The organism is Kitasatospora sp. NPDC004614, assembly GCF_042873675.1.
Classification (GTDB): Bacteria; Actinomycetota; Actinomycetes; order Streptomycetales; family Streptomycetaceae; genus Kitasatospora.
This window is the reverse complement of sequence record NZ_JBIALR010000030.1, coordinates 1-57,671: the sequence shown is the minus strand read 5'-3', so window position 1 is coordinate 57,671 and position 57,671 is coordinate 1. Positions and strand designations below refer to the sequence as shown.

General features: G+C 72.0%; 40 protein-coding genes, 1 tRNA gene and 1 pseudogene. 29 read left to right on the top strand and 13 right to left on the bottom strand.

The window, feature by feature from the left end:
- Positions 1 to 60: 60 nt before the first annotated feature.
- The 10 genes from ACFYST_RS35070 (at position 61) to ACFYST_RS35025 (ending at position 12,522) form a co-directional block, all read left to right on the top strand.
- Positions 61 to 1,731 (top strand): CTP synthase, encoded by a 1,671-nt coding sequence (locus ACFYST_RS35070; protein WP_387636714.1) that lies wholly within the window; start codon positions 61 to 63, stop codon positions 1,729 to 1,731.
- 149 nt (positions 1,732 to 1,880) lie between these two features.
- Positions 1,881 to 2,495, top strand: a complete 615-nt coding sequence (locus tag ACFYST_RS35065; protein WP_387636891.1) for an NUDIX domain-containing protein — start codon at positions 1,881 to 1,883, stop codon at positions 2,493 to 2,495.
- 585 nt (positions 2,496 to 3,080) lie between these two features.
- On the top strand, positions 3,081 to 4,967 hold the full coding sequence (locus tag ACFYST_RS35060; RefSeq protein WP_387868371.1) for a tetratricopeptide repeat protein: 1,887 nt from the start codon (positions 3,081 to 3,083) through the stop codon (positions 4,965 to 4,967).
- 242 nt (positions 4,968 to 5,209) lie between these two features.
- Entirely contained in the window at positions 5,210 to 6,325 is a 1,116-nt protein-coding gene (gene ald, locus ACFYST_RS35055; RefSeq protein ID WP_100586047.1) for an alanine dehydrogenase, read from the top strand.
- 480 nt (positions 6,326 to 6,805) lie between these two features.
- On the top strand, positions 6,806 to 7,867 hold the full coding sequence (locus tag ACFYST_RS35050; RefSeq protein ID WP_387636889.1) for a ParA family protein: 1,062 nt from the start codon (positions 6,806 to 6,808) through the stop codon (positions 7,865 to 7,867).
- A complete protein-coding gene (locus tag ACFYST_RS35045; RefSeq protein WP_387868368.1) occupies positions 7,864 to 8,382 on the top strand; it encodes a hypothetical protein in 519 nt (172 codons plus the stop codon). The genes ACFYST_RS35050 and ACFYST_RS35045 overlap by 4 nt, the downstream gene beginning before the upstream one ends.
- Before the next feature lie 198 nt (positions 8,383 to 8,580).
- On the top strand, positions 8,581 to 9,375 hold the full coding sequence (locus ACFYST_RS35040) for a segregation and condensation protein A (protein ID WP_387868366.1): 795 nt from the start codon (positions 8,581 to 8,583) through the stop codon (positions 9,373 to 9,375).
- Positions 9,372 to 10,109 (top strand): SMC-Scp complex subunit ScpB, encoded by a 738-nt coding sequence (gene scpB, locus ACFYST_RS35035; protein WP_387636705.1) that lies wholly within the window; start codon positions 9,372 to 9,374, stop codon positions 10,107 to 10,109. The genes ACFYST_RS35040 and scpB overlap by 4 nt, the downstream gene beginning before the upstream one ends.
- Entirely contained in the window at positions 10,102 to 11,337 is a 1,236-nt protein-coding gene (locus ACFYST_RS35030; protein WP_387636702.1) for a pseudouridine synthase, read from the top strand. The genes scpB and ACFYST_RS35030 overlap by 8 nt, the downstream gene beginning before the upstream one ends.
- Before the next feature lie 207 nt (positions 11,338 to 11,544).
- Entirely contained in the window at positions 11,545 to 12,522 is a 978-nt protein-coding gene (locus ACFYST_RS35025; protein WP_387636700.1) for a helix-turn-helix domain-containing protein, read from the top strand.
- Between the two features lie 4 nt (positions 12,523 to 12,526).
- Here ACFYST_RS35025 and ACFYST_RS35020 read toward each other — a convergent pair whose 3' ends face one another.
- From ACFYST_RS35020 to ACFYST_RS35010, 3 genes are read right to left on the bottom strand one after another with little or no spacing between them, the layout of a single operon-like run.
- On the bottom strand, positions 12,527 to 12,889 hold the full coding sequence (locus ACFYST_RS35020; protein WP_387636698.1) for a DUF952 domain-containing protein: 363 nt from the start codon (positions 12,887 to 12,889) through the stop codon (positions 12,527 to 12,529).
- A gap of 43 nt (positions 12,890 to 12,932) precedes the next feature.
- Positions 12,933 to 14,510, bottom strand: coding sequence for a mucoidy inhibitor MuiA family protein (locus ACFYST_RS35015; RefSeq protein ID WP_387868365.1), 1,578 nt, complete (start codon positions 14,508 to 14,510; stop codon positions 12,933 to 12,935).
- On the bottom strand, positions 14,507 to 16,549 hold the full coding sequence (locus ACFYST_RS35010; protein WP_387868364.1) for a DUF4139 domain-containing protein: 2,043 nt from the start codon (positions 16,547 to 16,549) through the stop codon (positions 14,507 to 14,509). Before ACFYST_RS35010 ends, ACFYST_RS35015 begins: the two co-directional genes overlap by 4 nt.
- Positions 16,550 to 16,720: 171 nt before the next feature.
- Between ACFYST_RS35010 and ACFYST_RS35005 the strand changes: the two genes are divergently transcribed.
- The 4 genes from ACFYST_RS35005 to der all read left to right on the top strand — a co-directional run bounded on the left by ACFYST_RS35005 (position 16,721) and on the right by der (position 21,132).
- Positions 16,721 to 17,806, top strand: coding sequence for a prephenate dehydrogenase (locus ACFYST_RS35005; protein WP_387636691.1), 1,086 nt, complete (start codon positions 16,721 to 16,723; stop codon positions 17,804 to 17,806).
- A gap of 148 nt (positions 17,807 to 17,954) precedes the next feature.
- Positions 17,955 to 18,746, top strand: a complete 792-nt coding sequence (locus tag ACFYST_RS35000; RefSeq protein WP_387868361.1) for a DUF899 family protein — start codon at positions 17,955 to 17,957, stop codon at positions 18,744 to 18,746.
- 95 nt (positions 18,747 to 18,841) lie between these two features.
- Entirely contained in the window at positions 18,842 to 19,558 is a 717-nt protein-coding gene (gene cmk / locus ACFYST_RS34995; RefSeq protein ID WP_387636687.1) for a (d)CMP kinase, read from the top strand.
- A gap of 122 nt (positions 19,559 to 19,680) precedes the next feature.
- A complete protein-coding gene (gene der, locus ACFYST_RS34990) occupies positions 19,681 to 21,132 on the top strand; it encodes a ribosome biogenesis GTPase Der (protein ID WP_387636684.1) in 1,452 nt (483 codons plus the stop codon).
- Positions 21,133 to 21,213: 81 nt separating this feature from the next.
- Here the strand turns inward: der and ACFYST_RS34985 are convergent, their stop codons facing one another.
- Both ACFYST_RS34985 and ACFYST_RS34980 read right to left on the bottom strand, forming a co-directional pair.
- Entirely contained in the window at positions 21,214 to 21,978 is a 765-nt protein-coding gene (locus ACFYST_RS34985; protein WP_387868358.1) for a hypothetical protein, read from the bottom strand.
- A 14-nt stretch (positions 21,979 to 21,992) separates the two neighbouring features.
- Complete coding sequence (locus ACFYST_RS34980) at positions 21,993 to 22,970, bottom strand: hypothetical protein (protein ID WP_387868396.1); 978 nt, start codon at positions 22,968 to 22,970, stop codon at positions 21,993 to 21,995.
- Between the two features lie 632 nt (positions 22,971 to 23,602).
- On the opposite strand from ACFYST_RS34980, the gene ACFYST_RS34975 reads away from it, so the two are divergent.
- The gene (locus tag ACFYST_RS34975) at positions 23,603 to 24,379 is read left to right on the top strand and encodes a transglycosylase family protein (protein ID WP_387868355.1); all 777 of its coding nucleotides are present in this window, start codon (positions 23,603 to 23,605) and stop codon (positions 24,377 to 24,379) included.
- A gap of 114 nt (positions 24,380 to 24,493) precedes the next feature.
- Here ACFYST_RS34975 and ACFYST_RS34970 read toward each other — a convergent pair whose 3' ends face one another.
- The gene (locus ACFYST_RS34970; protein ID WP_387868354.1) at positions 24,494 to 25,297 is read right to left on the bottom strand and encodes an MBL fold metallo-hydrolase; all 804 of its coding nucleotides are present in this window, start codon (positions 25,295 to 25,297) and stop codon (positions 24,494 to 24,496) included.
- Positions 25,298 to 25,601: 304 nt separating this feature from the next.
- Here ACFYST_RS34970 and ACFYST_RS34965 point away from each other — a divergent pair, with 304 nt between their 5' ends.
- The 3 genes from ACFYST_RS34965 (at position 25,602) to ACFYST_RS34955 (ending at position 28,255) form a co-directional block, all read left to right on the top strand.
- Complete coding sequence (locus tag ACFYST_RS34965; protein ID WP_387868352.1) at positions 25,602 to 26,288, top strand: alpha-ketoglutarate-dependent dioxygenase AlkB family protein; 687 nt, start codon at positions 25,602 to 25,604, stop codon at positions 26,286 to 26,288.
- Between the two features lie 207 nt (positions 26,289 to 26,495).
- The gene (locus ACFYST_RS34960) at positions 26,496 to 27,359 is read left to right on the top strand and encodes an acyl-CoA thioesterase (protein ID WP_387868349.1); all 864 of its coding nucleotides are present in this window, start codon (positions 26,496 to 26,498) and stop codon (positions 27,357 to 27,359) included.
- 107 nt (positions 27,360 to 27,466) lie between these two features.
- The gene (locus ACFYST_RS34955; protein ID WP_387636667.1) at positions 27,467 to 28,255 is read left to right on the top strand and encodes a DUF1684 domain-containing protein; all 789 of its coding nucleotides are present in this window, start codon (positions 27,467 to 27,469) and stop codon (positions 28,253 to 28,255) included.
- Between the two features lie 89 nt (positions 28,256 to 28,344).
- Here the strand turns inward: ACFYST_RS34955 and bla are convergent, their stop codons facing one another.
- Complete coding sequence (gene bla, locus ACFYST_RS34950) at positions 28,345 to 29,286, bottom strand: class A beta-lactamase (protein ID WP_387868346.1); 942 nt, start codon at positions 29,284 to 29,286, stop codon at positions 28,345 to 28,347.
- 293 nt (positions 29,287 to 29,579) lie between these two features.
- Here bla and ACFYST_RS34945 point away from each other — a divergent pair, with 293 nt between their 5' ends.
- From ACFYST_RS34945 to ACFYST_RS34925, 5 genes are all read left to right on the top strand, one after another.
- Positions 29,580 to 30,212: a TetR/AcrR family transcriptional regulator gene (locus tag ACFYST_RS34945; RefSeq protein WP_387868343.1), complete on the top strand. Its 633-nt coding sequence runs from the start codon at positions 29,580 to 29,582 to the stop codon at positions 30,210 to 30,212.
- Entirely contained in the window at positions 30,209 to 31,111 is a 903-nt protein-coding gene (locus tag ACFYST_RS34940) for a VC0807 family protein (RefSeq protein ID WP_387868341.1), read from the top strand. The genes ACFYST_RS34945 and ACFYST_RS34940 overlap by 4 nt, the downstream gene beginning before the upstream one ends.
- 163 nt (positions 31,112 to 31,274) lie before the next feature.
- Positions 31,275 to 31,679, top strand: a complete 405-nt coding sequence (locus tag ACFYST_RS34935) for a hypothetical protein (RefSeq protein WP_387868339.1) — start codon at positions 31,275 to 31,277, stop codon at positions 31,677 to 31,679.
- A 502-nt stretch (positions 31,680 to 32,181) separates the two neighbouring features.
- Positions 32,182 to 34,281: an elongation factor G gene (gene fusA, locus ACFYST_RS34930; RefSeq protein ID WP_387868337.1), complete on the top strand. Its 2,100-nt coding sequence runs from the start codon at positions 32,182 to 32,184 to the stop codon at positions 34,279 to 34,281.
- Positions 34,282 to 34,388: 107 nt separating this feature from the next.
- A complete protein-coding gene (locus tag ACFYST_RS34925; protein ID WP_387868336.1) occupies positions 34,389 to 34,676 on the top strand; it encodes a hypothetical protein in 288 nt (95 codons plus the stop codon).
- A 94-nt stretch (positions 34,677 to 34,770) separates the two neighbouring features.
- On the opposite strand, the gene ACFYST_RS34920 is transcribed toward ACFYST_RS34925, so the two are convergent.
- Positions 34,771 to 35,646 carry a helix-turn-helix domain-containing protein gene (locus ACFYST_RS34920; RefSeq protein ID WP_387868333.1) on the bottom strand — a complete coding sequence of 292 codons (876 nt, stop codon included), beginning with the start codon at positions 35,644 to 35,646 and terminating at the stop codon, positions 34,771 to 34,773.
- 139 nt (positions 35,647 to 35,785) lie between these two features.
- On the opposite strand from ACFYST_RS34920, the gene ACFYST_RS34915 reads away from it, so the two are divergent.
- On the top strand, positions 35,786 to 36,400 hold the full coding sequence (locus tag ACFYST_RS34915) for a YbhB/YbcL family Raf kinase inhibitor-like protein (RefSeq protein WP_387636614.1): 615 nt from the start codon (positions 35,786 to 35,788) through the stop codon (positions 36,398 to 36,400).
- Positions 36,401 to 36,478: 78 nt separating this feature from the next.
- Here the strand turns inward: ACFYST_RS34915 and ACFYST_RS34910 are convergent, their stop codons facing one another.
- Positions 36,479 to 37,198 (bottom strand): SDR family oxidoreductase, encoded by a 720-nt coding sequence (locus ACFYST_RS34910; RefSeq protein WP_387868331.1) that lies wholly within the window; start codon positions 37,196 to 37,198, stop codon positions 36,479 to 36,481.
- A gap of 178 nt (positions 37,199 to 37,376) precedes the next feature.
- Here ACFYST_RS34910 and ACFYST_RS34905 point away from each other — a divergent pair, with 178 nt between their 5' ends.
- From ACFYST_RS34905 to ACFYST_RS34890, 4 genes are all read left to right on the top strand, one after another.
- A complete protein-coding gene (locus ACFYST_RS34905; RefSeq protein ID WP_387868330.1) occupies positions 37,377 to 37,949 on the top strand; it encodes a TetR/AcrR family transcriptional regulator in 573 nt (190 codons plus the stop codon).
- A 111-nt stretch (positions 37,950 to 38,060) separates the two neighbouring features.
- Positions 38,061 to 39,341, top strand: a complete 1,281-nt coding sequence (locus tag ACFYST_RS34900) for an MFS transporter (protein WP_387868327.1) — start codon at positions 38,061 to 38,063, stop codon at positions 39,339 to 39,341.
- Between the two features lie 136 nt (positions 39,342 to 39,477).
- Positions 39,478 to 39,551: transfer RNA gene (locus ACFYST_RS34895), tRNA-Pro, on the top strand.
- A gap of 1,102 nt (positions 39,552 to 40,653) precedes the next feature.
- Positions 40,654 to 40,953, top strand: a complete 300-nt coding sequence (locus ACFYST_RS34890) for a hypothetical protein (protein ID WP_387868325.1) — start codon at positions 40,654 to 40,656, stop codon at positions 40,951 to 40,953.
- A 105-nt stretch (positions 40,954 to 41,058) separates the two neighbouring features.
- On the opposite strand, the gene ACFYST_RS34885 is transcribed toward ACFYST_RS34890, so the two are convergent.
- The 4 genes from ACFYST_RS34885 to ACFYST_RS34870 form a co-directional block, all read right to left on the bottom strand.
- On the bottom strand, positions 41,059 to 42,060 hold the full coding sequence (locus ACFYST_RS34885) for a tyrosine-type recombinase/integrase (RefSeq protein WP_387868324.1): 1,002 nt from the start codon (positions 42,058 to 42,060) through the stop codon (positions 41,059 to 41,061).
- Positions 42,061 to 42,677: 617 nt separating this feature from the next.
- Positions 42,678 to 48,623 carry a hypothetical protein gene (locus ACFYST_RS34880; protein WP_387868322.1) on the bottom strand — a complete coding sequence of 1,982 codons (5,946 nt, stop codon included), beginning with the start codon at positions 48,621 to 48,623 and terminating at the stop codon, positions 42,678 to 42,680.
- Positions 48,624 to 48,663: 40 nt separating this feature from the next.
- Positions 48,664 to 50,994 carry a hypothetical protein gene (locus ACFYST_RS34875; protein ID WP_387868320.1) on the bottom strand — a complete coding sequence of 777 codons (2,331 nt, stop codon included), beginning with the start codon at positions 50,992 to 50,994 and terminating at the stop codon, positions 48,664 to 48,666.
- Positions 50,995 to 51,012: 18 nt separating this feature from the next.
- The gene (locus ACFYST_RS34870) at positions 51,013 to 56,952 is read right to left on the bottom strand and encodes a DEAD/DEAH box helicase (protein ID WP_387868317.1); all 5,940 of its coding nucleotides are present in this window, start codon (positions 56,950 to 56,952) and stop codon (positions 51,013 to 51,015) included.
- Positions 56,953 to 57,473: 521 nt separating this feature from the next.
- Between ACFYST_RS34870 and ACFYST_RS34865 the strand changes: the two are divergent.
- Positions 57,474 to 57,671: pseudogene (locus tag ACFYST_RS34865) on the top strand (transposase domain-containing protein); the annotation flags it as partial.

Genomic DNA, 57,671 nt, shown 5'->3' with positions numbered 1-57,671 from the left:
GGCCGGGTAGCCCCTCCACCGGCGTCACTCTCCGACACGACACCCCACGGGAGCCCCCTCTTGGCACAGCCCCATTCCGGCAAGTCGGCCAACGGCCGCGCCGTGACGACCAAGCACCTCTTCGTCACCGGGGGTGTCGCCTCTTCGCTCGGCAAGGGCCTCACCGCCTCGAGCCTCGGCGCGCTTCTCAAGGCCCGCGGCCTGCGCGTGACGATGCAGAAGCTCGACCCCTACCTCAACGTGGACCCGGGCACCATGAACCCGTTCCAGCACGGTGAGGTCTTCGTCACCGACGACGGCGCCGAGACCGACCTCGACATCGGTCACTACGAGCGCTTCCTCGACACCAACCTGCACGGCTCGGCGAACGTCACCACCGGCCAGGTCTACTCCACCGTGATCGCCAAGGAGCGGCGCGGCGAGTACCTCGGCGACACCGTCCAGGTCATCCCGCACATCACCAACGAGATCAAGTCCCGGATCCGCCGGATGGCGACCGAGGACGTCGACGTGGTCATCACCGAGGTCGGCGGCACCGTCGGCGACATCGAGTCGCTGCCGTTCCTGGAGGCCGTCCGCCAGGTCCGCCACGAGGTCGGCCGCGACAACGTCTTCTTCGTGCACGTGTCGCTGCTGCCCTACATCGGCCCGTCCGGCGAGCTCAAGACCAAGCCCACCCAGCACTCGGTGGCCGCGCTGCGCAACATCGGCATCCAGCCCGACGCGATCGTGCTGCGCGCCGACCGCGAGGTGCCGCAGGCCATCAAGCGCAAGATCTCGCTGATGTGCGACGTCGACGAAGAGGCCGTGGTCGCCGCGATCGACGCCAAGTCGATCTACGACATCCCCAAGGTGCTGCACGCCGAGAACCTGGACGCCTACGTGGTGCGCCGCCTCGACCTGCCGTTCCGTGACGTCGACTGGACCACCTGGGACGACCTGCTGCGCCGCGTCCACGAGCCGCAGCACGTGGTCAAGGTCGCCCTGGTCGGCAAGTACATCGACCTGCCGGACGCCTACCTGTCGGTGACCGAGGCGCTGCGCGCCGGCGGCTTCGCCAACAACGCCCGGGTCGAGATCAAGTGGGTCACCTCCGACGACTGCGAGACCCCCGAGGGTGCGCAGCAGCAGCTCGGTGACGTCGACGCGATCTGCATCCCCGGCGGGTTCGGCGACCGCGGTGTCACCGGCAAGGTCGGCGCGATCACCTTCGGCCGCGAGAACAAGATCCCGCTGCTCGGCCTGTGCCTGGGCCTGCAGTGCGTGGTCATCGAGGCCGCCCGCAACCTGGCCGGCCTGCCCGAGGCGAACTCCACCGAGTTCGACCCGGCCGCCAAGCACCCGGTCGTCTCCACCATGGCCGAGCAGCTCGCCATCGTCGACGGCAAGGGCGACCTGGGCGGCACCATGCGCCTGGGCCTGTACCCGGCGAAGCTCGCCGAGGGCTCCATCGTGCGCGAGGTGTACGGCGGCGAGCAGTACGTCGAGGAGCGCCACCGCCACCGCTACGAGGTCAACAACGCCTACCGCGCGGACCTGGAGAAGACCGGCCTGCAGTTCTCCGGCCTCTCCCCGAAGGGCGACCTGGTCGAGTACGTCGAGTACCCGCGCGAGGTCCACCCCTACCTGGTCGCCACCCAGGCCCACCCCGAGCTGAAGTCCCGCCCGACCCGGCCGCACCCGCTGTTCGCGGGTCTGGTCGCCGCGGCGATCGACCGCAAGGTCGGCTGACGCTTCGGTTTTTGAGGCCGTGCTGTTCTGAGGCCGCCCGTCCCGGAGTTCGCTCCGGGGCGGGCGGCTTCGGCGTGTCGGGGCTTCGGCTCCGCTAGATTGGTCCTTTGTGTCTGACTGACGAGAAGGGGCGGTGCCCGGTGACCGGAATGCGCGACGTGGCCGAGGAATGGGACGTCCGGGACGGGCACACGCCCTTCCAGGGCCGGATGACGGGCATGCGCTCCGAGCAGGTGCGGATGCCCGACGGCAAATGGGCCCAGCGCGACTACCAGCTCCACCCCGGCTCGGTGGCCGTCCTCGCCGTCGACGAACAGGCCCGCGTCCTCGTCCTGCGCCAGTACCGGCACCCCGTCCGGCACCGGCTCTGGGAACTCCCCGCCGGGCTGTTGGACGTCCCCGGCGAGAACCCGCTGCACGCGGCGCAGCGGGAGCTGTTCGAGGAGGCGTACTGCAAGGCGGGGAACTGGCGCCTACTGGTCGACTTCTACACCTCGCCCGGCGGCAGCAACGAGGCGCTGCGGCTGTTCCTCGCCACCGACCTCTCCGAGGCCGAAGGGGACCGCTACGCGGCCCACGGCGAGGAGCTGGAACTCGAGTCCGCGTGGGTCCCGCTGGAGCAGCTGCTCGACCTGGTCCTGGCCGGCGAACTCCACAACCCCACCCTCGTCACCGGCACCCTCGCCCTCCACACGGCCCTGACGCGCGGCGGCATCGACGCCCTCCGTCCGGCGGACGCGCCCTGGCCGGCTCGGCCGTTCTGAGACGCCGCTCCGCGATGGTGGGGGCTTCAAAGGGATGCCGGGTCGCCCACCTGCGCCCGCCCCGCTTCGCGGGCCCACCCGGCACCCGGCAGAACTGAAGGGGTGCGGGGTCGCTCGCCGGCGCTCCGGGCCCGGCCGGCACCCGGCAGAACTGAAGGGGTGCGGGGTCGCTCGCCGGCGCTCCGGGCCCTGCCGGCACCCGGCAGAACCCCACGGGGCGGGGCGTTCTGAGTGCGCGCTCCGGGCCCTGCCGGCACCCGGCAGAACCCCACGGGGCGGGGCGTTCTGAGTGCGCGCTCCGGGCCCGGCCGGCACCCGGCAGAACCCCACGGGGCGGGGCGTTCTGAGTGCGCGCCCCGGGCCCGGCCGGCACCCGGCAGGACCCCACGGGGCGGGGGTCGGGAGCGCGTCCATACTGCCCGTTGCGTCCCGTGCGGCTTGTGTGGCCGGGTTGGGCCGGGGGGGTGGTGTGGGGGTTGGTGGGACCGGGGTGTCCGGGTAGGGCGGGGTGGTCGAACTACGCTTCGCGGACAGGGCCCGGTGTGCGGGTCCGGGGGGCTGGGCGACGGGTCGGGAGTGGCGCGGGTGGCGAGGGATGCGGCGGCGGTGGCCGAGGCGACCGGAATCTTCGACGCGTTGCCTGCGGGCGCCCGGCCGTTCGGGGGGCGTACGGCGGAACTCGCGGCGCTGAGGGTGGCCGCGGGCCGGCCCGCGTCGGGGCGGGGGCGGTTGCTGGTGCTGGCGGGGCGGCCGGGGTCGGGCCGGACCGCGTTGGCCGTGGAGTGGGCGCGAAGCGTGGCGGGGGAGTACCCGGACGGGTTGCTCTACGCGCGGATGTCGGCGCCGGACGGGACGCGGGTGGGGGCGGGGCGGGCCGCGAGAAGGCTGCTGGAGCAGCTCGGTGAGCGGCCGGGTCTGGCGTTGCTGCCGGGGGCGGCCGAGGAGGATCCGGCGTGCGAGGCGCTGCGCGAGGCGCTGACGTCGCGGCGGGCGTTGCTGTTGCTGGACGACGTGCGGGACACCGGGCAGGTGTGGCCGCTGCTCGCCGAGAAGACCGAGTCGGTGGTGCTGGCCACCACCTCGGGGCCGTTGACCGGTATCGAGGGTATCGATCCGGTGATCCTGGGCGGCCTGGAGCACCGGGTCACGCTCGAGTTGCTGTCCGAGCTGGTCGGCGGTACCCGGATCTCCTGCGACCCGGTGGGCGCGGCCGATCTCGCGGAGGCGTGTGCGAATCGTCCGGCCGCGCTGCGGCTGGCGGCGGGCTGGTTGCGGACGGAGCCGAGGCTGGCCGTCACGGAGGCGGCGGCCCGGTTGCGTCGTCCGCCGGAGCAGGTGCGGGAGCGCTCCCGCGCGGAGGGGGCGGAGCGGTCGGACACCGTGCCGGTGGTGGAGGGCGATCCGCTGCGGGGGGCGTTCGAGCCCGCGTACCGGCGCCTTCCGGCGGCCCGGGCGAGGCTGTTGCGGCTGTGCACGCTGGCGCCCGGTCAGCAGGTCGATCTGCGGACCGCGTCGGCGTTGGTGGGCTGCCCGGCGCCGGAGGCCGGGACGCATCTGGCGGCGCTGGCCGAGCTGGAACTGATGGAGCGGGAGCCGGCGGCCGCGGATGGTACGGAGCGCTACCGGGTGCCGGGGCGGCTGTACGGGCGGCTGGTGGAGCTGCGGACCGAGATCGACCGGCCGTCCGAGCTGGAGCTGGCCCGGGCCCGGCTGCTGGAGCGGCTGGTGCGGCTGGTCGATTCGGCGCGGCTGCTGCTGGATCCGGCGGCCGGGCCGAACCCGGACCCGCTGCCGGGGCCGCTGCGGCTGCGTTCGGCCGCGCACGCCGGGCAGTGGTTGCTGGGGGAGCGTGAGCAACTTCTCACCGCCGTCGCGGACGCCGTCGGCCAGGGCGACCTGGACGGCAGCGCGGGCCGGCTGGTGGCGGCGCTGCTGCGCACGCTGCCGCTGACCGGGGAGGCCGCGCCGGCCGATCTGCACGCGCTGCACGAGTCGGTGCTGAAGGTCGCCGAGCGGCAGCGCGCCCCGCGCCGGGCCGCCGCCGCGCTGCTCAACCTCGCCGAACTGCAGGCGGAGGCGGACCGCTGGGAGCAGGCCGCGGAGCGCTACCGCCGGGCCGTGGAGCTGTCCCGGGGCGCCGGGGACGAGGACGGCTGTGCCCGCGCGCTGGAGGGCGTCGGCCACTGCCACCGGGCGCTCGGCGATCCGCTGCGGGCCGCCGACGCGTACGGGCGGGCGCTGGTGCTGCGGCAGGCGGTCGGCGACCCGGTCGCGGAGGCGCGGCTGCTGGTGCGGCTGGCGGAGGCGCACACCGCGCTGCGGCGCTTCGAGGAGGCGCTGCGCGAGTACCGCTCGGCGGCGGCGGTGCTGCGCCGGACCGGCGACGCGCAGGGCGAGGAGCGGGTCGCGGCGCTGGCCGATCGCCTGCGGCGGCACCTGGGCCGGGAGGGGTTTCGTCCGCTTCCGGAGTAGTGTCTTGAGTGCGGAGTTCATCCCGCAATGTGGCCCCAGAAAGCACGGAAGCCTACGAATCTGCCAACGAGTCGAGCTGATTTGTTCGCTTTGGAAGGCTGACACGCTGCCTGGGCTTCATTACACTCGAACTCAGTCGCGCATGGATCTATGCACCGGTTGCCCCCGTTGTGCTCATCGTGTGCGGCAACCCGCCGGTCTTCCCCCGGTAGGAATCCCCATGCAAGAGGACGTGTTAGCCCGTGAAGGTCGGCATCCCCCGCGAGGTCAAGAACCACGAGTACCGCGTGGCCATCACGCCTGCCGGTGTGCATGAGCTGGTCCGCAACGGACACGAGGTCGTCATCGAGGACAACGCCGGTGTCGGCTCCTCGATCCCCAACGAGGAGTACGTGGCCGCCGGTGCGACCATCCTCCCCACCGCCGACGAGGTGTGGGCCGCGGCCGACATGATCCTCAAGGTGAAGGAGCCCATCGCGTCGGAGTACCACCGACTGCGCAAGGGCCAGACCCTCTTCACCTACCTGCACCTGGCGGCCGACCGCCCGGGCACGGACGCGCTGCTCGCCTCCGGCACCACCGCCATCGCGTACGAGACCGTGCAGCTGGCGAACGGCGCCCTGCCGCTGCTGGCCCCGATGTCCGAGGTCGCGGGCCGCCTGGCCCCGCAGGTCGGCTCGTACCACCTGATGCGTCCGGCCGGCGGCCGCGGCACCCTGCCCGGTGGCGTGCCCGGCACCCACTCGGCCAAGGCCGTCGTCATCGGTGGTGGCGTCTCCGGCTGGCACGCGGCCACCATCGCCATCGGCATGGGCTACGACGTGACCCTGCTGGACCGCGACATCAACAAGCTGCGCGAGGCCGACAAGATCTTCGGCAACAAGATCAAGGCCATCGTCTCCAACTCGTTCGAGCTGGAGAAGGCCGTCGTCGAGGCCGACCTGGTCATCGGCGCCGTGCTGATCCCGGGCGCCAAGGCCCCGAAGCTGGTCACCAACGAGCTGGTCTCCCGCATGAAGCCGGGCTCCGTGCTCGTCGACATCGCCATCGACCAGGGCGGCTGCTTCGAGGACTCGCACGCCACCACGCACGCCGAGCCGACCTTCCAGGTCCACAACTCGGTCTTCTACTGCGTGGCGAACATGCCGGGCGCCGTCCCGAACACCTCCACCTACGCCCTCACCAACGCCACCCTGCCGTACGTGGTGGAGCTGGCGAACCGTGGCTGGAAGGACGCGCTGCGCCGCGACGCCGCGCTCGCCAAGGGCCTGAACGTGCACGAGGGCCAGATCACCTTCCCGGCCGTCGCCGAGGCCTTCGGCCTGGAGTCGGTCTCGCTGGAGAGCGTCCTCGCCTGACGTCCCGCACCTGCTGTCGCCCCCGGCCGTCCTTCCTTTCGGTCCGGGGGCTTCGGCATGCCCGCGGCCGGCCCGGGGGGTTCCGCCGAGGTGTTCGGCGGTGTCCAGAGGTGTCCGGGCGTGTCCACGGTCGGTCAATTCCGGTGCGGTTTGTCACCCGCTCTGTCGACAAGACCACCTGACGGCCCCTCATGGCCCCCCGCCTGCGCGGAAACGTTAGGCTCGTCTCTTGACACGGGGTGGGTGGGTGGCCGACACAACGTGCCCACTACCGTGGATTGTGTTGCTGCGAATGCCCGAAACGGCCTAGAGTCGCAAACCGTTGGCATGCTGCCACGCTGACGAATCGACATAGAGTCCTGGATGGCCAAGGAGGTAAGACGACTTGTGAATGAGTCGACATTTGCTCCCGGGGGTGGTCAGCCAGGACTGGCGGAGCTCTCCGCCGGGCAGCCGAACGAGGAAGCCCGGCACGCCACGGTGGGTGCGCAGGAGGTCGGCTCGGTCGCGGTCCGCACCTTCGAGGCCCGCCAGAGCGCGGCGACTGCCGTCACCGACTACGACGCCGACTTCGCGGCGTACGGACTCGCGTACAACGAGCTCGGCTACGGGCCCTACGACGACCCCGACGCCGAGTACGAGCCCGACCCCGAGTACGCGGCCACCCTGGCCCCCGACGCGGCCCGCCAGCGCCGCGAGCGGGTCGGACCGACCGGCCGCCCGCTGCCGTACTTCCCGATCCCCGCGCCGGTCGCCGAGCACGGCCCCGCGCAGATCATCGCGATGTGCAACCAGAAGGGCGGAGTCGGCAAGACCACCTCCACCATCAACCTGGGCGCCGCACTCGCCGAGTACGGCCGCCGGGTCCTGCTGGTGGACTTCGACCCGCAGGGCGCGCTCTCCGTCGGCCTCGGCGTCAACCCGATGGAACTCGACGTCACGGTCTACAACCTGCTCATGGAGCGGGGCCTGACGGCCGATGAGGTCCTGCTGAAGACCGCCATCCCCGGCATGGACCTGCTGCCCTCCAACATCGACCTGTCCGCCGCCGAGGTGCAGCTGGTCAGCGAGGTCGCCCGCGAGTCCGCGCTGGCCCGCGCGCTCAAGCCGCTGCTGCCCGACTACGACTACGTCATCATCGACTGCCAGCCCTCGTTGGGCCTGCTGACGGTCAATGCCCTGACGGCCGCTCACAGCGTCATCGTGCCGCTGGAGTGCGAGTTCTTCGCGCTGCGCGGCGTCGCGCTGCTCACCGAGACCATCGAGAAGGTCTGCGAGCGGCTCAACCCCGAACTGCGCCTGGACGGCATCCTCGCCACCATGTACGACTCCCGCACGGTGCACTCGCGCGAGGTGCTGGCCCGGGTCGTCGAGGCGTTCGGCGAGCACGTCTTCCACACCGTCATCGGACGGACCGTCAGGTTCCCCGAGACCACCGTGGCCGGTGAGCCGATCACCACCTACGCCACCAACTCGGTCGGCGCGGCCGCGTACCGTCAGCTCGCCAGGGAGGTGCTCGACCGGTGCCGCCCCGTCGAGTGAGCCTCCCGGGGGCCGACGAACTGTTCCGGTCCACGGGCGGAATGGCTCTGTCGCCCTCGCTCGCGCGAAACGGTTCCGGCGGCGGGCCTGCCAACGGCGGGCCCTCCAAAGGCGGGCCTGCCGGGGCACAGGAGCCCTCGAAGGACGGTCAGGGCGCTCCCGGGGCGGGCCGCACCGCGGACGTCCCGGGCGCCCGGCCGGAGCCCCCTGCCGGCCCTGCGGGGCGCGCGGAGGACCCCGCCGAGGCGGCACGGCGGGCGGCGACCACGACGGTGCGCGGACGCGGACGGGCCCGGCGCCCGTCCGGGCGGGAACGGCACGACGAGAAGATCACCGTGTACGTCTCCGCCGAGGAACTGATGGACCTGGAGCACGCGCGACTGGTGCTGCGCGGCGAGCACGGCCTGGCGGTCGATCGCGGACGGGTGGTGCGCGAGGCGATCTCGGTGGTGCTCGCGGATCTGGAGCAGCGGGGCGAGGCGTCGATTCTGGTTCGGCGGCTTCGGGGGCGTTAGCTGCTGCTCGGGGCGCGTCCACGTGCAGGTCATTGTGGTGGGACGCGATCCTGCGGACAGGTGCGTTCCGCTTCGCGCAGTTCTCCCCCAGCCCTGGCGGGCTGGGAGGTGCCCCCACGCGGCCCCTGTTTTGGCACCCACCTGCGCCCCGGTTTCACGCTCGGATGCCTCAAAGGCTTTCTGCCAGAATGGGACGTTATGTTCCAGGTCCGGTTGGAGAACTTCGAGGGGCCGTTCGACCTGCTGCTCGGGCTGATCGCGAAGCACAGGATGGACGTCACCGAGGTGGCGTTGTCGAAGGTCACGGACGAGTTCGTGGCGCACATCCGGGCGATGGGGCCGGAGTGGGACCTGGATGCGGCGACCGAGTTCCTGGTGGTGGCGTCGACGCTGCTGGATCTGAAGGCGGCGCGGTTGTTGCCGGCGGCGGAGGTCGAGGACGAGGAGGACCTGGCGCTGCTGGAGGCGCGGGACCTGCTGTTCGCGCGGCTGTTGCAGTACCGGGCGTACAAGGAAGTGGCGGGGCTGTTCGCGGAGCGGTGGGCGGCGGAGGCGTCGCGGCGGCCGCGGGCGGTGGGGCTGGAGCCGCACCATGCGCAGTTGTTGCCCGAGGTGGTGCTGACGGTCGGGCTGGAGCGGTTCGCGCAGCTGGCCGCGAAGGCGTTCCTGCCGAAGCCGAAGCCGGTGGTGTACGTGGATCACATCCACATGCCGCCGGTGAGCGTGCGGGAGCAGGCGGCGCTGGTGGTGGAGCGGCTGAGCGCGCTGGGGGAGGCGACGTTCGGGCGGCTGGTCGAGGACGCGGACAACGAGCTGGTGGTGGTGGCCCGGTTCCTGGCGCTGCTGGAGCTGTACCGGGAGAAGGTGCTGGCGTTCGAGCAGCCGCAGGCTCTGGAGGAGCTGGTGGTGCGCTGGGTCGCCGAGGGGGACCGGACGGTCGAGGTGACCGACGAGTTCGACCGCCCGGCGGGCGAGGAAGGCGGCGTTCGATGACGGAGCGGCGGCCGCGGCGGGCGCTCGGCCTGCCCGGGCAGGCCCGGCCGGGCGAGTGGCAGGAGCCGGTGCACCGGGACGGCGGGCCCGCGGCCGGGGTGCCGTTGCGGGCGGCGCTGGAGGCGGTGCTGATGGTGGCCGACGAGCCGGTGGCGGAGGCGCACCTGGCCTCGGTGCTGGACGCGTCCAGCGGTGAAGTGGCCGCTGTGCTGCGGGAGTTGGCGGCAGAGTACACGGCGCAGGGGCGCGGTTTCGAGCTGCGGCAGGTGGCCGGCGGGTGGCGGTTCTACAGCCGTGCGGAGTGCGCGGCGGCGGTGGACCGGTTCGTTCTGGACGGGCAGCAGGCCCGGCTGACGCAGGCCGCGCTGGAGACGCTGGCGGTGGTGGCGTACCGGCAGCCGGTGTCGCGCGGGCGGGTTTCCGCGGTCCGTGGTGTGAACTGCGACGGCGTGATGCGTACCCTGGTACAGCGAGGACTGGTCGAAGAAGCCGGCACCGAGCCCGAAACCGGAGCGATCCTGTATCGGACGACGAACTACTTCCTGGAACGGATGGGGCTGCGCGGCCTGGACGAGCTGCCGGAGCTCGCGCCCTTCCTGCCCGAGGTCGACGACGTGGAAGCGGAGTCCCTGGAGGGCACGATGATCGCGCAGGCGGTCGCCGCCGCACAGGAGGGGCCGAACCAGGCCGACCGGACCCAGACGGATACGACGTACGGACATTTTGATGCGTAGCAGTGGCAACGGCAGGAACAGCGGCGGCGGTCAGGGCCGGGGCGGACAGGGCGGCCGGGGCGGCCAGCAGGGCGGCGGCCGCGGCGGGTCGTCCTACGGCCAGGGCGGCGGCCAGGGTCGCGGTGGGTCGTCCTACGGCCAGGGCGGCGGACAGGGCCGCGGCGGGCAGTCCCGCGGCGGCTCGGGCTCCTATGGTGGCGGCTCGGGCTCGTACGGGGGCTCGTCGCGCGGTGGCAGCGGGCGCGAGGAGCGTCGCTACCCGGACCGGCCGCTGCGGCCGGAGGAGCGCAAGTACGACCGCCCCGAGTACGGCGGCGGCCCGAACGCGACGCCCTCGTACAGCGCCTACGGTTCGCGCAAGCCCGGGGCGGCGCCCCGGCCGCGCCGGGACGGGCAGGGCGCGCCCGGCGACCCGCGGCGTCAGCCGCAGCGTTCGCGCGAGCTGCAGGGCCGGATCGAGGACCGGGTGCTGGCCCGGCACGAGGGCCCCGGCAAGCAGGTCGGCGAAGAGGGCGAGCGCCTGCAGAAGGTGCTGGCGCGGGCCGGCATGGGCAGCCGTCGGGCCTGCGAGGAGCTGATCGCGCAGGGCCGGGTCGAGGTCAACGGCAAGCTCGTCGTCGAGCAGGGCCTGCGGGTCGACCCGATGAAGGACGAGATCAAGGTCGACGGTCTGACCGTCGCCACTCAGTCCTACCTGTTCTTCGCGCTGAACAAGCCGGCCGGCGTCGTCTCCACCATGGAGGACCCGGAGGGCCGGCAGTGCCTGGGCGACTACGTGACCAACCGGGAGACCCGGCTGTTCCACGTCGGCCGCCTGGACACCGAGACCGAGGGCCTCATCCTGCTCACCAACCACGGTGAGCTGGCCCACCGCCTGACCCACCCCAAGTACGGCGTCACCAAGACGTACCTGGCGGCCATCCAGGGCCCGATCCCGCGCGACCTGGGCAAGCAGCTCGCCAAGGGTGTGGAGCTGGAGGACGGCTGGGCGCGGGCCGACAGCTTCAAGGTGATCTCCAACGTCGGCAAGAACTACCTGGTCGAGGTGACCCTGCACGAGGGCCGCAAGCACATCGTGCGTCGCCTGCTGGCCGAGGTCGGCTTCCCGGTGGAGAAGCTGGTGCGCACCGCCTTCGGGCCGATCTCGCTCGGCGACCAGAAGTCGGGCTGGCTGCGCCGGCTGACCAACCCCGAGGTGGGTGCCCTGATGAACGAGGTCGGGCTGTAGCAGCTCGCTCCGGGAGCCCGTTCGCCGTACGGCGGGCGGGCTTCCGGCGTGTGCGGAGGGCTTTGCCGGGTCTTGACCGGTGAGACGGGCCGTGCAGCCTTGCTATCGTTCGACCCGTTGGCAGAAGATTGCCACCGAAGTTCGCCCCGACGCGTGGCGGAAGTGCGCCACCGCGTCAGGGGACGGGGCGGCGGGGGAAGGAAGCACATGCTCGACGCATTCACCGTGCTGGGCCTCGGGCGGCCCGACGGTCAGGTGTACGCCGCGCTGGTCGTCGCGCCGCAGTCGACCGCCCAGGAGTTGGCCGAACACTGCGGCCTGACCCTGGACCAGTGCCGGCAGGCGCTGGACCGGCTGGCCGAACAGGGCATGGCGACCCGTGCCCCGGTCGACCGGGAGCGCTACCTGGCGGTCGCCCCGGACGTCGCCATCGGCACCCTGATAGGCCACCGCGAGGCCGAACTGCGCTCCGCCCGCGCCGAGATGCACCGCCTGATGGACGCCTTCCGGGAGGCGTCGCGGTACACCGACCCCGCGCACTCGGTGGAGGTGCTCACCGGCAGCGAGGCGATCGCCCAGCGGCTGGAGCACCTGGTGGAGTCCGGCCAGTACCAGATCCGCGGCTTCGACTGCCCGCCGTACGTGCAGGACCCGACCGTGCAGCAGCCCCGGCAGCGGGCCAAGCTCAAGGCCGGGGTGCGGATCCGTACCGTCTTCGACAAGGAGGCGATCGCCTGGCCCGGGCGGCTCGAGCAGGAGATCCTCACCGGCGTCGAGGACGGCGAGGAGGCCCGGGTGCGGCCGGTGCTGCCGATGAAGATGATGATGGCCGACGACAAGATGGCGATCATCCCGATCAGCGTCGGCGACAGCGTCCTGGACGCCGCGTACGTCATCCACCCGTCCGCCCTGCTCCAGGCCCTGGACGCGCTGTTCGAGGCCGAGTGGGAGCGGGCCGTGCCGCTGCAGACCGTGATCGGCGACGGCGACGGCCCCGGGCCGGACTCCGACCACCTGAAGCTGCTCGGGCTGCTCGCCGCCGGCCTCACCGACGAGTCGATCGCCCGCTCGCTCGGCTGGAGCGCCCGCACCACCCAGCGCCGCCTGCAGGGCCTGATGCGCGAACTCGGGGCCACCACCCGGTTCCAGGCCGGGATGGCGGCCCGCGAGCGCGGCTGGCTGTAGTCCGCTAGCTCCAGGGGAGCAGCGCGGCCCAGCGGCCGTCCGGGCCGCGCTCCAGCTTCTCCAGGCCCACCACGGCCGTCCGGTTCAGCCGGCCGTAGATGTGCGGGAACAGCACCCCCTCGGTGCTTCCGGGAGGCGGCCCGCCGATGGCCGCCTCCCACTTCACCATCGGCTCGACGAGCTTCTCCTCGATCAGCAGCGCCATCAGTGGGTCCGGGGCCTGGGGGAAGAACAGGTTGGCGACCGCCAGCACCGTGGTCTCGTCCGGTGAGCAGTGCAGGAAGCCCTCGGTGAGCAGCGAGGCGGCGGTGTACGGCCGGCCCGGGTCGCGCAGCCAGTCGTCCAGCGGGGCGAGATGGTAGATCATGTCTCTTTTGTACCGGAGTTGACGCCGCGTCGGGCGCGACCGCTCACAGCCCCGCCACCTTCGCCGACGCCGACACCTCGTACACCAGCGTGACGGTGCGCCGGCCGCCCGGCGGCATCGGCACCTCCCAGCGGGCGATGCCGTCGGCGTCCAGCTCATCCGGCGGCGGCGAGCAGCGCTCCTTGCGCAGCCGCACCTCCACCGCCGACACCTCGGAGACCGGGATCCGCTCGCGGACCGTCACCACCTGCTCGGCGTCCTCGCCCGGCGCGGAGAACCGCGACAGGTGCAGGCGCACGGTGCGGGTCAGCAGGGTGCGCTGGCCGCCCAGGCCGGCGCCCTCGCGGCGCTCCTCGGCCTCCCGGACCACCCGCAGGCCGTCCGTGGCGCCGAACGCCAGGCGCACCGGCGCGCCCGCCGCGGCGAACTCCAGCGTGCCCCGGCCCGTGTAGCCGGAGCCGCGCACCAGGTCCACCGGGCCGGCCAGCAGCGCGTGGCCCGAGGCGTTGCGGAACGACACCACCTCCGTCACCAGCTCCGACAGCTCCGGCGCCGCCGAGAACTCGCTGCGCGCCCCCGTCTCGAACACGCTCACCGGCACCCGGTGCGCCCGCCCGTCCGAGGGCACCGTGACCGGCTCCGCGGCCCGCAGCACCCGGACCTCGCCGCCGTCGTCCACGCCCGGCAGGCCCGGTTCCAGCGGGCCCGCGTCGGCGATCGCCTGCTCGCGCAGCTCCACCTCGACGGTCTTCTTCTCCTGCGCGGAGCGCTCCCGCAGCACCAGCCGGTCCTCCACCAGCGCCGGCGGCTCGCCCGCCAGTGCCGAACGCGCCGTGGACAGCGTCAGGGCGACGTTCGACCAGTCCTCGCCGGTGCGCTGCCACACCATCGCCTCGGTCTCCAACCGCAGTGTGCCGCCCACCAGTTCGGCCCGGTACGCCGGACGCCACAGCGCGCACGGCGTCAGATGCCCCACCCGGGCCAGGAACCGGCCCGGCTCGGCGCACTCCACCGACAGCTCCACGAACGCCAGCAGCTCGGCCGGCTCCTGCTCGGCCCGGGCCAGCGCCAGCTCGGCGTGCCCCTGGGCCGCCATCAGCTCCGACGCGCGCAGCCGCGAGGCCCGCAACTGCTCGCCGTACGACTCCCGTTCGGCGTCCACCCGGTCCAGCTCGCGCGACCAGCGGGCCTGCTCCAGCTCGCCGCTGCCCGCGCCCTCGCCGATCTCCCGCAGCAGGTCCGCCGCAAGCTGGCCGAGCAGCGCCAGGCGCGCCTCCAGCCGCTCCTGGCGGCGCGACTCCGCCAGGTACTCGCGCTCCAGCTGATGCACCCGGCGGCGCAGCGCCGAATCGTCCGGCCCCGGCTCCAGCGGCGGCCGCGGCTGCCAGGACCGCACCAGGCGGACGTCCAGCACCTTCGCCGCGCCGGTCGGCGCGCCGTCCCCGGCCAGCACCGCCGCGTGCAGCGAACGGTCCACCGCCAGCGCCGTCACCGGGCCCAGCCGCAGCCGGTGCACGCCCGGCCGGAGCTCCAGCTCCGCCGTCCGCTCCAGCTGCGCCCGGTCCTCCAGGCACGTCACCGCGGTCACCGGAAGGGGAAAAGTCTCCTCGCGCACGTTCAACTCCTCCGATTTCCGCCGACCACGGCCTTACCGGCCGGGATGCGGATCACATAACCGCCCGTCAGCTCCACCGAACCTCCCGGCGGCACCACCACCCGGCGGATCCGCGCCGAGGCGGGCACCCCGGCGGACGGCTCCGCGGGCGGCGACCAGCCCGGACGCTCCTCGATCCGCACCTCCGCGTCGCCCGACACCGGGACCCGCTCGCGGACCTCCACCGACGCCTCGTGCGGCAGCCGGTTCACCAACTCGATCCGCACACCGTGGTCCAGCACCGTCGTCGAGTTCAGCACCCCCGACGTCGACTCGCGCACCTCGCTGTGCCGCGCCACCCGCAGCTCCTCCGCCCGGCCCAGGCCCAACTCCCGCATTCCGCCCGGCGCCAGCGTCGGCAGCCCCGCCGTCAGCAGGAACTCGCCGTCCACCGACACCTCCACCGGGCCGGCCAGCAGCGCGTGCGCCGTCGCGTTCGACAGCTCCAGCACCGCGTACACCGCCTCCTCCACCGACGGCACGCACACGTAACCCGTGCGCACCCCCACCGGGAGTTCCGCCACCGCCACCGTGTGCCACACCCCGTCCGAGGGGACGTGCGCCGGGGCCTGCGCGTCGAAACGGTGGTCGAACGACCCCGCCGACAGGCGCGGTGGCGCACCGAACCGCGGCAGCGGCAACCGGCCCACCTCCTCCGCCCCGCGCAGCGCGCCGCCCGCCCCGGGCCGCGACGGCTCCGGGAACAGCCGGCCCCGGCGGAACGGCTCCTGCTCCGGGCCCGCCAGCACCAGCGCCGCGTAGTCCAGTTGGTCGGACGACGGGCGGAGGGCTGGTTCGGTGTCCGCCAGTGGGGCGGGGGCCGCGCCGTACGGCGCGCCGGGTGGTGGGGGAGCGGCGGCAGCCATCGGCATCGGGGCGGGCGGCGGGGCGAAACCCGGGGCGGCGGGAACGGGTGCGGTGTCCGCGCCGCCTGCCGGGCCGCCCGCTGCTCCACCTGCCGCTCCGCCGAAGCGCGGACGGCCCGCCAGCGTGCCACCCGGGCGGGGGGCCCGCTTCGCGGACGGCCCCGGCCCCGGCATCGGCGCGGACGCCGCGACCGGCGCCGCTCCCGGCGCCCTGGGCGGCTCCGGTTTCGACCGCTGCGCGTCCTGCCAGCCGTCGAACAGGCCCGCCAGGCCAGCCGGTTGCGTCCGCCACCCCGACGGCGCGGGCGCCGCCTGGCTGCGGCCGATCCGCAGCGAGCTCAGCCGCGGCAGCCCGCCCGGCCCGGCGAGGTCCGCCGTCGACAGCGCCAGCCGCACCCCCGACCAGTCCTCGCCCGTCCGCTGCGCCACCGACGCCCGCAGCACCAGCCGTGCCGAATGCTCGCCCCGGCGGTGCGCCAGTTGGTACGTCGGCACCCAGACCGCCCCCGGGACGGTGTACTCCACCTCCAGCTCCACCGGGCCCTCGCCGCGCACCGTCAGGTCCGCGCACGCCCCCGACTCCACCCCGCCGGGCTGTTCGGCGCTGGAACGGGTGCTCGCGGCCGCCGCCGCCGTCCGGAAGGCGTGCTCCGCCAGTTGAAGCTCCAGGGCCAGCTCCACCGCGCGCTCCTGGAGTACCTCCAGCCGGGCGTCCACGAACTCCGCCAGCGCCAGCACCGCTTCCGCCGGGGCCCGGCGGTGCCCCTCGTCCCGGCGGCGCTGCGGCGGCACCACGCGCAGTGCCGACACCTCGGCGATTCGCTTGTCCAACCGCTCCTGACGCTCCTGCAGCAGCTCGACGCGCTGCCGGAGATCCGTCAACTCCCGTTCCCAGGCCGGGAGTTCGTCCTCGCCGCGGACGCGCGCCGGATACGCCGTGCGGGCCTCGGCGACCCGGCCGGCGCCCGACAGCACCCGCACCCGCAGCGACCCCTCCGCCGCCAGCAGCGGCAGCCCCGCCACCCGCACCCGGCCGTCCGCCGGCAGCACACCCGACGCGCGGCGCCGGCACACCGCACCCACCGCGTGCACCACCACCGAGTCCAAGCTCGACTCCCACACCGCCAGCTGCCCCGCCACCCCGCCCCCTTCGACCGCTGGCCCGAACCCCGGACCCGGGCGCCCAGTCTGCACCCAACCCCCGTCACAGCGCCCGGATTTCCGCTGCGCGTCGGCCAACCCGCGCCCGGCACAGGCCCGTGCGGGACAATGGCCCGACCAGCACCGCGACCAGGGAAACGGGACCCCGCCATGCGAACAGCCGCCGTCATCGGCACCGGACTGATCGGCACCTCCGCCGCGCTCGCTCTCACCCGTCGCGGCATAAGCGTGTATCTGGAGGACGCCGACCAGGACGCCGCCCGCACGGCCGCCTCGCTCGGCGCCGGCACCACCGAACTCCCCGACGGACCCGTCGACCTGGCGATCATCGCCGTCCCCCCGACGCTCGTCGGCAAGGTCCTCGCGGACTGCCAGCGACGCGGCCTCGCCCGCTGCTACACCGACGTCGCCAGCGTCAAGGCCGGTCCGCGCGGCGAGATCACCGCGCTCGGCCTCGACACCGTCCACTACATCGGCTCGCACCCGATGGCCGGCCGCGAACGCTCCGGGCCGCTCGCCGCCACCGCCGACCTCTTCGAAGGCCGGCCCTGGGTGCTCACCCCCACCCCCGACACCGACACCGAGACGCTCAACGCCGCCCTCGAACTCGTCGCGCTGTGCGGGGCGATGCCCATCGTCATGGACGCCGCCGACCACGACCGGGCCGTCGCGCTCGTCTCGCACGCGCCGCAACTGCTGTCCTCGCTGGTCGCCGCGAGGCTGGAGCACGCCGAAGAGACCGCGGTGCGGCTGTCCGGGCAGGGCGTGCGCGACGTCACCCGGATCGCCGCCTCCAACCCCGCGATGTGGATCGACATCCTCTCCGCCAACGCGGGCGTCGTCGCCGACATCCTCGACGACCTCGCCACCGACCTCGCCACCACCGTCACCGCGCTCCGTGCCCTCCAGGGCACCGACGAGAACGCCCGCCGCGAGGGCGCCGCCGGCATCGAAGCCGTCATGCGACGCGGCAACACCGGCCAGGCCCGCATCCCCGGCAAGCACGGCGCACCGCCCACCCGCTACGAGACCGTCACCGTCGTCCTCGGCGACCAGCCCGGCGAACTCGGCCGCCTCTTCGGCGAGGTCGGCGCCCTCGGCGTCAACATCGAGGACGTCACCATCGAACACTCGACGGGCCAGCAGGTCGGCCACGTGCAACTGTCCGTCGCGCCGTCGGTGGTGCGGGCGCTGGTGGCGGGGCTGCGGGAGCGGGGGTGGGGGGTGCGGGACTGACGGGCTTCGCCGCGGCCCGGGGCTTGGGCGAGGGGGGCTCGGGCTGCGGGGAACTCGTTGTGGGGGGAGCGATGAGTTTCGGGGGCGGGGGTCGTCTGTAGGGGTGGGCGCCGGTGGGGCGTCTGTTCTGTGGACGGAGGGCTCTGCGATGAGTGGGACTGGCGGGCGGCCGGCAGTGGTGGACATGGCGGCGTGGGAGGCGGCGCGGCAGGAGTTGCTGGTGCGGGAGAAGGCGCACACGCGGGAGGCGGACGCGTTGGCGGCGGCGCGGCGGGGGCTGCCGATGGTGGAGGTGGACGGGGCGGCCGAGGTGGTGGGCGCCGGTGGGGCGGTCGCGTTCCGGGACTTGTTCGAGGGGCGTGACGAGCTGGTGGTGTACCAGCACATGTGGTACGACGGGGCGCCGTTCCAGGGGCAGTGCGAGGGCTGCACGATGGTGGCGTGGCACCTGGGGGACTCCGCGTACCTGAACGCCCGGGGGGTCTCGTTCGCGGTGCTGACCAGTGGCCCGTGGGCGGAGGTCGCCCCGTACGTGGAGTTCATGGAGTACACCCAGCCCTGGTTCTCCGTGCGTGACGCGCCCGCGCCGATCGGCGGTGACATGGGCCGGCTGATGAGTTTCCTGCGGGACGGCGACCGGGTGTTCCTCACCTACAGCACCACCGGCCGCGGCACCGAGCGGATCAACAGCTCGCTCGCGCTGCTCGACATGACGCCGTACGGCCGCCGGGAGGGCTGGGAGGACGTCCCGGAGGGGTGGCCGGAGGTGCCGGACGCGGGGTCGCCAGTGGGTGGGCACGGCGCGCCGATCGGCTGGTTCTGGCGGACGGACGCCGACGGGGTGGCGACCTGGGGCCCGACCGGGCGGCCGGTGCCGCAGTGGACCCGTCCGGGGGCGTCGCCGGTGGAGACCCTCGGTCGGGGCGGCCACTGCCACTGACGACGGTCGAGCCGGGGACGGGGCCGGGACGGGGCGGGGCGGGAGTCCATTAACCTTGAGGTGAGTTCTTGTGCCGTGAGAGAGAGGTTCGCCCCGTGGACAGTGTCGACCGAGCGTCGAACAGCCCGGTCGTCGTCGCCATCGACGGACCTTCGGGTTCCGGGAAGTCGACGGTGTCGCGGGCGGTGGCCGCACGGCTGGGCCTGAGCTTCCTCGACACCGGCGCGATGTACCGGGCGATGACCTGGTGGATGCTCGCCAACGAGGTGGACGTGGACGACCCGGAGGCGGTCGCGATCGCCTGCGCGAAGCCCGTCATCGTCTCCGGCACCGACGCCGCCGGGCCGACCATAACCGTGGACGGCCAGGACGTCTCGGCCCCGATCCGCGGCCCCGAGGTGACCGCCAAGGTCAGCGCGGTGGCCGCGGTTCCCGCGGTGCGGGCCCGGCTGGTGGAGCTGCAGCGCGGCTGCGCCTCGCACGCCGCCCGGGGCATCGTCGCCGAGGGCCGTGACATGGGTAGCGTGGTGTTCCCGGACGCCACCGTGAAGGTTTTCCTGACTGCTTCCGAGCAGGCCCGTTCGGCCCGCCGGGCCGCCGAGCTGCGCGCCAAGGGCCTGGACGAGGCGACCATCACCGCGATGGCCGCCGACCTGGCCCGCCGGGACGCCGCCGACTCCTCCCGCGAGACCGCCCCGCTGACCCGGGCCGCGGACGCGGAGCTGGTGGACACCAGCGAACTCACCCTGGACCAGGTGATCGGCGCGATCATCGCCCTGGTCGAGGACCGGGCCGGCCTGACCGCCGCCTGATCCCCAACACCCCCTTTTAACGATCCGACCGCGCGAGATCCGCGCGGTTCGCGCTGCCCGCCGGGCAGGTACGCACGGTCCGCCCCTGGGAAGGGCCGGGCCGGGAAATGGAAGACGGAAACATGAGCAACGACACGACCGCCCAGCACGGCGAGCTCGGCGACGCCGAGTACGCCGAGTTCATGGCGCTCGCCGCCGAAGAGGGCTTCGACATCGGCGAGGTCGACGCCGAGCTGGACGGCCACGGCCCGCTGCCGGTGCTGGCGATCGTCGGCCGCCCGAACGTCGGCAAGTCCACCCTGGTCAACCGCATCATCGGCCGCCGCGAGGCGGTCGTCGAGGACCGCCCCGGCGTGACCCGTGACCGGGTCAGCTACGAGGCGATGTGGGCCGGCCGCCGGTTCAAGGTGCTGGACACCGGTGGCTGGGAGATCGACGTCCTCGGCATCGACGCGATGGTCGCGGGGCAGGCCGAGCTCGGCATCGAGCAGGCCGACGCGGTGCTGTTCGTGGTGGACGCCACCGTCGGCGCCACCGACACCGACGACGCGCTGGTCAAGCTGATCCGCCGGGCCGGCAAGCCCGTGGTGCTGTGCGCCAACAAGGTCGACGGCCCGTCCACCGAGGCCGAGGCCGCGTACCTGTGGTCGCTGGGCCTGGGTGAGCCGTACCCCGTCTCCGCCCTGCACGGCCGCGGCTCCGGCGACCTGCTGGACGCCGTGCTGAAGGTGCTCCCGGAGGCCCCGCCGCAGCTGTTCGGCGACGGCCAGGCTCCTGGCGGCCCGCGCCGCGTCGCGCTGATCGGCCGGCCCAACGTCGGCAAGTCCAGCCTGCTGAACAAGGTCGCCGGCGAGGACCGCGTGGTCGTCAACGAGCTGGCCGGTACCACCCGTGACCCGGTCGACGAGATGATCGAGCTCGGCGGCAAGACCTGGAAGTTCATCGACACCGCCGGTATCCGCCGCCGTGTCCACCTGACCTCGGGCGCGGACTTCTACGCCTCGCTGCGGACCTCCGCCGCGCTGGACAAGGCCGAGGTCGCGGTCGTCCTGGTCGACGCCAGCGAGACCCTCACCGAGCAGGACACCCGGATCATCTCGATGGCCGTCGAGGCCGGGCGCGCCGTCGTCGTCGCCTACAACAAGTGGGACCAGCTCGACGAGGAGCGCCGCTTCTACCTGGAGCGCGAGATCGAGCGCGACCTGGTGCAGGTCCAGTGGGCGCCCCGGGTGAACGTTTCGGCGAAGACCGGACGCCACATGGAGAAGCTCGTCCCCGCGATCGAGACCGCGCTGGCCGGCTGGGAGACCCGCATCACGACCGCCCGCCTGAACGCCTTCCTGGGCGAGCTGGTCGCCGCGCACCCGCACCCGATCCGCGGCGGCAAGCAGCCGCGCGTGCTGTTCGGCACCCAGGCGGGCACCCGCCCGCCGCGGTTCGTGCTGTTCGCCTCCGGCTTCCTGGAGGCCGGCTACCGCCGCTTCATCGAGCGCCGCCTGCGCGAGGAGTTCGGCTTCGAGGGCACCCCGATCTCGATCTCGGTCCGGGTGCGCGAGAAGCGCAAGAAGAAGTAGTAGTAGCGGACGCCGACACGGCTGTGGGCCGCGGACACCGGTGAGGTGTTTCGCGGCCCACAGCCGTTTTTCGTGCGCCCGTCAGGCGTCCCGACCCGGGGGCAGTGACAGCACCGAGCGGTGCCGCCCGCCCGCCGGGCCGGCCGCCGGGCCGGCCGCCGTCGGGGCCGCGGGGACGGCGGCGGGGGACGGGGACGCGGGGGGCTGCGGGGACGGGGGCGCGGGGGGCTGCGGGGACGGGCCGAGGTAGCCGGACGCCACCCAGCCCTGGCCGTTCCCCTGCGCGCCGGACGGCTGCGCGGGCATGAACTGCGGCGCGGCCTGGGCCTGCGGCCCGGCGTACGGCTCGAAGGACTGGTGCTGCTGCGGGTACGCGGCGGGCTCGCGCCGCTCGGCCGCCACCTCGCGCGGCGGCTGCTGGTCGCGGACCGCGAAGCCGGCGAAGCGCAGCCCCTCCTCGCCGGAGCGGTCGCCCGGCAGGGCACGGAACATCCGCCGGTACTCGGAGTACAGCGAGTCGTAGATCGGGGTGGCCGACACCGGGTGCTCCGCGTCGTACGACGGGCGCATGCCGGGGATCGACCGGCTGGCGGGGGAGGACGGACGGCCGGCGGAGGCGAGGTCGTAGCTGTACACGTAGGAGCCAACGAGCGAGACCGGCTTGGGATGCGGGGGCGCCGCCCCCAGTCCCAGCCGCAGGGCGGCCTGTCCGGTCGGCAGGACCGGCCGAACAGGTTCCATGGCCGGACGGCCGCCCCGGGCGTGCTCAACCTCGGCCGCGGTGGCCGGGGTTGACGCGCGGTCGGACGATCCGGTGGCGGCCGGGTCGTTCACGGGGTCGGTCATCGGTGCGCCCCCGCTCAGGTGCCGGCCAGCGGCAGCATGCCCGCGGCCAGCACGCCGCGGGCGGCGGCGCGGTCCAGGGCGATGCGCAGCAAGTCCTCGCGGGGCTGGCGGCCGACCGCGCCGGCCGGCACCGCGAACATGATCACCTCGGACTTGCGGGCCGCCGCGGCCCGCCACGCCGGGGTGACCTGCAGCGCCTGGTGGGCCTGCCACCAGGCGGCCGAGCCGCCGGTCGCCGAGGGCTGCAGGATCGCGTGCAGTTGCCCCATCGCCATCAGCACCGACCAGCCGGCCCGCGGCCGGGCGGGTGCCCGGTTGACGTCCGGGATCAGCTGGAAGCCGTGCTCGGTCAGCAGCGTCAGGAACTCGTCCTCGCCGCTGGTGCTGCCCGGCCGTCCGACCGGCCCGGTCGGCTCGATCACCAGCGCGGCCTGCTGGGTGTCGCCGCACAGCACGATTCCGCAGGTCACGCCGAGCACGGCGGGCTGCGACCGGCCGACCGTCGCGGTGTTGATCGGCTCCGGGATGGTCACCAGGGCGACCGGCTGGGGCTGGGAGGGGTGGGGCTGGGAGAGCTGGGGCTGGGAGAGGTGAGGCTGGGAGAGCTGGGGCTGGGAGAGGTGAGGCTGGGAGGGGTGGGGCTGGGAGAGGTGGGGCTGGGAGAGGTGGGGATGCGAGGGCTGTGGCGGTACGGGCGCCGTCGGCTGGGGGGTGGGGGCCGCCCCGCCCTGGCTGATCGAGGCGACGGCGCCGCGCAGCTGCTGCTCGTCCACCGGCACCACCTGGGACGGGATGCAGCGGGCGTGCGCGAAGGCCAGCACCGCGGTCTCGTCGCCGACGAACAGGACCGTGCTGGTGGGTTCGCGCAGCGAGTCGCCCGGTTGTCGGCAGGAGGTGCAGTCGTAGGCGTCCGGGGCGTGCGCTCCGGCCAGCAGGCCCTCGGCCTCTTCGTCGCCGATTTCGGCGCGTACGTCCTCGCTCACCTGAAGCATGCGCGGCACAAAGACTCCTCGTTTCGCCCTGACGTTCTGTGTGCGCCCGGTGGGACATTCCGGGTGCGCGGCGCGGGGCGCGCCGACCGCCATTACCAACGGGAGGTTGTGGCTGGGGTCACGGGTCGGCGTGCGGGCGACGAGATTTGCGTGGCTTATGACTGCCCTGTGTACGCGGGACGTCGCTATCTGTCGACGCTGTGCCCGACCTCACACCGGTCAAACTGTGACCGGGACCATATCCGCATATGGAATGACCTTCGAAAAAGCGGACAAAGCGGACATTTCGCCTTCGTTTACTTGATCAATACCCCCGGTAACCCCTCATTGACCTGGGAGAACCCGAAACTGTTTGGCGCGCCGTGAAGCGGCTCGTAGGTTCATGGCCGGTGCAACGAGCACCTCCCGGGTTCACCCCCGACGCAACGGTCTGCCCCGGCTCACCCCGGAACCGGACCCTGCGCCACCGGCGCGACGGCAGCCAGCCGCCGCCGGGGATGCGGACAGGTGGCCGGGGCGGCAAGCGGCACGTCCGACACGTGCACGGCCGCCCACCGGACTTGGCGAGCGAACACGGCCCTGCACAGGGTCTGGTTCCGCCTGCCCATCCCGGGGATGTCGAGAGGGATCTCATGACTTTCCGTAACGAGACTGCCGCTGCCACCACCACCGTCTCCAAGCGCAACCGCGTCCGCGCGGCTGTCGTCGGTGGCGCGCTGCTCGCCGCGCCGGTGGCCGGCCTCGTCACGGCCAACTCGGCCTCCGCCGCCGACGTTGCCACCTGGGACAAGGTCGCGCAGTGCGAGTCCAGTGGCAACTGGTCGATCAACACCGGCAACGGCTTCTACGGTGGCCTGCAGTTCACCTCCTCCACCTGGGCCGCGTTCGGTGGCACCGCGTACGCCGCGCAGGCCAACCTGGCCACCAAGGCGCAGCAGATCTCCGTCGCCGAGAAGGTGCTCGCCTCCCAGGGCCCCGGCGCCTGGCCGGTGTGCTCCGTCAAGGCCGGTCTGACCAAGGGCGGCGCGCCGGCCCAGGTCGACACCTCTGCCGGTTCCTCCTCGACCTCGACCTCCACCTCGTCGAACACCGCGAAGTCGACCTCGTCGAACACCGCGAAGTCGAACACCGCCGCCGCGGACAACTCCGCGAAGGCCTCCCGCTCCGAGACCCGCGCCCAGGCCCCCAAGGCCCAGCAGAGCGCCCCCGCGAAGCAGGACGCCCCGAAGCAGACCTGGAAGAACAAGTCCGGCGCTGCTGCCAACACCTACACCGTCAAGTCCGGTGACACCCTGTCCAAGATCGCCGCCGGCCTCGGCGTCGACTGGCACGCGCTGTACAACAACAACACCGGTGTCGTCGGCGGCAACCCGGACCTGATCCTCCCCGGCCAGGTCCTGTCCGTCTGAGACACCCCCGGAAGCCCCTCCGCTTCCACCGGGATCCGCTGATCCCCTCCTGTCGGCGTGAAGCCGCCACCCTGCCTGTCGCGGGGTGGCGGCTTCCGCCGTTCGCGGATGCTGTTACGGGTGGGCGATGGCCGCGAGGACGCCCGGTGCCACCGTGTCCGGAAGCGCGGCGGACGGGAAGCGGCGCAGCAGCGCGGCCCGCACCGCGCCCGGGGGGACGGGTTTGCCGAGTTCGGTCTCGAAGGCACGCAGGTAGTCGCCCGTCCAGACGACCGGATCGGGAACGTGGTCCGGGACCGGGGTGGTGAGGTGGCGGTGGCCCGGGACGGTGCGCTGCGGTTCGAGGGCGGCGATCTCGTCCAGCAGCGCGATCCAGGCGGTGCGCTCGGCGGCGTGCGGGGTGTCGGCGAGCCGCGGGTGGACGTTCAGCCACAGCAGCGGGCCGCCGAACAGGGTCCGGCTGCGGTGCTCCCACACGTAGTGCCGGTCCGGCAGGCCGAGGGACGCGCCGCGCAACTCCAGCCGGTGATCCTCCAGCTCCACCGCGTCCTCGGCCAGCGGCTCCAACCCGACCAGCCGGGTGGGGAGTTCCGCCCCCAGGCCGGCCCACGCGGCGCGCGCCGCGACGTGATCGCGTTCGATCCGGGCCAGGACGGGCGCCGGGGAGAGGAACCGGGCCTCCGGGAACTCGTCGCGCAGCACCTCCGCCGCGAGCCAGTACTCCGGCGCGAAGTCCGGCACCAGCACGGCGCTCAGCCGCCGCCCCGAGGACGTGACCTCCCGGGCCAGCCGCCGACCGTCCGCCAGCCGCAGCCCCGTACCGATCAGCACCGCCCGGTACTGCCCGAGCACCAGCATCGCCACCTGGTGCGACGACTCCTCGGGAAGATCCACCGCCCGGAACTCCAGGGGATGCATCGCGCCTCCTCCGCCAACCGGTAACACCCTCCCCCCAGGGTCGGACGGGACGGGGGCCGGCGCATGTGGGGCGACGAGTGGGCGGCGGGGCGGATCTGAGGGGATTGGGTCCCGGAGGGGGATGAGGGTCGGCCGTTCTGGGGTGGTGGTGAGGCGGGGGCCGGAGGGTGGGGCTGGGGCAGAGGGCGCCGGACGGGACGGGGCCAGCGCATGTGGGGCGACGGGTCTTGGGACGGGGTGGGGCGGCCGGGGGAGGTGCGGTTGGGCCGGGAGGGGGCCGGGGTGCGGGTGGGAGCATGGAGGGATGAGTGGTGGCGGGGTGTTCGCCGGGGAGCTGTTCGGGCGTGAGCGGGAGGAGCCGGCGCCCGGGGTGGTGCTGGTGCCGGGGTGGCTGGGGACGGCGGAGCAGCGGGAGCTGGTCGCGGCGTGCCGGGAGTGGGCGCGGCCACCGGCCGGGATGCGGACGGTGACGCTGCCGACCGGCGGGGTGATGTCGGTGCGGACGGTGTGCCTGGGCTGGCACTGGTACCCGTACGGATACGCGCGAACCGTGGTGGACGGGGACGGCGCGCCGGTGAAGGCGTTCCCGCCGCTGCTGGGGGAGCTGGCCCGGCGGGCGGTCGCGGAGGCGTACGGCGACGGCGTCGGCGGGATCGCGGGCGCGGCGGGCTTCGCGCCGGACGTGGCGCTGGTCAACCACTACCCGCACGGCGCGAAAATGGGCCTGCACCGGGATCGCGAGGAGCGGGTGGACGCGCCCGTGGTGTCGCTGTCGCTGGGTGACAGCTGCGTGTTCCGGCTCGGCAACACCGAGACCAGGACCCGCCCCTGGACGGATCTGGAGCTGCGCAGCGGCGATCTGCTGGTGTTCGGTGGCCCGATGCGGTTCGCGTACCACGGCGTGGTGCGGACGCTGCCGGGGACCGCCGACCCGGACCTCGGGCTGGTGGGGCGGCTGAACATCACGGTGCGGCAGTCCGGCCTGGAGTAGCACGGGCCGTGGCGTGCCGGTCCTGCCGTGTGCCGTGTGCCGTATGCCGGTCCGTGGAGTGGTACGGGCCGTGGCCTGCCGGTCCTTGCGTGTGCCGCGTGCCGGAGGGCGGGAATGCCCGGCGGGCGCGGAGACTTGTGTTGGACGGAACAGGCGTCCGGCGGCACACCCAGCCCCGCCCGGCCGCCCGGAGAGGGAGCGACACACATGGGAACCCCCGTCGACCAGCTCGTCGACCTGCTCGACCTGGAGCGGATCGAGCTGAACATCTTTCGCGGCCGCAGCCCCGAGGAGGCGCTGCAGCGCACCTTCGGCGGGCAGGTCGCCGGCCAGGCGCTGGTCGCGGCGGGCCGTACGGTGGACGAGGACCGGCCGGTGCACTCGCTGCACTCCTACTTCCTGCGCCCCGGCGTCCCCGGTGTCCCGATCGTCTACCAGGTGGACCGGATCCGGGACGGACGCTCCTTCACCACCCGCCGGGTGCTGGCCATCCAGGACGGGCGGTCGATCTTCGCGCTGACCGCGGACTTCCACAAGCCCGAGCCCGGTGGCATAGAACACCAGTTCCCGATGCCGGACGTCCCCGCCCCCGAGGACCTGCCGAGCGCGCTGGACGAGGTCGGCTCCCGGCTCGGCGAACTGCCGCCGTTCATCAGCCGCCGCCAGCCCTTCGACATCCGCTACGTCGACCGGCTCAGGTGGAGCCGCGAGGAACTCGACGGCGTCGAGGCCCGCAGCGGCGTCTGGCTGAGGACCAACGGACCGCTCCCCGACGACCCGCTGATCCACGTCTGCGCGCTCACCTACGCCAGCGACATGACACTGCTGGACGCCGTTCGCGCGCCCGTCGAACCCCTGTGGGGAGAACGGAACTTCGACATGGCCTCGCTCGATCACGCGATGTGGTTCCACCGCCCGTTCCGGGCCGACGACTGGCTGCTGTACCAACAGGAGTCGCCGATCGCGCACGGCGCGCGCGGCCTGGCCCGCGGCGAAATCTACAACCGGGAGGGGCAGTTGGTGGTCTCCGTGATGCAGGAGGGCCTGTTCCGCCCGCTCGCCGGGCGCTGACCCTTCCGCCAGTCGTCCAGACCCGTCCCGGACCCGTCCCAGACCCGTCCCAGACTCGTCCAGCTGAAACAAGTGCACGAACCAGAGCACCACTTGGAGGCAGTCCGATGACCGACACCGCAGCCGAGGCGTGGCAGCACTGGACGGAGTCCCGGAGCGCCGCGGTGAGCGCCCCGCACGGCCCGCTGGCGCTGACCGGCACCCACTGGTTGGAGCCCGAACCGGCGAAGCTGCCCGGCCTGCCCGGCACCTGGTGGGCCGAGAACGGCACCGTGTGCGCCGAGCTCGCCGCCGGGGACGGCGTCCGACTCGAGGGCGAGCAGCAGGAGGCGACCGGCCGGGTCGCGCTGCGCCCCGACACCGATCCGGGCGCGCAGATCGCCGTGCTGGACGCGCTGCGCCTGGTCCCGATCGAGCGCGAGGGCGAACTCGCCCTCCGCGTCTTCGACCCCGACGCGCCGCGCCGGGCCGCGTACGCCGGGATCTCGGTCTTCCCGTACGCGCCCGACTGGGCCGTGCCCGCCGTGTTCACCCCGTTCGAGAGCGGCGCGCAGGACTTGATGGTGGAGAACGCCGACGGCCGGTCCCGTCCGATGACGGTCGCCGGCCAGGTCGCGTTCATGCTGGCCGGTCAGGAGTTCACCCTGACCGTCAGCGGCTCCGGGGGCCCGCTGAGCGGTGTCATCGCGGACGGCACCAGCGGCCGGGAGACCTACCGGTTCCGGTTCATCACGCTGCCCGCGCCGGACGCCGACGGGCACACGGTGCTCGACTTCAACCGGGCGTTCCTGCCGCCGTGCGCCTTCTCCGACCACTTCATCTGCCCGTTCCCGCCGCCCGGCAACCGGCTCAACATCTCGGTCGAGGCGGGCGAGCGGCAGGCCGTCACGGTCTGAACCCGTTTCTCGCTGACCGGCGACCGGCCCCGGCGTGACCGCCGGGGCCGGAATGCGTTCGGGGCCGGAGTGCGTTCGGGGCCGGACGGTCAGGCAAGGGCAGTGGCCAGGAGGGCGGCCGTTTCGGCGATCAGTGGCTCGTCGGGGGTGGCGTTCGGCGCGTTGGCCTTCGTGGTGAGGACGGCGAGGAGGATCGGGGCGCGTCCCGGCGGCCGGGCGAGGCCGATGTCGTTGGCGGTGCCGTACGAGCCGGTGCCGGTCTTGTCGGCGAGGGTCCAGGCGGGCGGCAGTCCGGCGCGTAGGCGGTTGGCGCCCGTGGTGTTGGCGAGCAGCCAGCCGGTGAGCAGCTCGCGATCGGCCGGGTCGAGGGCGTCGCCGAGGGTGAGACGGGCGTAGCTGCGGGTGAGGGCGTGCGGGCTGCTGGTGTCGGTGGTGCGGCCGGGCTCGGCGGAGTTCAGTGCGGGCTCCCAGCGGTCGAGCCGGGTGACGCGATCGCCCAGGGACCGGCAGAAGCCGGTGACCGCGGCCGGCCCGCCGAGCAGGCGCAGCAGCAGGTTGGCGGCGGCGTTGTCGCTGAACTCGATTGCAGCCGCGCACAGTTCGGTGACCGTCAGCCCGGTCGCGAGGTTCTCCGGCCGGCCGGTGACCGGCGCGTAGCCCGCCTCGGTGACGTCGTCCCGGGTGTACCGCACCCGCTGCCCGAGGTCGTGGCCGCTGCGCAGGACCGCGCCCACTGCGAGTGTCTTGAACGTCGAACACATCGGGAACAGCTCGTCCGCCCGGTACCGGATCGTCGCACCCGACCCCGTGTCGTACCCAAACACCCCGAGCCGCGCGCCGTGTTCACGTTCCAGCGTCCGGAGTCGGTCGGTCAGTGCGTCCTCCGCCGGCTTCGTTTCGGCGGCGCTTCCGGCGGCCTTCGCGCCGGTTCTTCCGGCGGCGCTTCCGGCGGCCGGTAGGACGGTGGCGAGGGCTGCTGCGGCGGCCGTGGCGGCCGTGAGCAGGTGGCGGCGGGCGGGGCGCGGGTGCACGGGGTGCTCCCTCCGGTCGGCGGCTCTCGTCCGGGTTCTGCCCGTTCTGTGGCGCGCGCCCACCTGGAGGGGTCTGCCGGCGGATTGGGCTGACTGATGTCATGTGCATGGCAGCGTCTCCGGGATCGGGCAGGCGGGTTGGGGCCATTCGGGGCGGCCTTCGGGCCGTTTGGCGGGCCTGGTTCGGGAACTTCTTGCTCGGCCGTACAGCTTCTTGCTTGCCCGAGCAATTGAGAGTAGCTTTTTGCTCGGGCGAGCAAGAGCTGGCTCGGGCGAGCAGAGAGGGGTGCTCCGTGGGGCGCACGTTCACCGAATCGGCGCGGCGTCGGCAGATCGTCGAGGCGGCCATCGAAGTGATCGCCGATGCGGGGTACGCCAAGGCCTCGTTTGCGCGGATCGCCAAACACGCGGGGCTGAGCAGCACGGGGATGATCTCGTACCACTTCAAGGGCAAGGACGATCTGCTGCGCGAGGTGGTCGCCGAGGTGATGCAGGTCTCCGAGGCGTACATGCGCCCGCGGATCGAGGCGGCGGTGGGCCCGCGGGAGCGCCTGCGGGCGTACATCGAGTCCAACGTCGAGCTGGCGGCCGCGCATCCGCGGGAGCTGGCCGCGCTGGTGGAGATCCTGAACGGTCAGGGCGATGACACGGAGGGCCAGTTCGCGGCAGGGCGCCGGGCGGTGATGGACCTTCAGGAGTACATCGTCCGCGCTGCCCAGGCCGACGGCGAGTACGGCCCGTTCGACGCGAGGGTGCTGGTGACGGCGATCCGCGGGGCGATCGACGCGGTCCTGGTCCGCGTGCTGCGCGAGCCGGAGATGGATGTGGCCGCCAGCGCACGGGAGTTGGCCGACCTGTTCGACCGGGCGGTGCGTCCGGCCGAGGTCTGCATGGAAGCGCATCGGGTGCCGGGGGAGGACACATGAACGAGCGACGGCCGGAATCGGTGGGGCAGGACGTGACGGGGGTCGGCATGACGGTGGCGGGGGCGACGGGGGCGGGCATGGCAGGGACTGGCTTGGCTGGAACGGGCTTGGCGGGGGCGGGCGTTGAGGCCGGCGCGGGTGCGGCCGGCGTGGGCGTCGTCAGTGGGGGTGCGGCCGACGCGGGTGCCGTCGGTGGGGGTGCGGCCGAGTTGCCGCGGACGGCGGACGGGAAGGTGGACTGGGCGGCGCTGGCGGGGGACGACTCGACGCCGCAGCAGCGGGCGGCGCGGGGGTGGCGGCAGGCGGCCAAGGCGCTGGTGTTCGAGCTGGCGATCCCGCTGGGCGGGTACTACACGCTGCTCGGGCTGGGCGCGGGCCAGTGGCTGGCGATCACGCTGAGCAGCCTGGCCGCGCTGCCGTGGTTGCTCTACGGGCTGGTGCGCAACCGCCGGCTGGATCCGATGCCGGTGTTCACCCTGCTGCTGATCGCGGTGAGCACGCTGCTGTCGGCGGTGACGGGCAGCCCCAGGGTGCTGATGGTGCGCGACAGTTGGGTGTTCGGCGTGATCGGCGTGTGGGTGCTGGGCAGTCTGCTGACCCGCCGCCCGTTCATGTACGGCGCGGCCCGGGCGGTCGTCGCCGCCAAGATCGGCCCGGCGGGCGCCGATGCCTGGATCGGCCAGTGGGACTACGACCCGGCCTTTCGGCGCCACATCCGCCTGCTGACGGTGATGTGGGGCACGGGCTTCGCCCTGGACGCCCTGATCCGGGTCGGGTTCGCGCTGACCCTGCCGCTCGGCGCGGTGCCGCTGGTGAACGCGCTGCAGTGGCTGGTCGTGCTGGGCGGGATGATCGGCTTCCACACCTGGTACGTGAAGCGGAACGGGCTGCTGGTCTGAGTCGCTTGCTGGGCGCGGCGGTTCCGGTGCGGAGGTGCCGGGTTCGCCGCGGCCGTCGTGGTGTGTTGTGGTGCGTCGGCGCGGGGTCGGCGCCTGGCGGTGCGTTTCGGCGCCTGGCGGTGCGTTTCGGCATGTGTCGGCGGGCGGTGGCAGGATCGGCGGTGTGATCGCTGTCGAGGATGTGATCGAGCGGGCCGGCCCGGAGGGCGTCCTGCCGCTGCTCTCCCTGGGCGAGTTCTTCGCGGGCAACACGGTCGAGGACTCGCTGGCACCGAACCAGTGGGGCTACGGGCGGCCGTCGTTGGCCGAGTTGGCCGCCGGTCTGGCCCGGATCGCGGACCGGCCGGAGGTGGCCTGGGTGCGGGTACAACTCCACCCGGAGACACTGGACTTGGCAGAGCTGCTGGCCGAGGCCGTCGCCGTTTGCACCAGCGCGGACGCCGCGATCTGCGAGTCCTGGGCGGCGGGTTGGGAGTCCAGCGGCGTGGTGAACGGCCTGGTCGACGAGTATCTGGACGTTCCTCCGGTGCCCGTCGGCATGGCGATCCGCTCGATCGTCTGGGACTGACGATCCACTAACTCGCGCTACCGAAAAGCGCGTTGAGCCGTCCAACAGAAAATGCGGGTGACGTCGGAGACCGGACGCCCCTAGACTCGGCTCGCCGAAAGACGCCCGGGCCGGATGGCCGGCCGGGGCGCACCGTGATGTGGAGAGGGAGGGGCCAGCCGTGCGTACCGCCGCTGTTGTCGTTCCCCCGTCGCGGTTCGAGGTGATCCTGGTGTCCTCGGCAGACCGGCGCCCGCTGCGCGGCCGGCGCCGGTAAGGACCGCGAGCTCCACCCAACCACCCTGCTGTGTACGCCCGTTGTGGGCGTCCTGCGGTCGCGCCGCCACTGCCGGCGGACCGCTTCCCCGTTGCCCATCTCCTGCTGTGCCGCGTTGCGCGCCGTGTCGTGCTGCGCCGCCGATCGGGGGTGGGTCCGGGGGTGGGCCGGGGTGCGGTGGTGCGGCTCGTGCTGCCGTGAATCGCGCCGCCGACTCCAGGATCGAATTCCGAAAGGCGCCGGGCCATGCGCACCGACCTCACCCGCATCACCACTGCTGTCTCCGCGGCCGCCACCGTCCGCAACCTCGGCATCCTCGCGCACGTGGACGCCGGGAAGACCACCGTCACCGAGCGCATCCTGTTCCTGACCGGGGCGATCCACCGGCGCGGTGAGGTGCACGAGGGCACCACTGTCACCGACTTCGACCCGCAGGAGCGCGACCGGGGCATCACCATCTTTGCCGCGGCGGTCAGTTGTGACTGGGACGGCCACCGGCTGAACCTGATCGACACGCCGGGGCACGTGGACTTCGCCGACGAGGTGGAGCGTTCGCTGCGCGTGCTGGACGGTGCGGTGGCGGTCTTCGACGCCGTCGCGGGCGTCGAGCCACAGAGCGAATCGGTGTGGCGGCAGGCCGACCGGCACGGGGTGCCGCGGATCGCGTTCGTCAACAAGATGGACCGGCCCGGCGCGGACCTGGACGCGGCGGTCGCCTCGATCCGGGACCGGCTCCACCCGGTGCCGCTGGCCGTGCAGTTGCCGATCGGCCGGGAGGGCGAGTTCACCGGCGTGGTCGACCTGCTCCGGCTGCGCGCGCTGACCTGGCCGGACGGTCCGGGCAGCGCCGGTGGCATCGGTGGCGTCGGTGGCGTCGGTGGCGTACAAGTCTCCGACGTACCAGCCGAGTTGGTGGCCGACGCGGAACGCCGCCGGCAGGCGCTGGCGGAGGCGGTGGCCGAACTGCACCCGGCGGCACTGGAGGAGTACTGCGCCACTGGCACCCTTGGCGCGGACACCCTCGCGGGCGCGCTGCGTCAACTCACCGCCGACGGACAGGCGGTGGTGGTGCTGTGCGGTTCCGCGTACCGCAACCGAGGGGTCGAACCGCTGCTGGACGCGGTGACGGCGTACCTGCCCTCGCCGCTGGACGTCCCGGCAGTGCGGGGCGACTGGCAGGGCACCGTCCAGGAACGCTCGGCGGATCCCGAACAGCCGCTGGCCGCACTGGTGTTCAAGGTGAACGCGAGCACCACCGGCAGGCTCAGCAGCCTGCGGATCTACTCCGGCACACTACGGAAGGGGGACACCGTGCTCGACGTGCGCACCGGACGCACTGAGCGGATCGGCCGCATCCTGCGGGTGCAGGCCGACCGGCACACCGAGACCGACACGGCGGTGGCCGGCGACATCGTCGCCGTCATCGGGCCCAAGGCCGCCCGGTCCGGCAGCACGCTGTGCGCGCCCGGCGCCCCGCTGGTGCTCGAACCGGCCGTCGCCGCCGACCCGGTGGTGACCGTCGCGGTCGAGGCCCGCCGCTCGGTGGACACCGACCGGCTGGCGGTCGCGCTGCTCCGGCTCGCCGAGGAGGACCCGTCCCTGGTGGTCGGGACCGACCCGGAGAGCGGGCAGCGGGTGCTGTCCGGCCTCGGTGAACTGCACCTGGAGGTGGCGGTGGAGAAGCTCCGCCGCGCCGGGCTGGAGGTCACCATAGGCCGGCCGCAGGTCGCCTACCGCGAGACGCTCTCCGTGGCGGTCGCCGGACTCGTCCTGCGGCACGTCAAACAGGACGGCGGCGCAGGGCAGTTCGCGCACATCGTGGTCGACGTCGAACCGCTCGGCGAACCCGGCACGGAAGGCTTCGAGTTCCGTTCCACCGTCACCGGTGGGCGGGTCCCGCAGGAGTTCGTGCAGGCCGTCGAGGCGGGCTGCCGGGACGCCCTCACGGACGGCCCGCTCGGCCACCCGGTCACCGGAGTCCGGGTCACCCTCACCGACGGGGCGACCCACGTCAAGGACTCCTCCGACCTGGCCTTCCGCACCGCCGGCCGGCTCGCCCTGCGCGAGGCCCTGCGGCGCGGCAGCCCCGTCCTCCTGGAGCCCGTGGTGGACCTCACCGCGACCGTCCCGCCGGACAGCCTCGGCGGCGTCCTCGGCGACCTGTCCGCCCGCCGCGGCCGCGTCCACGGCTCCGAACCCCAGGGCGCCCGCGGCGCGACCCTGACCGCCACCGTCCCGCTCGCCGAACTCTTCGGCTACGCCGGCGCCTTGCGCAGCCGCACCCAGGGCCGCGGCACCTTCACCACCCACCCAGCCGGCTACACCCCGGCCCCGCGCCGGCAGTAACGGCCGCGTCTGCCCCGCCCCGGACTTTCGGAGCGGGGCAGGCGGGGTGGGTTGACGGGTTGCGGCAGGATTCGGTCATGAATTTTCGGATCGAGTGGCCCGCGCCCATGGACGAGTACGACTGGGCGGTTCAGGAGTGCAAGGGCTGGTTGGAGGTCACCCTTGTCCGGGACGGTGGCAGCCGCCAGCTCGTCGAGGTATACGACCCGGCTCGGCTCGCGCAGGCAGTGGCCGACGAACTGGCCCGAACCGGTTGCTTCACGGCCAGGAACCTGCTGGTGGTCCCGAGTGTGACGCGGGAGAACATCGAGGCCGCGATATCCGCGATTGTGGAGGAGGACGCGTGCGAGCAGGGGCGATGCAGTGGGGCGAGGCCGGAGACGCCATCTCACTGACCTTGTCAGGTGCGGGGGAACGCTCTCGGGTGCGGCCCGGGATGGGCGGCGGTGGGCGACATACCGCCAGTATCCGCCGGCCCGCCGACAGGCGTCACGCGGCGCTGATCGGGTGGACGTCGGTGCGGACGGCGGTGGTGGTGAGGAGGCGGCGGAGGGCGTGTTCGGTGGTGGGGTCGGCCGGGGTGATGGTGAACAGCAGGTGGTCGGCGGCCGGTCCGGTGGAGAGGATGTCGTAGCGCAGCCGGAGTTCGCCGGCTGCCGGGTGGCGGACGCGTTTGCTGCCGGCGGAGCGTTCGAGGACGGTGTGGTCGTTCCACCAGGTGTCGAACTCGTGGCTGTGGGAGCGCAGTTCGGCGATCAGTGCGGCCGTGCGGGGATCGCCCGGGTGGCGGGCGTGGCCGGCCCGGAGGTGGCCGACGGTTTCGCGGGCGACTCGCGACCAGTCGAGCTGGCTGGTGCGCGCGGCCGGGTCGAGGAACAGCATGCGCGCCGTGTTGTCGGCCCGGCCGGTGCCGAACCCGGTTCCGAACAGGGCCCGCGCCGCCGCGTTGTGGGCCAGGACGTCGAGCCGGTGGTCGGTCAGGTAGGCGGTGAACAGTGGTATGCCGTCGAGGAGTTGGAGCAGCGAGGGTCGCACCCGGTCGGTCCGCGCCGGGGTGGAGGGCGCGGGTTCGCGGCGGGCGAGCAGGTGCAGGTGGCGGCTCTCGTCCGGGGTCAGGCGCAGGGCGTCGGCGAGCGCGTGCAGGACGGCTGCGCCCGGGGTGCCGACCCGCCCCTGCTCCAGGCGGACGTACCACTCGACGCTGACGGCGGCCAACTGGGCGACCTCCTGGCGGCGCAGCCCCGGGGTGCGGCGGCGCGGCCCGCGCGGGAGGCCGATGTCCTCGGGCTGCAGGCGGGCGCGCTTGGCGCGCAGGAAGGCGGCCAGTTCGGCCTGCTGGGGCGCTCGTTGGGGCGTGCCGGTCATGGTGTCGATGATGCGCACGGGCGGCCCGGGGCGTCCAGCGCGGATCCTGGTACGCCGGATGACACCATCCGGCGTGGCTCCCCAAGTGCGGTGGAGCGGACGGAGGTTGGGGCATCGACACCGACCAGGGAGATGCCTCGTGCCACGCCTGCCTCGCACCACTGCTCTGCTGCTGAGCTCCGCCGCCGCTCTGGCGCTTCTCGGGGCCGCCGATTCGAGCGCCCAAGTCCGGGTAACCGTCCGCGACTTCGGTCGGGTCTCGGTGCGCTCGGGGATCCCGGTCGATGCCGGGCGGTTCACCGTCACCAGCCCGGACTTGGTGAACGGCAGGTTCCCGCAGGCGAATTGGGCGAACTCGTTCGGCTGCGACGGCGGCAACCGACCGCCGCGACTGGAGTGGCGCGGCGCGCCCGCCGGCACCCGCAGCTTCGCCGTCACCATGTTCGACCTGGACGCCCCGACCGGCTCCGGCTTCTGGCACTGGCTGAGCTGGGACCTGCCCGCCACCGCCACCGCACTCGGCGAGACCCTGCCGCCCGGCGCGGTCTCCGGCACCGAAGACGCCGGCCAGCCAGGCTACTTGGGCCCGTGCCCGCCGGCCGGCGACCGCCCGCACCGCTACCGGATCACCGTCTACGCACTGGACACGCCGAGCCTGGCGCTTCCGGCCGCGACCCCGCCGGCCGTCACCGCATTCACGTTGGGCGGTCACGTACTGGCCTCCGGGCAGACCACGGCGGTGGCGGCGCGGTAGGTGCGTGCAACGGGCCCGGCCCGCAGGCGAGTTGGGTGCCTGCGGGCCGGGTGTTCGTGAACTGGTGGGCGGGGGTGGTCAGTTCATGGAGATCAGGTGCAGGCCGCCGTCCGATTCCAGGACCGTGCCGGTGAGGTTGCGGTTGGTGGCGGCCAGGGCGACCGCCTCCGCGACGTCCTCGGGGTCGGCGACCCGGCGGACCGGCAACTGGCCTGCGGCGTGGGCGAAGTAGGCCTCCCGCGCCTCCTGCGGCATGCCGTCCCACCACGGGGTGGCGACCAGGCCGGGGGAGACCGCGTTGACCCGGCGCGGGGCGAGTTCGATGGCGAGCGGCTTGATCATCGACTCCAGCGCGCCGTTCACCGCCGCGAGTCCGGCCGTGCCGGGCAGGGCCGTCCGGGCCGAGATCGCGGTGACCAGGGTGATCGACCCGTCCTCGGTCAGGTGCGGCAGCGCGGCCTGGACGGTCGTCAACTGCCCCCAGAACTTGGCCTCGAAGGCGCTGCGCAGCCCGGTCAGGTCGAGCTCGGCGAACGGGCCCGCCCCCTCGGCACCGCTGAGTGCGACCACCAGCCAGTCCAACGACCCCACGGTGCGCAGGACTTCGGCGATCTGCTCGCGGTCGCCGCCGTCCGCCCGGTGACCGACCAGCTCCGGGTCGCTCACCGCGAGTGCTTCCAGACGCTCCTTGCTGCGACCCACTACGTGGACCGCAGCGCCCTGCGCGTGCAGCCGGCGCGCGGTGGCCAGCCCGATGCCCGAGGTGCCGCCGACCACCAGTGCAGTGCGCTCACTCATCTGTGCCATCTCCCCTGTGCCTGTCGGTGGAAGCGGGCCGAACCCGGCCGCTCCTGACGATCCGCCGGCCCGCCATTTCGAACCACGACGTCTCGTCTCGAATTACGGTAGCGTGCTGCCCGTGATCGAGCAAGCGAAATCCACCCTCGGTGGTACAACTGACGAAGCATCAACTGCCATGCCGGGACCGCCCGTCCGGCCCGGCCGCCGCCGCAGCGAGGAGAGCCGCCAGGCCATCCTCGGCTCCGCGCTCGACCTGCTCGACCAGGTCGGCTACGCCCGCCTCACCGTCGAAGGCATCGCCGCCCGCGCCGGCACCGGCAAACAGACCGTCTACCGCTGGTGGCCCGGCAAGGCGGACGTCCTGCTCGAAGCCGTCACCGCCCACGCCCGGCAGCACATCCCCCTGCCAGACACCGGCGACCACGCTGCCGACCTGCGCACCTTCCTCGCCGCCACGTTCGCCGCCGCCACCCCGCGCACCGCCGACGCACTGCGCGCGCTGATGGCCGAGGCACAGATCGACCCAGCCTTCGGCGAACGCTTCCGCGAAACCCTGCTGCGCCCACGCCGCGAAGCCCTCGGCACCCTCGTCGAACGCGCCCGCACCGCTAGCCTGCTCGCCCCCCACCTCACCACCGCCACCGCCGTCGACCTCGCGTTTGGTGCCCTCTGGTACCGATTGCTGGGCAACAGCGGGCCACTCGACGACGAACTCGCCGAACTCCTGACCCGGACGCTGCTGCGCTGAGGCAGCCTTCGCCGCCACCCCGCCTTCGCCGCCATCCCGCCTTCGCCGCCATCCCGCCTTCGCCGCCACCCCGCCCGGAGGGCCGCCGACCTGCTGGCCGACCATGGCGACGTGCCCACTGAACCGCCCATACCCTCCGCGACCCCGTCCCGGCTGCGCCGCCTCACCCGCGGCGCGTTCGCCGACCTGACGCCGCTGCGCCACAGCCCCGACTACCGGCGGCTGTGGTTCGGACAGTCGGTCTCCGCGATCGGCCAGCAGATGACCGCCGTCGCCGTCTCCGTCCAGGTCTACGACCTCACCGGCTCCACCTTCGCCACCGGCCTGGTCGGACTCTGCTCACTGCTCCCGCTGATCGTCTTCGGCCTGTACGGCGGCGCCATCGCCGACCGGGTCGACCGCCGCCGCCTCGGCCTGATCGGCTCCGGCGGACTCGCCGCCGTCTCCGCCCTGCTCGCCGCCCAGGCCCTGCTCCACCTCGGCGTCGTCGCCCTGCTCTACGCGGCCGTCGCCCTCCAGGCCGGCTTCTTCGCCATCAGCTCGCCCGCCCGGTCCTCGATGATCCCGCGACTCGTCCCCCGCGAGCAGCTCACCGCCGCCAACGCCCTCAACACCATCGGCATGAACCTCGGCCAGACCGTCGGCCCCATGCTCGGCGGCGTCGCCATCGCCGCGTACGGCGCCCAGGCCGCGTACCTGGTCGACACCGTCGCCTTCGCCGCCACCCTCTACGCGATGTGGCGGCTGCCCGCGATGCGACCGCAGGCCGCGAACGGCAAGCGCGCCACCGTCCTCGACGGCCTGCGCTTCCTGCGCGATCAACCCAACCTGCGGACCTCCTTCCTCGCCGACCTCGCCGCGATGATCTTCGGCCTCCCGCGCGCCCTCTTCCCGGCCATCGCCGTCGCCTTCTACGGCGGCGGCCCCGGCACCGTTGGCCTGCTGGTCGCCGCCCCCGCCGTCGGCGCCCTGGCCGGTGGACTCTTCTCCGGCTGGATCGGCCGCATCCACCGGCACGGCGCTGCGGTCCTCGCCGCCGTCGCCGCGTGGGGCCTCGCCATCGCCGCCTTCGGACTCGTCCACAACCTGCCGCTCGGCCTGCTGCTGCTCGCGGCGGCCGGCTGCGCCGACACCATCTCGATGATCTTCCGCAACACGATGATGCAGGTCGCCGCCCCCGACGAGATGCGCGGCCGCCTCCAAGGCATCTTCATCGTGGTGGTGGCCGGCGGCCCCCGCCTCGGTGACTTCGAATCCGGCACCGTCGCCACCCTCACCACCCCCACCCTCTCCATCCTCACCGGCGGCCTCGCCTGCATCGCCGCCGTCCTCCTCCTCGCCACCCGCCGCCCCGCCTTCCTCCGCTACGACGCCCGCCACCCCACCCCCTGACCCCGCCCCCGCCACACCCCCCGAAACCTGGCAGCGAGCACCCCCCGACGTGCTGTATTGTTTTCCACGTCGCCGGGAACACCGGAGACAAGGTCAGAAAGCCAAGAAGCCCACCGGGCAACGCGGCAGACGACCACGGGACGTGGCGCAGCTTGGTAGCGCACTTGACTGGGGGTCAAGGGGTCGCAGGTTCAAATCCTGTCGTCCCGACCGCGAGTTTTCGCAGGTCGGAGGCGCTTCCATCTAGATGATGGAAGCGCCTTTTTTGTGCGTGTCGCGGGGTGGTGGTCGCATGGTGGTCGCGCGCTGATCGGCCTGGGAGCGCAGTCCGAGGGTGGACTGCGGTAGCCAACTCGCCTTGCACGGGCTGGAGTTGAGGCTGCATGGTCAATCGACGCACTCCATGGCGTGACAGCCTCGGATCTCGGAAGAGTGAACCGTCAGTGCCGGGTTGACGGCCGCCGTGTGTGACCCGGCTGGTCGGCGACCGGGTAGCGGTGGTTTGTCCAGATTCTCGACTCGAAAGCTGTCTGCGGGTGCCTCGCGCGTGGTCGTGGCGGTGCGACCACCGCGCGATCACCAGGGACCGGGCATGCTCACTGGTCAGCGGCGGCGCTTTAAGGGGATGACAAGTGGCCCGCGCCGACGGCCGGCGAGGGGACCGCGTCGTGATGTCCGAGCCTGATCGTCGCCGTGGGTGCCTCGTCTCGGCTGCGGCCATCGGCTCGTAGAGAGGTGCCGCCAAGCGCTTGGACGGTGATGGTCGCGGAGCGAGTCGGCCCTGGTGTTGGTGGCGTTCGCGCGGGGTCGCGATGCTGAGGCCGGACACGCGCAGGCTCCGGCTGGGGCGGATCCTCTCGCCCGAGATCCCACTGGGACTGTTCCAGGATCTCGTCCTGTCATGTTCCAGGTCTTCGTCCGGGCTGGGCAGGCTCCATAGCGCTGCGGAATGCGCGCAACTGCGGTCCGCCCCAGAGGTCCAACGCCAGGACGTGCCACTGCGGTTCGCGGTGCGGAAGCTGTGCACGCAGTGCGCGTGGGAGGTGCCAAGGGAGCACCCGCTTGTCGGCTTCGCCGAAGCAGTGTCAGCGCTGGCGCAGTTGAAGACGTGGACGAGCCCGGAGCGTCACGGTGGAGATCTCGAATTGGACCAGCCCGCAGCGGAGCACGGGAGCGCGGACTCTGTCGGGGACGTGCCTGACGGTGCCGCGGAGCTCGGCGCCGCGTGTGAGCGCCACCTTCGCCACTGGCGGCGACTGCAGACTCGGCTGCTGGAGAGCCACACGGCCTCGTCGCCGAGGCTCTGGAAGCGGTGCGCGAACTGGTGGACGCCTGGAGCGCTGAGGCGCGCGCCCTGGCTGCCCAGTGTACGGCGGATCCCCATCGCCTGATCGCCGTCAATCTGCCTCCAGTCGTCCGGAACAGCAGTACGGGCGTGGAGGAAGAGCGGCTCAACCAATGGGAGGCCGATGTCCTCGCCGTGCATCAGGTGGCCGCGCACTGGCCGGCCGGGAGCATCGAACTGCTGGTACCCGGGCCCGTTGCCGATCAGCTGCTCCGCAGCGGCGTGCTCCTCACGGAGACCGAGGAGCACCGCCGTCCCGGACTGTGATGTCTGATCGCTGCGACGCAGGACGGCACGGACGCCGGGTATGGAGCTAACCGTGACCGATCCGGCTCCAGACCCGGCATCGGCGAGCGACAGCCCTCGCAGCCGCTACGCGGCGTCTCCGGAGCGGTACTGGCGGGAGGCGTCGAGGTCGTCCTCGGCAGAGGCGAGCGTGTCGGCCAGGGCGTTGACCGCCTCGTCCGCGGCGTACTTGAGTAGGTGCCCGTAGAGGTTGATGGTCGTGGCCAGGGTGGAGTGCCGCAGCGTCTTGGAGACCACCGCCATGGGCACGCCGGAGGTGATCATGATGGTGGCCGCCGTGTGCCGAAAATCGTGCATCCCGATCCGCGGCAGTCCGATCTCGGCCGAACGTCGGCGCATCTCGCCAAGGACGCGCTGGGGCCGCAGCGGCGCACCGTCAACGGCCCCGAAGACCAGCCCGTCCAACGGCGCGCCCGGCGGGAGCAGCGCGCGCTGGTGGTCGGCCTGCCGGAGCAGGGCGCTGACGGTCCGTTTGTTGAGGCTGACCCAGTTCAGGCTCGCCTTGGTCTTCGGCGGCCCCAGGTGCAGTTCGCTGTTGTTGACCGCAGTCAGCGTCCAGCGCACGTACAGCTTGCGCTCCGCGAGGTGAACGTCCGACCAGTGCAGCCCGAGCGCTTCACCGCGGCGCATACCGGTCGCCAGGATCAACTCGTACAAGTCCCAGAGCTGGTCCGCGTAGTGACGGGCGTTGTGGCGCAGGAACTCCGCGGCCTGCATAGGTGTCCAGCACAGGCGCTCGGGCGAGGCGGGCCGCGGCACGATCGCATACCTGGCCGGGTTGAACGCCAGACGCTTGCTGCGCACCGCGTGGCCGAGCGCACTGCGCAGGGTGGCTCCGGCCCGGTATACGGTGACCGGCCCGCGCCCGCCTGCAAGCTGGTCGATACTCCACTTCTCGATGTGTCGGGCCTGCAGGTCGACCAGCCGCAGCCACCCGAAGACGGGCAGCAGGTCGTTGTGGACGTGCGCGCGGTAGTTCGAGTACGTGGACGCCTTGAGCGTCTTTTCCTTCAGCGCGAGCCACTCGAGCAGGTAACCGCCCACGGTGATCTTCGGGTCCTCGAACACCCCGGTCCGCTCAGCACCCAGGACCACCTCCAGCGCGTGCCGCGCATCCCCCTCCGAGGGGAACCCGCTGCGCCGACGGTCTTGCGCCCCTTCTCCAGCGAGGGCAGGTCCACCGCGTACGCCCAGCTCCCGTGCTCGTCCTCCGACATCAGCCGCGGGCAGGACGCCCCCAACTGCCGCCGGCTCTCGTTACGGCAACCGCAGTGACGGTAGACACGGCCACGGGCAGACGGACTCTCGGTCATCAACACTCCTCGCACTTGGGTGATCCTGGTAGGAGAAGTGCCCACCTGGTGACCGATGACCTGCGTTGAGGACGCCGCGCGAGATGCGAAGAGCCAGCGCGAGGGAGCGCAGCCGAGCAGCACTCAACGTCGCACTACAGGAAGGTGTTTCAAGTCCGAATTGCCGCCCGCCTGGCCCGACGGGGCTGGCGCGTCATGCTCGGCGGTCATGACGATTTGGCAGGCCGCGACGCCGTGGCCGACCTCGCCGGTGGTGGTGGCGAGGATGCCCCACTCAGAGAGCCAGGTCGGTTCCTGTCTCCGTGCCGTCAGATGGATCCCTGGGTGAGCCGTTCGCCAAGAGCGGCCCACCCAGGGGCAGACACCGCAACTTCAGCAGCGGGACCAGCACTCGTGCAGGACCGGTTCCAGCCGCAATTCGGTGCCGTTCCTGTCGAAGGCCTGGAGTGCCTCCAGGCAGGTCAGAACCCATTGGGCATCGGGAAGCTCCAAGCCGGCGAGCTCTATCGCCGTAAGGAGAACCTCTTCGTCGGCCCACTCGGTACCGAACTCTTCGGACACGGCCCGATATCCGGTCATAACCAGAGAATCTGCGGTGAGCCCGGAGTTCTCGAGAAGGTCACCGGCCAACACTTTTTGCCGGAGGTCGTCCTTGAGCCTGCTCAGAGCGTCGTCTTCATTCCCGCACTCGCGGTGTAGGCGGATGGCCCGGTCCAGCAGGGTCGGCCAACCGCCGGTGACTTGGAGCAACTGGGTCACCCGGTCCGCGGTGAAGATATCGGTGTGCTGCGCCCAAGCCCGCAGGCTCCGCTGATCGTGCCGGCGAAGGAAGACTGCGATTGTGTCAGCCTCTTCCGCTCCGGTCAACAGCTCGCGCCACAAGGCCAGTTGGCTGATCCCAAGGGTCAGCACAACCGCTCGCGTAACACCTGAGCGCTCCGGGACAAGGGTGCGGGCGAGAGCTAGTGCTTCCCGGCAGGCCTCGTCGTTTGTCGCTCTGCTTGCCAGATCGCTCACCACCACCCGCCGCTCGCCGGGCTGGCCGTCGATCAGGGCCTGCCGGAAGACGCTCGGGCGCCCGATCGGAGGCAGGTTCCAGCCCGCCACCCGTTCGGTGACCGAGCGCAGTGTGTCTTCGACATCGCTGATGCCGGTGGCAGGCGTACCGAAGACCACTCGCGTCTGGTTGACGTGGTCGCCCAGCAGGTCGTCGACCTGGGTCACGGTCAATGGCGCCGACCGGTTGTCGCGCAGCTCGGGCCTGCCCTCCAGCACCACCGTCTCCTCCAACTGGCACTCGTCGGCGGCGCTGAGCAGACGGCTCTCCACCTCCTGGGCGGTACCGATCATGCGCAGCGCGTTCGGCCCACGCAGGTGCCAGCCTCGGCCATCGTGGTTGGGCGCGAGCACGCCGAGCCCGACCATCTCCTGGAGGTAGGCCCGGAACCCTTCACTGTCCAGGGCACCGAAGCCGACGGGCCACCAGCTCGCACACTCGTCCCGGAGCTCGGCGTCAGTCAGACGGGACTCAAGGCCGTTGTCCCTGGCATGGCGGGCGAGCACATTCGCGATGACGTCATAGCGGTCGTCGAGGGTGAGCGTGTCCTTGAACGCTGCGGTGATGTCGGCGCGCAGCGATGGGTCCGATTCGACCGCCTCGACGTCGGCCGCGGAGATGTCGTACGGAGGGCCGCCGGCCTCGCCGCGTGCCCGTCGCTGCTGCATGACCTCCACCAGTCTGCTGCCGAACATCTGCAGCAGGAAGGGCTGGTAGGAGCAGTAGCCGAGAACCCGGTTGACCAGGTCGACGTCGACGAACTCGAAGCCCAGGGCCCGCATCGGGTCGACGAGCAGGTCGGCCGCGAACTGCGGCGCGAGCGGGCCGACGACGGTTGGCGTCTGGGCGAGGTGGCTGAACGGCCCGTTTCGCGCAAGACGCGTAAAGCGCTGGACGGAGTGCAGGCCCGCGAAGACCACCTTCATCCGGCCGGGCGTCTCGGTGCACAGCCCACGCAGTCGCCGGGTCTCGGTGCAGTGCGGAACGTCGGCCTCGAAGAACCGGTCGCACTCGTCCATCAGGATCAGCAGCCGTCGGCGCGAGTCATCGGAAAGCCACTGCTTGATGCCGGAACGCACTCGGTCGTACGGGTTGTTCTCGGCCCTGCGCCGTGGCTTGGGCAGAACCTCCTGGTCCGTCAGCTCGCGGGCCAGAACGCTCCAGATCGCCTCCGGGCCCAGCGCGGTGCCCTTGCCGATGTTGCTTTGGTCCAGGTTGATGTAGAGCTTCTGGTGATAGCCCGGCTGCTGCTCGGCGAATCGGTCTCCGGCGTCGTTGAGCAGGGCCGATTTGCCGAGGCCGCGCCCGCCGAAAATGATCTGGGTGCCGTCCGGGTCCAGGATGTTCTTGCGCTCGGCGTCGCGCCCGTAGAACATCTCCCGGCCGATCCGGCCGCGCTTCTCCTTGATGTACGGGTTTACCCCGGAGAACGGCAGCAGTGTTTCCGTTGCCACGCTCACCTGACGGTTGCCGTGGGCCGCCAGGTAGGCGAGGGCCGCGTCGTCCACGATCATCAGCGGGGCGATGCCGATGGAGGCCGCCGCGAGCTCGGCTCGCGCCTGGCTGCTCAGGGTACCGAAGTAAGCGACGAGCAGGCTCTCCTTGCTGGGTTCCTGAGCCACACGGCTCAGCAGCAGCTTGGCCGACGGACGGCCCCAAATCATCAGGACCCGGAGTCGGCCGGCCTGTTCGAGCTTGGAGCCGAAGGCCGGTGCCCAGGCTCGACCGTTGATCTCGATGTCAAGCACGTCGACGAAGCGGTACTCGTTGCTGCGAGGGAGGTCGTGGAGGGGGTGAGCCCTCTTGGCTTCGTACCCGAGGAGCTTGAGCGCAGGCAGAAGCTGATACCGAGCGTTGGCGTCCTGGCGCTTCCTGGGCTCGGTGGTGGATAGCTCGCGCCAGTCTGCCAACGCGTCCGCGGCGCGCTCGGCCTCATCCTCGGAGAGGCTGGTGTAGTCCAGTACGGGGAGGGCGGGGTGCTTGCTGCGGCCGCGGACGGTATCGATCAGCTCGTCGCTGATCCCGTTGCCCAGTGCGTCGGGTACGGCCGGGAAGAAACCCGAGAGATGGGACTCGCCGGAGACAATCTCGGGTACAGGCTCGCCGAGTTCGAGGAAGTACACAAGGTCGGCTGCGGTCGCCAGCCCGTCGGTGTCGAGGTGGCGCAGCACCTGGGACCGGTCCTCCTCGCTGACCTCGGGGAGCGCCATCAGCCGGGAGCGCAGCCGGTCGGCGGCCTGCCGACGGTAGCGGGGGAGAAGCTCCGCCACGTGGTTGAGGGTGCGACTCACCAGGACCAGCTCGCGCCGGCTGCCATCCTCAGACTCGGGATGCGCATCGGCCAGCAACTCCTGAAGGCTCAGGTCCTGGTCGTCAGTGAGGGCGCCGTCGGCCTGGGCACGTCGGAGTTCCGCCAGGAGTTCGGCATGCCGGGTCCGTAGTTCGGCGCGCCGCTTCGTCTCGGCTTCGTGCAACTGGCTGCGGCGCGCGGCCGCGAAGTCCACCGGCTCGCCGCTCGGCAGCGCGTCCTGCTCGGCGAGGTCGAGGATGCGGTGCGCGGTGCTGAAGGCATCCTGCTTCTCATGGAGCGCGAGGGCCTCCTCCCAGGTCCGGTCGAGGGCTGCGAGCAGTTCCTGAACCGACGGCTGCTCGCCGTCGGCCAGCGGAATCTTGAGCAGCTCGGCGTCGATCGCCAGCTTCGCGTCTCCGCCAGGGATCCTCTGCGGTCCGGTGGCTCCGTGCTCGATTTCGTCCATGAGGGTGCTCAGAGACGCATGGGCGGCCCAGGCGGCGGCTGCAGGCAGGGAACCGACCGACCGCAGTCTGACCGAGTCCAGGTCGTCGAGGACTCGGGCCCGTTCGGTAAGCACCGTCTGACGCATGGCGACGATCTCTTGGCGCGCCCAGTCGGTCTCGGACGAGCTACTCCTTCTGAGGGCCGCCGTGACGTCCAGCCAGGATTTGGCGCAGTCCATGGCTCGTTCGACGAGATGCACGAGGTCCTGGCGACCTGAGCCCTGAAGAGCCCGTCCGCTCGAAGCGCGAAGCTCCCGGTCCATCCTGTCGATCTCGGAGTGGATCTCGGTGAGTCGGGTCAGCCGGGCGACCGCGTCGGCTGCCTTCGGCTCGGTGTCCGCCGTGCCGTTGACGATGGCATGGAGCACCGAACCGAGGAGACCGTCCGCAGCAAGCCAGCGCTTGGCGATGTGGGTTGCGCGATTGAACCTGAGCCGCGGGGGTTTCAACAGGTCACGGGCCTGCTGGAGGACCTCACGCAGCCTGCTCTCGGCTTCGGAGACGTTCGAAGTCACAGCCAGCGGCCTCGTGATCGCCAGGGCACCGCTCAGGGCCGGGTCCGCGACGGCGACGGCAACGGCGGCGAGGCCCTCGGGCAGCCGCGAGGCCAGGGCCTTCAGCTGCGCCCCGGCCGAGTACTCGCCGGTCGCCAGAGCGGCGCGGACCAGTGCGGGAAGGACGAGCAGCACGGTGTCCTCGAACACCGTGGCCTCGAAGGAGTCGCAATGCCGCAGCGCCTCGTCGAAGGTGCGCGCACCGGGTCCCGAGCCCGAGCCCAGGGCAGCGCCAGCTGCAGCCAGCCGAAGCGCCGCGGCCTCGTGTTCGGGCCGCCCTGCGACTCCGGCCAGGTGATATGCCAGGCCAAATCGGCCCTCGGTGACCAGCCTGGAGACGGCGGTCGACACGAGGGTGTCGATGTCGGTGGACTCCGGCTCGCCTGCTAGGACCAGCGGCGGTGCATCGGGGGCATCGCTCTCACCCTTGTCCGCCAGGGGTTCGATGAGTGTCGTGCTGGCCATGGCAGGTGTGCTCGGCGGGGCGGCCACGGCCGTGGGTACCGATGGCGGGATCTCGGTGTCGGGTAGGGGTTCGGCAGACGGATCACCGGTGGGCAGCGTCTCCGGCTGGGTGGCAGCGGGGGACGGTTCAGCTGCGACCGGCTGGTCGGACGGGTCCTCGGTGCCGTGCGGCAGGGGGAGGGACAACTCCTTGTAGAGCATGGCCGCGACGGCGACGGCGGGCGGCAGCGCCGCTCCGACATACTGGAGGCGGGTCATGATTTCGGGCAGGGCATCCGGCTTCTCACGGAGCCGGACGATTTCGACGAGCAGACCGAGCGCGTCGGCCTGGCCCCTTTCGGTGCCACTCCAAACCGGCAGATCGAGCAGTTGGCAGGCCAGTTCGCGGGCGGCCTCGAGTCCCTGGGCTGCGGAGCTCTCTGCCGCGCACGTGACAGTCAGCAGTGTCCCCAGCGTTTCACGAGCCGCGTGGTCCTGCCGGCGCTCGGCGCGATGAGATCGCACCGCCGCCGACAGATCCTGCAAGCGGTCGGGGACGTCCTTGATTCCGACCTCGGACAGGGCACCGCGCATCCGCAGGAATGCGACCCTCAGCGCGGCAAGGGGGAGGAGGTCGTCGTCGTCGGGCGGGCACCCGTCGTCGAGAGCCGCGCCGATTCGTTGCGCCGCGTCGAGTGCGGCGTGAAACGCGAGCTCCAGTGCCTGGTGCGCGGCGTCCGGGTCGAGGACGTCGTCCGAACCGGAGTCGCCTACGCTGGCTGACGGGTTGTCAGCGACGACTGTTGGCAGGAAGTCGGCGGATGGCGCGTCGGAGGTACGTGGCGCGGGCATCGGAGTACTCCGCTTCTCGGATTCGGGGCCTGGCGGCTCGAAACCGGGGGTCGCTGCCACTACATCAGCGGCGGCGCCCCGGACAGCATTGAGGAGCGGATCCCCGGAGCCGAGCCCCAACCAGTCGCGATCAGCGGCCCAGAGCAGGATCCGGGCGTCACCCGCAGAGGCCTGGCACCAGGAGAAGATCGCGAGGCGAACGAGGAACTCCCCCCAGCGTGTGACCGGGTCGGCGACGGGGTCCGTGTGGTCTGCTGGCCAGGCCGCCGTGGCCACGTCGTTCATCACCCGGCCCGTCAGCGCCCGCGTGGCGCAGCGGCACTGCCGTTGACGCGCGTCCCTCTGCATCCGGGACAGTACGTCCCTGCACAGCGCCTTCCCCGCCCGGCGGGGCGCTGCCAGCTTGATACCGAGCGTGCCCAGTAGCCGCTGCCGCTCCCTCGGGGAGAGCGAGTTGAAGGCCAGCTCCACCATGTCGGCGGTCACCTGGTCGAGGGTGTCGGCGACCGGGCGGCCGACGGCGTTGAGCGCGTCGGCCAGCGGGCGCAGACTGGCGCGTGTGGTGTCGGGCGGAGACAGCGGGGGATCGGTCACTGCCTGGTACTTGTCGTGCATGCGTGCTCCGATTGTTGAGGGTGGGCCATGAGCGCAGGGCTCATCGCGCCCGGGTGTGCTCGGTGACGAAGGTGTATCCGGTGGGGAGTTCCCAGCCGTCGGCCTTGCCGAGCTTTCGGCAGTGCCGGCGGTAGGCGGCCCGCTGAGCTTCGCTGGGAGAGCTTCCGGGGCGAAGCCGCCGTAGGAAGCCGTGGACTTGGTGAGGCGTCGCTGGCCCGGGCCAGTTCTGGTCGGGCGCGACGGGGCTGGCCGACGCACGTGGCGCGGGGACGGGGTTCGGGTTGTAGCCGATCAATGGAATCGGCTGCTGGCCAGCGCGCGCGGGGTGGTGCGGGCAGCCGTTCTCGTCGCGGCTGCCGGTGGCGGAGTAGAGACGGCCGACGGCGAGCAATTCCTCCACCGCCGCTTCCAGCGCGATCACCTGGTGGCTGGCCGGCCGCGTCCCGTACACCACGGTGGGTAGCACCGAGCGGTCCAGCAGGGCGTGTCCGTCGACGGTGAGCAGTCCGCAGCGGCGAACGGCGCGCATGACCAGCCCGCGCTCGTCGAGTGCCGCAGGCGAGTCGGATTCGCGGGTACTGCCGGGAGCGTGCTCCCGGGTGAGTACTTCCTTGGAGTAGTGATGCCCGATGGTCAGCCCATCGACCGTGACAGGCGTTTCCAGCGGGACCGTGGTGGCTCGGATCACCTGTCCGCCGCGCGGCCACTGCAGGAGCAGCGCGATGCCAGGGAAGAAGTCCAGCGGCCATTCGATTTCGGACAGGCGGCCCTGCTCGCCGCCGAGGTCGGGCACTGTGTCCTGGACCATCTCGGACTCGTCGAGTTCTCCGCCCGGATGACTGAGTTCGAGGCGCACGACAGCGGTGCGCTCGCGGATGACGGCGCGCAGCTCGTCGGCGACGAGCGGCCGCAGCGGGAGGTAGCCGTCCATGATGTGGGCGAGGCGCAAGGGGAGTTTCCACACCACCTCGCTGTCGGTCACGCGTAGCAGCTCGGGCTGGCCGAGCCCGGTGTCGCCGAGCGGTGCGTCGACCGGGATCGGGTCCGGCTCATCGACGGCACTCCCGGTGGGGAGCGGGTCCGGATCGGCCGCGGGCTGCGCGACGGGCCGCGTCGTGGGAGGCTCCGAAGCGGCCCGCCAGCCCAGTCCGGTCGGGCTCAGTGGATCGACGGCGCTCCCGTCCTCGCCTGGCCTGTGAGAGCGCCAGATGCCGCCACTTTCGAAGGCGTCGTCGAGACATACCCGGGTGCCATTGTCGAACAGGCCGTTCTCGCTCTCTCGCCGCACCACATCCGCGACGGCCAGATTCGCCCGACAGACGGCCGCGGCGTAGTCGATGCCTCTGAGCATCGGCCCGGCCCCGGGGTAGGTTCGGAGCCTAGGGCCGATCGCGGTGTACACGGTGGTGGCGGTCGGCATGCCGTGGCGGCGTCTGACCGTAGCCTGGCCGGCCAGTTTCAGTGAACTCGCCAGTGTGCTCATGTCGCCGCCACCCAGTGGACCGTCGTCCTGCCAGGCGGCGGCCAGCGACGTGCGGGCCATCGCGTACGGACCCCAGCAGCGCACCGATTCGCAGGTGGCCAGCACAGACTGGAGCAGGTGGAGGGTGCGCAGCAGGGCTCTGCGCAGCAGCTGGTCGTCGTCCCCGCCTACGAGGTCGACGAACGAAACCGGCACCGCAGGGCTCAGCAGCTGGGCGCGTGCCTCACTCAGGAGGTAGTCCGCGTAAGCGGTCAGCGCGTCCTGACCCGCCGCCTCGTGCGACGGGTAGCAGGCGTTGACCACCACATGGCCATCCTGGTTGAGCCAGCGCTGCTGCAGGCGCAACCGCCCGAGCTGGGCAGGCGACAGGCTGAGAGCCTCGCCAAACGCGTGCGTGTCCGGTACCAGCAACTCGCGCCGCACCGGCGCTTCTCCGGGAAACGGGGAGCGGACGCCCACTGCACCCGCCGGCGCGCCGGATTCCCATCCGGGGACGTCGCCAAGCGCGCTGACCGCCGGGTGCTGCCCCTCCTTGTAGACGATCTCGGCGTACAGCGGATGGGATCCGGTGGCGATGCGCACCATGGCCCCGACCGGGATCGCGGGGCTGCTCTCCTCCAGGGTGACGACCGGAAACGCATCCGGATCCAGAGGGCTGCCGCCATACCCTTGGCCGTCGAGGTCGTAGCCGAAGTAGACCGCGTTGAACGCCACCGTGGTGTGGACCGGACCCCTCCGGGCGGAGACCAGGGCCGACAGATACCGGCGCAGCCGGTCCAGGTCCGGGACGGCCACCGCGTCGAGGCCGTCCACGACGGCGGGGTTGAGCAGCGGATCGTCCGTGTACGGGCGCCAGACTCCGTGTGGCGCTGATGGTGCCGAGGTCACGCGTGTTCCTTATTCCTTTCAACTCCGGGTTGTGTTCAGCGCGGTCACGGGCAGGTTCCTGGCCCGCCAGCGACCGTTCGGGGTCGTGACCAACGCGCCCGCTGCGGTGAGCCGTTGCAGGCTCTGCTCCACCTCGGAGAATGCGAGGCCGGCCTGCCCGCCGAAATGGGGGCTGTCCCGCAGCGGGCGAGGCAGTAGCACCTGCCGTCGGTTCACCGGGTCGAAGGAGGCTTCCTCGCCGCGCAGGGCGTGCCACAGCGAGCGGGCGTGCACTCCGTTCGGCATCCGGCGGGCGAGGCGGTACGTCCTGACGTCGATCCGCTGCGCGCGAAGCACGCTGTCTGTACTTCCTCCGACGCGTGGAGCCGGACTCTCGAAGGCCTGCGCGACGGTAGGTCGGCGCTGGTGCTTCGGCCAGTCGGGCACGGCCCAGCAGGCCGAGCAGCGACATGCTGCGGTGGCGCAGCATCCGTCGGGGAGCTCCGCGACGCCGAAGTAGTCGGCGAACAGTTGCTGGGCGCAGACGGTCGGATCGTCGAAGAACGCTTTGAGTAGGGCCAGTTCCTCACGGGCGCGCTCGGCCCGGCGGGAGACCAGCGGCAGGTATCCCTCCGGCAGCCGCCGTTGCTCGATCCGCAGGCCGGTGACGAGGCGTCGGCTCGGAGCGGCGGAAACGTCGAGGAGCCCTCGGTCGTGGAGGTCGGCGAGGATCTCCCAGGTGCCCGCAGGGCCGTCGGAGACCTCCCGGTACCCGCCGACATCCCTGGCCAGCTGCGCGTCGAGCTCGTCAACGCGCAGCCGCGAACGGCCGATCAGGGCCGACAGGCTCGCGACGATGGAATGCTCCGGTGAGTCGTCCTGCTGCGCCAACCCGAAGAGCCTGCCATCAGGGGACCGTTCGCCGGCCTTGACCGCACAGAGCGGCGGGTAGTCGCCGAGGTCAGTGACAGCGCCCAGGTCGGCCAGTGCGCTGAAGGCGCGCATGACTCCGCCGGCATAGCGGTCGGCGGCGTGGCCTTTGCGGAGTTCCTCCTCGTCGAGCACTCCGGCGGCGACGTCCTCGGCCATCAGGGCCGCGGCCAGCTCGACGGGGTCCAGAGTGATTCGCTGCTCGAGGACAGCCCTGCCCATGCGGCGGAGCAGCGACGGCGAGAGGTCCTGTCCGGTCATGAACCGTACAGTGCGGATGCCCCGGCTGGTCGCCAGAGCCAGCGCGGTGTTGGCAGGTCGGTCCCCGTTCTCGCGGTTCCGGCCGGCGCCGTCGCGGCCCGCCCGGCCGATCTGCTGGTAGAGCGCGGCGAGATCGGTTGGCGGTGACGCGCAGAAGACCGTCCGGACGTCGGGCCGGTTGACGCCGAGGCCGAAGGCGGAGGTGGCCACGATGACGAGCGGGACGAAGCCTTCCTCGCCCTGCCGGGGGGCTTCGCGGAACTCGGTCATCACAGCTGCCTTCTCGGCCTCGGCAAGCCGCCCGTGGAAGCGCAGTACCCGCTTTCCGGCGTCGCCCACGTACTCGCGAAGGTGCGCGTGGAGCGCGTTGACCTCCTTGACGGTGAGGCAGTAGATGATCGCGTGTCCATCGGCGGCGTCGACCACCTGTTCGGCCAGCCCCGCGACCTCGGCCGTGCCGCCGCGCCGGAACGTGCGGCGGAAGATCGCCAGTTCGGGTCGGATCGGGTTCTCCCGGGCCGTCACGAGTCCGTCGCGGCCGTCGGAGCCGCGGGCCTCGGCCTGCTCCTTCGCCGAGCCGGTGGCGGGTGGCTCGGGTTCGACACCGAGCAGCACCTCGCGCATCGCCGCGTGCACCGACCGGTTGGCGGTGGCGGTCACCGCGGTGATGGGAAGGCCGTGGTCCTCGCGCAGCTCGGCCAGGAAACGGCCGAGCCGGCGCATGCTGGGGCGGAAATCCTCCCACTGCGCCACGGTGTGGGCCTCGTCAACGGCGATCCGGGTCACTCGACCGGCCGCCACCGCCTGGCGCACCAGTTCACGGAAGCGCCGCTGGCACAGGCGCTCCGGACTGACATACACCAGTTTGATGTTGTGCTCCGCGCGCCCCAGCAGCTGGTCGGCCACCTCGGTCTTGCCGGCCCGGCTGCTCGACTCCCGCAGTGGCGAGATGAGCGCGCGGACTGCGCCGCCGATGGACCGGTTGAGTTCCAGCGCCTGGTCGTGCATGAGCGCGACGAGCGGGCTGACCACGATGGTGGTTCCCGGTAGGACGAGGGCGGGCAGCTGGAAGGTGTAGCTCTTGCCGAAGCCGGTGGGGAGCAGGGCCAGCACGTTCCGGCCCTCCGTGGCGGCGGCGATCACCCGCTGCTGCGCGGGCTTGAGCTCGGTCGGCCCGTCGGCGAGCCTGAGCAGTCCGCCGATCTCGGCGGAGCGCTCCAACACGGCCTGGACCAGGTTGCCCTCCGCCCGCAGGTGGTCGGTCTCCTCCCGAGTGAGGGCGAGTTCGCGGATCCGGCGGGTGGACGGGAGCAGGGTGTGGCGGTCGAGCGCCTCGACCGTGCAGAGCTCGGCTGCCCGCTTGTCGGGGACGAGCCCGTTCAGCGCCATGAACTCCCAGATGCGCCGCCAGCCGTCGGCCATCGTCGTCACATTGCCCGCGCCCGCCTCACCCGTGGTCGGGTCCGGCCGCAGCAGAGCCTCGTCCAGACTGCCGAGGAATGCGTGCCGGTAGGCGCGGCGCAGGGCGGTGGCACCGCCGAGTTTGCGGTCGCTGATCACGATCACGCCGCGATGGCGATCGGAGCGGACCAGACGCCCGACGGCTTGACGCAGCTGGAGCGCGGCCAGCGGCAGGTAGTACTCCTCGGTGGCGACACCGTCCGGATCGGGAGACCCGGCATCCTCCGCTCGCTGCCTGACCGCCGCACGGCGCGCCTCGACGATCGGAGCGGCGAATGGGGCGAACGGGAGCTTGTTGATCCAGACCAGCCGTAGCCGCTGCTCGTCCTTGACGTCGACGCCCTGCCACAGGCCCTTGGTCCCGACCAGGAATCCGCCGCCGTCCTCCTGGTCGGTGAACTCCGCGACCGCCCGGCCGTTTCCGAGGACCAGCGCGTTGACGGTCGGAGTGGAGAGAGTACGGGCACGGAGCTCCCGCTCCAGTAGCTCGCCGATCCCGACGGCGGTCCTGCGCGCCGTGGTGAGCACCATGGCCCCGCCGTCGTGCCCGGCGCCGTCCCCGCGCGGATGGACCAGCTCCTCGGCGTAGCCGCCGAGTTGATGGGCGACGGTCCGCATGGCGCCCTCCTCCTGCTCCGCCCAGGACGGGAAGTCGGAGAAGCAGACGAGCTCGGCCTGTCGGGCCAGGTCGAAGGGCGAGTCCAGTGCGAGCGCCGGAAGCGTGGCCGACAGCCCGAGCCTGGTGCGGATGAAGTCCCAGGTACCGGAGACCCGTAGGGTCGCGGACACATAGTGGATGCGGGGAACCAGGTCCAGGAAGCGCTGCCACTCGGTATCCGCGGGAAGTTCGATCGGGCTGGACGCGACACGGAACCGGTATGAGCGCAGGCCCGGCCTGGGCTCGGCGAGTTCCTCCAGGAAGACCACGCGCGAAGGAAGGACTTCGGGGGTGCCGTCCAGTCGGACGGTGCGGCACAGCAGGGCCTCGATCTCCTCGGCGAGGCGCTCGAGCGCCGCCGCGCTGTCCTCTGCGCGGCGTACGAGAGCCAGCATGCGCTCCTTCACCAAATCGTCGAGCACAGCGGTGTGTTCGGCGACGTACCGGTTCAGGAGGGCAGAGACCGAGCCGACCGCTCGGGCGAACTCTGCGAGCAGGCGCTGGACCAGCCGGGCCTCTGAGCTGCCCGACGTGCCCGCGTACGGGCTCGTCAGCACCGCACTGCGACTGCCGATTCGTACCCCGACTCCCCGTGCCCGGGCGTCGAAGGCCCGTGCGGCGACCCTGGGGAACTGCTCCCCCTCCAGCAGTGACTCCAACGTCCCGACAGCGCCGGCGATCCGGTCCCGCGCGGTGCCGCTGCGGGCATCCGCGAGCCAAGTCGCGCACTCGGCGAGTAGCTCCTCGAGCGTCTGGTAGTCGACGGCGACGGTCAGCGCCGACGTTGCGGCGTTCTCCAATTCGTGCGCCTCGTCGATGATCAGCAGGGTCTCAGGGCCCAGGGCCTGGAGGTCGTCGAGGTGGGAGAGCGCCAAGGCGTGATTGGCGAGGATGAGGCGGTGACCGGTTATCGCCTCGCGGACGGTGTCGGTGTGAACGGCGACCGGGGTATGGGCGCCTGGCGAATAATCGCCGTCTCGTTGCGACAGGGCCTCGAGCCACGGTCCGAGCGCATGACCGGTGTATTCGGTGAGGAAGGCGGGCAGGTCCACTGGGTCCACCGACCTCGCCGTCCAGGAATCGGGAGGCTCGGCACCAGCGCGCAGCCGTAGGAGCAGGAACACGGCCAGCTCTCGGAACCGGCACTGGTCCGCCGGGCGGGCTCGGCTGCGGGACCCGGACCTGCTCTGGGTGGCCTGCGCGAGGGCAGCGGTCAGAGCGGCCAACGAGAGTCTGTTGGAGCGACCCTTCACGAGGTCGCTGAGCTGAAGGAGGTCTGGCAGAGCGCGTTCGAGATCCTTCAGGTCCTGAGCCAGCTGGCTCTGCAGCTGCTTGGTGAACGTCGCGATCACGGCAGTGCGCCCGGGAGATCCGGCCAGCCAGTCGAGAGCCGCGGCCAGGACCGCGTAGCTCTTGCCCGTCCCGGTCGGAGCTTCGAGCAGACCCGACGTGCCCTCTCGGGCCCAGGTGTGCATCGCGGCTGCCATCTGCTGCTGCGCATCTCGCCGTTCCGCCCTGGTCCGGTGCACGACCGCGGCGAGTTCGACCGGGTCTACCCGTCCGTCCGGGCCGAGAAGGTCTGTGGTGAGCCGTACGGGGCGGCGGCCGCGACGCGCCCCCTCGGTGTCCCGCCTGGGCCGGTGGTGGGCCATCGCGGTGCCCACCAGGCGAGCTACCCGCTGTTGGTCCCACGGGTCGGGGGCGGAGCCCGGGCGGAGCGGCTCGCCGGCGAGCTCGAAGAGTGACTGCCACCCGGGCGAGTCCGTGCAGGCCGCCCAGACAAGGCCACGCAAATCCGGGCTCCATTGGCTGACTTCGGTTGCAGCCCGGGTCAGCAGGCGGATCAGGAGCTCGGCGTCGTCCGCGGCCGAGTGCGGGCGCAGGTCCGAGGTTGTGACACCCGTTCCGGAGGCCAGCGAGTGCAGTCGGTGGGAAGACGCGGTGGGCCACACCGCGTGTGCGAGATAGAGCGCGTCGGTGGTCGGCAGGCCTGCCAACGGATCGTCACAGCCCGCCCGCAGTGCGGATTCCTGGATCAGGGGGAAGTCCAGGCCGGTGCCGTTGTACGCCACCACCATGTCTGCTCCGGCGAGGAAGGCGGCCAGTTCCTGCCACGCCTGACCGGCGGGCACTCCTTCAACGTGCAGACGTTGCCGGACCATGGAGTCCCGGATCTCCCCCGCATCGTGGGTGAGCTGCAGGAATCGCTCCCAGCGAGGTGCTGCGGCAACCCAATGCGGGTCCGTTCCGAACCGCACCGCCGCTGCCTGGTACACGCGGCGCTCAAGGTAGGGCTCCGCAGGTATGGCGGTCACCACGCTCTCGAGGTCAATCGCGACGATGCGAAGCCCTTCTCGGTCTGGTGCTGTGGTCTGCAGCTCTAACTGCTCGCCACCAGGAGCAACAGCCATGACGAACCGTTCGTTTCGCCGGAGGAGAAGTCCGGCGGCCACGGCCTTCTCCGCGAGCTTGAGCAAGCGGGCTTCGGGGAGTCCGGGATAGCGGTCGCGCGCGAGCGTTGCCAACATTCGAGCGGTCGCTCCGTCAGGGAGTTCCCCGACCAGCGCCGCGATTTGCCGGACGGCGGCAGGCACTCGTGAATCTCCATCCAATACTGCTCTCCCCTGGCCAGGCCCTCTGACCCGAGCATGCCCATTTGCGCCGTTCAAGTTGATGAACTAGCTGCTTGGAAAGGGCACTTCGGCTCGTAAGTAGTCTACGCAGCGACTTCGGCGTCGCGATGCCAGCGAACTGAAAGTAGTACAAGTATTGTGATCTCTGGGCCACTTCAAGATCGGTGACATCGGCATGGCATGCGCCATTGTCGCCGCCAGCCGCGCTGTCCTTCCCTGTGCCTATCCCGAAGACGTCGACTGGCCGGGTGTGCGAACGCTCTCACCGCACCCGCCCGCCGACTCGCCGACATCTTCGAGGAGGGCAGGGCGCCGATCTCCGCCTCCATCTACCGGCGGATCGACCAGCACCATCCACCTGACCGCAGGGATCGGATCGCGCTCGACGCATGCCCGGTAGCCCGCCCGAGTTTTGGGGCGGCTCCGGACGCTTCGCCTCCAGTCACTCGTACAAGAAGACGCCGACCCGCAAGGTTGCGTTCCTCGTGTACACCTCGATACTCGGCATCTAGACGCAATACCGGTGACTTTGTGTGGTTTTGGTCGTTGGGCTGGTTGTGCCAAGGCCTGGACAGGTGAAGTTGTCGGCGGGTGAGCGGTTCTCGGACCGGATCGCGCTGGGAGTGCTGACGCGGGCGTTCCCGCCCGAGCTGGTTGATGGGTGATTGCCGGGTGCGGCCGGGTCGAGCGGCGTCATCGGCTGTTGCCGGCACGGGTGGTCGTGTACTTCGTCCTGGCGATGTGCCTGTTCTGCG

Coding starts and splice junctions, on each gene's coding strand:
- ACFYST_RS35065 (WP_387636891.1), top strand. CDS start 1,881: ATGCGCGACGTGGCCGAGGAATGGGACGTCCGGGACGGGCACACGCCC.
- ACFYST_RS35040 (WP_387868366.1), top strand. CDS start 8,581: ATGTTCCAGGTCCGGTTGGAGAACTTCGAGGGGCCGTTCGACCTGCTG.
- scpB (WP_387636705.1), top strand. CDS start 9,372: ATGACGGAGCGGCGGCCGCGGCGGGCGCTCGGCCTGCCCGGGCAGGCC.
- ACFYST_RS35030 (WP_387636702.1), top strand. CDS start 10,102: ATGCGTAGCAGTGGCAACGGCAGGAACAGCGGCGGCGGTCAGGGCCGG.
- ACFYST_RS35025 (WP_387636700.1), top strand. CDS start 11,545: ATGCTCGACGCATTCACCGTGCTGGGCCTCGGGCGGCCCGACGGTCAG.
- ACFYST_RS35020 (WP_387636698.1), bottom strand. CDS start 12,889: ATGATCTACCATCTCGCCCCGCTGGACGACTGGCTGCGCGACCCGGGC.
- ACFYST_RS35005 (WP_387636691.1), top strand. CDS start 16,721: ATGCGAACAGCCGCCGTCATCGGCACCGGACTGATCGGCACCTCCGCC.
- ACFYST_RS35000 (WP_387868361.1), top strand. CDS start 17,955: ATGAGTGGGACTGGCGGGCGGCCGGCAGTGGTGGACATGGCGGCGTGG.
- der (WP_387636684.1), top strand. CDS start 19,681: ATGAGCAACGACACGACCGCCCAGCACGGCGAGCTCGGCGACGCCGAG.
- ACFYST_RS34985 (WP_387868358.1), bottom strand. CDS start 21,978: ATGACCGACCCCGTGAACGACCCGGCCGCCACCGGATCGTCCGACCGC.
- ACFYST_RS34980 (WP_387868396.1), bottom strand. CDS start 22,970: ATGCTTCAGGTGAGCGAGGACGTACGCGCCGAAATCGGCGACGAAGAG.
- ACFYST_RS34975 (WP_387868355.1), top strand. CDS start 23,603: ATGACTTTCCGTAACGAGACTGCCGCTGCCACCACCACCGTCTCCAAG.
- ACFYST_RS34970 (WP_387868354.1), bottom strand. CDS start 25,297: ATGCATCCCCTGGAGTTCCGGGCGGTGGATCTTCCCGAGGAGTCGTCG.
- ACFYST_RS34965 (WP_387868352.1), top strand. CDS start 25,602: ATGAGTGGTGGCGGGGTGTTCGCCGGGGAGCTGTTCGGGCGTGAGCGG.
- ACFYST_RS34960 (WP_387868349.1), top strand. CDS start 26,496: ATGGGAACCCCCGTCGACCAGCTCGTCGACCTGCTCGACCTGGAGCGG.
- ACFYST_RS34955 (WP_387636667.1), top strand. CDS start 27,467: ATGACCGACACCGCAGCCGAGGCGTGGCAGCACTGGACGGAGTCCCGG.
- ACFYST_RS34940 (WP_387868341.1), top strand. CDS start 30,209: ATGAACGAGCGACGGCCGGAATCGGTGGGGCAGGACGTGACGGGGGTC.
- fusA (WP_387868337.1), top strand. CDS start 32,182: ATGCGCACCGACCTCACCCGCATCACCACTGCTGTCTCCGCGGCCGCC.
- ACFYST_RS34925 (WP_387868336.1), top strand. CDS start 34,389: ATGGACGAGTACGACTGGGCGGTTCAGGAGTGCAAGGGCTGGTTGGAG.
- ACFYST_RS34920 (WP_387868333.1), bottom strand. CDS start 35,646: ATGACCGGCACGCCCCAACGAGCGCCCCAGCAGGCCGAACTGGCCGCC.
- ACFYST_RS34910 (WP_387868331.1), bottom strand. CDS start 37,198: ATGAGTGAGCGCACTGCACTGGTGGTCGGCGGCACCTCGGGCATCGGG.
- ACFYST_RS34905 (WP_387868330.1), top strand. CDS start 37,377: ATGCCGGGACCGCCCGTCCGGCCCGGCCGCCGCCGCAGCGAGGAGAGC.
- ACFYST_RS34880 (WP_387868322.1), bottom strand. CDS start 48,623: ATGCACGACAAGTACCAGGCAGTGACCGATCCCCCGCTGTCTCCGCCC.